At 72.3% G+C, this 53519-nt stretch carries 58 protein-coding genes and 1 pseudogene (1 of these 59 cut by a window edge); 25 read left to right on the top strand and 34 right to left on the bottom strand.

The genetic code is table 11. The annotated features are described in order from the left end of the window. Positions 1–205 precede the first annotated feature (205 nt). The 7 genes from D0D28_RS12415 to D0D28_RS12385 form a co-directional block, all read right to left on the bottom strand. Entirely contained in the window at positions 206–886 is a 681-nt protein-coding gene (locus D0D28_RS12415; protein WP_116110683.1) for an SRPBCC family protein, read from the bottom strand. A 412-nt stretch (positions 887–1298) separates the two neighbouring features. Then, complete coding sequence (locus tag D0D28_RS12410; RefSeq protein WP_094004078.1) at positions 1299–2156, bottom strand: FAD binding domain-containing protein; 858 nt, start codon at positions 2154–2156, stop codon at positions 1299–1301. Continuing rightward, a complete protein-coding gene (locus D0D28_RS12405; RefSeq protein ID WP_116110682.1) occupies positions 2153–4591 on the bottom strand; it encodes a xanthine dehydrogenase family protein molybdopterin-binding subunit in 2439 nt (812 codons plus the stop codon). The genes D0D28_RS12410 and D0D28_RS12405 overlap by 4 nt, the downstream gene beginning before the upstream one ends. 1 nt (position 4592) lies before the next feature. Further along, the gene (locus tag D0D28_RS12400; RefSeq protein ID WP_094004076.1) at positions 4593–5135 is read right to left on the bottom strand and encodes a (2Fe-2S)-binding protein; all 543 of its coding nucleotides are present in this window, start codon (positions 5133–5135) and stop codon (positions 4593–4595) included. Positions 5136–5347: 212 nt separating this feature from the next. Then, on the bottom strand, positions 5348–6460 hold the full coding sequence (locus D0D28_RS12395; RefSeq protein ID WP_094004075.1) for an XdhC family protein: 1113 nt from the start codon (positions 6458–6460) through the stop codon (positions 5348–5350). Further along, positions 6453–7562 (bottom strand): vWA domain-containing protein, encoded by a 1110-nt coding sequence (locus D0D28_RS12390; RefSeq protein ID WP_116110681.1) that lies wholly within the window; start codon positions 7560–7562, stop codon positions 6453–6455. The genes D0D28_RS12395 and D0D28_RS12390 overlap by 8 nt, the downstream gene beginning before the upstream one ends. Before the next feature lie 10 nt (positions 7563–7572). After that, positions 7573–9063: an FAD-dependent monooxygenase gene (locus tag D0D28_RS12385; RefSeq protein ID WP_116110680.1), complete on the bottom strand. Its 1491-nt coding sequence runs from the start codon at positions 9061–9063 to the stop codon at positions 7573–7575. A gap of 63 nt (positions 9064–9126) precedes the next feature. On the opposite strand from D0D28_RS12385, the gene D0D28_RS12380 reads away from it, so the two are divergent. From D0D28_RS12380 to D0D28_RS12370, 3 genes are all read left to right on the top strand, one after another. After that, positions 9127–9732: a TetR/AcrR family transcriptional regulator gene (locus D0D28_RS12380; protein ID WP_116110679.1), complete on the top strand. Its 606-nt coding sequence runs from the start codon at positions 9127–9129 to the stop codon at positions 9730–9732. Positions 9733–9824: 92 nt separating this feature from the next. Further along, complete coding sequence (locus D0D28_RS12375) at positions 9825–10448, top strand: class I SAM-dependent DNA methyltransferase (protein ID WP_116110687.1); 624 nt, start codon at positions 9825–9827, stop codon at positions 10446–10448. Positions 10449–10629: 181 nt separating this feature from the next. Next, entirely contained in the window at positions 10630–12147 is a 1518-nt protein-coding gene (locus D0D28_RS12370; protein ID WP_116110678.1) for a 2-isopropylmalate synthase, read from the top strand. On the opposite strand, the gene D0D28_RS12365 is transcribed toward D0D28_RS12370, so the two are convergent. Beyond that, a complete protein-coding gene (locus D0D28_RS12365) occupies positions 12144–13013 on the bottom strand; it encodes an AAA family ATPase (RefSeq protein ID WP_116110677.1) in 870 nt (289 codons plus the stop codon). The genes D0D28_RS12370 and D0D28_RS12365 overlap by 4 nt on opposite strands. 85 nt (positions 13014–13098) lie before the next feature. On the opposite strand from D0D28_RS12365, the gene D0D28_RS12360 reads away from it, so the two are divergent. Continuing rightward, a complete protein-coding gene (locus D0D28_RS12360; RefSeq protein ID WP_094004069.1) occupies positions 13099–13482 on the top strand; it encodes a tautomerase family protein in 384 nt (127 codons plus the stop codon). 54 nt (positions 13483–13536) lie between these two features. Here D0D28_RS12360 and D0D28_RS12355 read toward each other — a convergent pair whose 3' ends face one another. From D0D28_RS12355 to D0D28_RS12310, 10 genes and pseudogenes are all read right to left on the bottom strand, one after another. Next, positions 13537–14100, bottom strand: coding sequence for a nucleotidyltransferase family protein (locus D0D28_RS12355; protein ID WP_116110686.1), 564 nt, complete (start codon positions 14098–14100; stop codon positions 13537–13539). Between the two features lie 65 nt (positions 14101–14165). Next, the gene (locus tag D0D28_RS12350; RefSeq protein ID WP_094006286.1) at positions 14166–14963 is read right to left on the bottom strand and encodes an IclR family transcriptional regulator; all 798 of its coding nucleotides are present in this window, start codon (positions 14961–14963) and stop codon (positions 14166–14168) included. 10 nt (positions 14964–14973) lie between these two features. After that, complete coding sequence (gene pcaC, locus D0D28_RS12345; RefSeq protein ID WP_094006285.1) at positions 14974–15378, bottom strand: 4-carboxymuconolactone decarboxylase; 405 nt, start codon at positions 15376–15378, stop codon at positions 14974–14976. Beyond that, positions 15375–16136, bottom strand: coding sequence for a 3-oxoadipate enol-lactonase (gene pcaD, locus D0D28_RS12340; protein WP_116110676.1), 762 nt, complete (start codon positions 16134–16136; stop codon positions 15375–15377). The genes pcaC and pcaD overlap by 4 nt, the downstream gene beginning before the upstream one ends. Beyond that, a complete protein-coding gene (gene pcaB / locus D0D28_RS12335) occupies positions 16133–17467 on the bottom strand; it encodes a 3-carboxy-cis,cis-muconate cycloisomerase (protein ID WP_116110675.1) in 1335 nt (444 codons plus the stop codon). Before pcaB ends, pcaD begins: the two co-directional genes overlap by 4 nt. After that, positions 17460–18005, bottom strand: a complete 546-nt coding sequence (pcaG, locus tag D0D28_RS12330; protein WP_116110674.1) for a protocatechuate 3,4-dioxygenase subunit alpha — start codon at positions 18003–18005, stop codon at positions 17460–17462. The genes pcaB and pcaG overlap by 8 nt, the downstream gene beginning before the upstream one ends. Then, positions 18002–18745, bottom strand: coding sequence for a protocatechuate 3,4-dioxygenase subunit beta (gene pcaH, locus D0D28_RS12325; RefSeq protein WP_116110673.1), 744 nt, complete (start codon positions 18743–18745; stop codon positions 18002–18004). The genes pcaG and pcaH overlap by 4 nt, the downstream gene beginning before the upstream one ends. Positions 18746–18764: 19 nt before the next feature. After that, positions 18765–19940 (bottom strand): thiolase family protein, encoded by a 1176-nt coding sequence (locus D0D28_RS12320; RefSeq protein ID WP_094006280.1) that lies wholly within the window; start codon positions 19938–19940, stop codon positions 18765–18767. Then, entirely contained in the window at positions 19937–20665 is a 729-nt protein-coding gene (locus D0D28_RS12315; protein WP_094006296.1) for a CoA-transferase subunit beta, read from the bottom strand. Before D0D28_RS12315 ends, D0D28_RS12320 begins: the two co-directional genes overlap by 4 nt. A gap of 122 nt (positions 20666–20787) precedes the next feature. Continuing rightward, positions 20788–21594 (bottom strand): annotated as a pseudogene (locus tag D0D28_RS12310) (CoA transferase subunit A); the annotation flags it as partial. Positions 21595–21680: 86 nt separating this feature from the next. On the opposite strand from D0D28_RS12310, the gene D0D28_RS36155 reads away from it, so the two are divergent. The 5 genes from D0D28_RS36155 (at position 21681) to D0D28_RS12290 (ending at position 25722) form a co-directional block, all read left to right on the top strand. Beyond that, the gene (locus D0D28_RS36155) at positions 21681–21848 is read left to right on the top strand and encodes a hypothetical protein (RefSeq protein ID WP_167481586.1); all 168 of its coding nucleotides are present in this window, start codon (positions 21681–21683) and stop codon (positions 21846–21848) included. A 35-nt stretch (positions 21849–21883) separates the two neighbouring features. Beyond that, on the top strand, positions 21884–22858 hold the full coding sequence (locus D0D28_RS12305; protein ID WP_116110672.1) for a 2-hydroxyacid dehydrogenase: 975 nt from the start codon (positions 21884–21886) through the stop codon (positions 22856–22858). A gap of 10 nt (positions 22859–22868) precedes the next feature. Next, positions 22869–23561, top strand: a complete 693-nt coding sequence (locus D0D28_RS12300; protein WP_233157325.1) for an HAD family hydrolase — start codon at positions 22869–22871, stop codon at positions 23559–23561. Between the two features lie 51 nt (positions 23562–23612). Then, positions 23613–24206 carry a TetR family transcriptional regulator gene (locus tag D0D28_RS12295; RefSeq protein ID WP_116110671.1) on the top strand — a complete coding sequence of 198 codons (594 nt, stop codon included), beginning with the start codon at positions 23613–23615 and terminating at the stop codon, positions 24204–24206. Positions 24207–24273: 67 nt separating this feature from the next. Further along, positions 24274–25722 (top strand): FAD-dependent monooxygenase, encoded by a 1449-nt coding sequence (locus D0D28_RS12290; RefSeq protein WP_116110670.1) that lies wholly within the window; start codon positions 24274–24276, stop codon positions 25720–25722. A 46-nt stretch (positions 25723–25768) separates the two neighbouring features. On the opposite strand, the gene D0D28_RS12285 is transcribed toward D0D28_RS12290, so the two are convergent. Both D0D28_RS12285 and D0D28_RS12280 read right to left on the bottom strand, forming a co-directional pair. Further along, positions 25769–26077 (bottom strand): HesB/IscA family protein, encoded by a 309-nt coding sequence (locus tag D0D28_RS12285; RefSeq protein ID WP_094006275.1) that lies wholly within the window; start codon positions 26075–26077, stop codon positions 25769–25771. 133 nt (positions 26078–26210) lie between these two features. Next, positions 26211–26594, bottom strand: coding sequence for a hypothetical protein (locus D0D28_RS12280; RefSeq protein ID WP_094006274.1), 384 nt, complete (start codon positions 26592–26594; stop codon positions 26211–26213). Positions 26595–26718: 124 nt separating this feature from the next. On the opposite strand from D0D28_RS12280, the gene D0D28_RS12275 reads away from it, so the two are divergent. Both D0D28_RS12275 and shbA read left to right on the top strand, forming a co-directional pair. Beyond that, positions 26719–27165 (top strand): GtrA family protein, encoded by a 447-nt coding sequence (locus tag D0D28_RS12275; protein WP_116110669.1) that lies wholly within the window; start codon positions 26719–26721, stop codon positions 27163–27165. A 293-nt stretch (positions 27166–27458) separates the two neighbouring features. After that, positions 27459–28127, top strand: a complete 669-nt coding sequence (gene shbA, locus D0D28_RS12270) for an RNA polymerase sigma factor ShbA (RefSeq protein ID WP_205413243.1) — start codon at positions 27459–27461, stop codon at positions 28125–28127. On the opposite strand, the gene D0D28_RS12265 is transcribed toward shbA, so the two are convergent. From D0D28_RS12265 to D0D28_RS12255, 3 genes are read right to left on the bottom strand one after another with little or no spacing between them, the layout of a single operon-like run. Further along, positions 28124–29107 (bottom strand): TIGR03557 family F420-dependent LLM class oxidoreductase, encoded by a 984-nt coding sequence (locus D0D28_RS12265; RefSeq protein WP_116110668.1) that lies wholly within the window; start codon positions 29105–29107, stop codon positions 28124–28126. The genes shbA and D0D28_RS12265 overlap by 4 nt on opposite strands. Next, on the bottom strand, positions 29086–29415 hold the full coding sequence (locus D0D28_RS12260; RefSeq protein WP_094006271.1) for a WhiB family transcriptional regulator: 330 nt from the start codon (positions 29413–29415) through the stop codon (positions 29086–29088). The genes D0D28_RS12265 and D0D28_RS12260 overlap by 22 nt, the downstream gene beginning before the upstream one ends. 60 nt (positions 29416–29475) lie before the next feature. Continuing rightward, positions 29476–29967 carry a GNAT family N-acetyltransferase gene (locus D0D28_RS12255; protein WP_116110667.1) on the bottom strand — a complete coding sequence of 164 codons (492 nt, stop codon included), beginning with the start codon at positions 29965–29967 and terminating at the stop codon, positions 29476–29478. Positions 29968–30027: 60 nt separating this feature from the next. Here D0D28_RS12255 and D0D28_RS12250 point away from each other — a divergent pair, with 60 nt between their 5' ends. Then, complete coding sequence (locus D0D28_RS12250; RefSeq protein ID WP_116110666.1) at positions 30028–31182, top strand: saccharopine dehydrogenase family protein; 1155 nt, start codon at positions 30028–30030, stop codon at positions 31180–31182. 79 nt (positions 31183–31261) lie between these two features. Beyond that, positions 31262–31927 carry a TetR/AcrR family transcriptional regulator gene (locus tag D0D28_RS12245; protein ID WP_116110665.1) on the top strand — a complete coding sequence of 222 codons (666 nt, stop codon included), beginning with the start codon at positions 31262–31264 and terminating at the stop codon, positions 31925–31927. Between the two features lie 22 nt (positions 31928–31949). Here the strand turns inward: D0D28_RS12245 and D0D28_RS12240 are convergent, their stop codons facing one another. Further along, complete coding sequence (locus D0D28_RS12240; RefSeq protein ID WP_116110685.1) at positions 31950–32450, bottom strand: metallophosphoesterase family protein; 501 nt, start codon at positions 32448–32450, stop codon at positions 31950–31952. A gap of 96 nt (positions 32451–32546) precedes the next feature. Between D0D28_RS12240 and D0D28_RS12235 the strand changes: the two genes are divergently transcribed. Continuing rightward, positions 32547–34331, top strand: coding sequence for a VanW family protein (locus tag D0D28_RS12235; protein WP_116110664.1), 1785 nt, complete (start codon positions 32547–32549; stop codon positions 34329–34331). Between the two features lie 415 nt (positions 34332–34746). On the opposite strand, the gene D0D28_RS12230 is transcribed toward D0D28_RS12235, so the two are convergent. Further along, positions 34747–35469 carry a TetR/AcrR family transcriptional regulator gene (locus D0D28_RS12230; RefSeq protein WP_094006267.1) on the bottom strand — a complete coding sequence of 241 codons (723 nt, stop codon included), beginning with the start codon at positions 35467–35469 and terminating at the stop codon, positions 34747–34749. Positions 35470–35598: 129 nt separating this feature from the next. Here D0D28_RS12230 and D0D28_RS12225 point away from each other — a divergent pair, with 129 nt between their 5' ends. Further along, positions 35599–35787 (top strand): DUF5302 domain-containing protein, encoded by a 189-nt coding sequence (locus D0D28_RS12225; RefSeq protein WP_094006266.1) that lies wholly within the window; start codon positions 35599–35601, stop codon positions 35785–35787. A gap of 45 nt (positions 35788–35832) precedes the next feature. On the opposite strand, the gene D0D28_RS12220 is transcribed toward D0D28_RS12225, so the two are convergent. Further along, a complete protein-coding gene (locus D0D28_RS12220) occupies positions 35833–36798 on the bottom strand; it encodes an MBL fold metallo-hydrolase (protein ID WP_116110663.1) in 966 nt (321 codons plus the stop codon). Between the two features lie 83 nt (positions 36799–36881). On the opposite strand from D0D28_RS12220, the gene D0D28_RS12215 reads away from it, so the two are divergent. After that, positions 36882–37838, top strand: coding sequence for a LysR family transcriptional regulator (locus D0D28_RS12215; RefSeq protein ID WP_116110662.1), 957 nt, complete (start codon positions 36882–36884; stop codon positions 37836–37838). On the opposite strand, the gene D0D28_RS12210 is transcribed toward D0D28_RS12215, so the two are convergent. Continuing rightward, entirely contained in the window at positions 37790–38698 is a 909-nt protein-coding gene (locus tag D0D28_RS12210; RefSeq protein ID WP_116110661.1) for a serine hydrolase, read from the bottom strand. The genes D0D28_RS12215 and D0D28_RS12210 overlap by 49 nt on opposite strands. Continuing rightward, positions 38695–39768 carry a Glu/Leu/Phe/Val family dehydrogenase gene (locus D0D28_RS12205; RefSeq protein ID WP_116110660.1) on the bottom strand — a complete coding sequence of 358 codons (1074 nt, stop codon included), beginning with the start codon at positions 39766–39768 and terminating at the stop codon, positions 38695–38697. The genes D0D28_RS12210 and D0D28_RS12205 overlap by 4 nt, the downstream gene beginning before the upstream one ends. A 154-nt stretch (positions 39769–39922) precedes the next feature. Here D0D28_RS12205 and D0D28_RS12200 point away from each other — a divergent pair, with 154 nt between their 5' ends. Beyond that, a complete protein-coding gene (locus D0D28_RS12200; protein WP_094006261.1) occupies positions 39923–40639 on the top strand; it encodes an alpha/beta fold hydrolase in 717 nt (238 codons plus the stop codon). Between the two features lie 6 nt (positions 40640–40645). Here the strand turns inward: D0D28_RS12200 and D0D28_RS12195 are convergent, their stop codons facing one another. Continuing rightward, entirely contained in the window at positions 40646–41392 is a 747-nt protein-coding gene (locus tag D0D28_RS12195; protein ID WP_094006260.1) for a tryptophan 2,3-dioxygenase, read from the bottom strand. Beyond that, a complete protein-coding gene (locus tag D0D28_RS12190) occupies positions 41389–42741 on the bottom strand; it encodes a TrpB-like pyridoxal phosphate-dependent enzyme (protein ID WP_116110659.1) in 1353 nt (450 codons plus the stop codon). Before D0D28_RS12190 ends, D0D28_RS12195 begins: the two co-directional genes overlap by 4 nt. 55 nt (positions 42742–42796) lie before the next feature. On the opposite strand from D0D28_RS12190, the gene mtnA reads away from it, so the two are divergent. Next, positions 42797–43780: an S-methyl-5-thioribose-1-phosphate isomerase gene (gene mtnA, locus D0D28_RS12185; RefSeq protein ID WP_116110658.1), complete on the top strand. Its 984-nt coding sequence runs from the start codon at positions 42797–42799 to the stop codon at positions 43778–43780. 57 nt (positions 43781–43837) lie between these two features. Next, on the top strand, positions 43838–44785 hold the full coding sequence (locus tag D0D28_RS12180; protein ID WP_116110657.1) for an aminoglycoside phosphotransferase family protein: 948 nt from the start codon (positions 43838–43840) through the stop codon (positions 44783–44785). Here D0D28_RS12180 and D0D28_RS12175 read toward each other — a convergent pair. Beyond that, positions 44727–45497, bottom strand: coding sequence for an alpha/beta fold hydrolase (locus D0D28_RS12175; RefSeq protein WP_158224443.1), 771 nt, complete (start codon positions 45495–45497; stop codon positions 44727–44729). The two genes, D0D28_RS12180 and D0D28_RS12175, sit on opposite strands and share 59 nt — an antisense overlap. A gap of 55 nt (positions 45498–45552) precedes the next feature. Between D0D28_RS12175 and D0D28_RS12170 the strand changes: the two genes are divergently transcribed. Further along, positions 45553–46368 (top strand): AraC family transcriptional regulator, encoded by an 816-nt coding sequence (locus tag D0D28_RS12170; RefSeq protein ID WP_162831047.1) that lies wholly within the window; start codon positions 45553–45555, stop codon positions 46366–46368. Here D0D28_RS12170 and D0D28_RS12165 read toward each other — a convergent pair whose 3' ends face one another. Both D0D28_RS12165 and D0D28_RS12160 read right to left on the bottom strand, forming a co-directional pair. Next, entirely contained in the window at positions 46369–46989 is a 621-nt protein-coding gene (locus tag D0D28_RS12165) for a response regulator (RefSeq protein WP_094006255.1), read from the bottom strand. It abuts the gene before it with no gap. After that, positions 46986–48173 carry a GAF domain-containing sensor histidine kinase gene (locus D0D28_RS12160; RefSeq protein WP_369806803.1) on the bottom strand — a complete coding sequence of 396 codons (1188 nt, stop codon included), beginning with the start codon at positions 48171–48173 and terminating at the stop codon, positions 46986–46988. Before D0D28_RS12160 ends, D0D28_RS12165 begins: the two co-directional genes overlap by 4 nt. A gap of 158 nt (positions 48174–48331) precedes the next feature. On the opposite strand from D0D28_RS12160, the gene D0D28_RS12155 reads away from it, so the two are divergent. From D0D28_RS12155 to D0D28_RS12135, 5 genes are read left to right on the top strand one after another with little or no spacing between them, the layout of a single operon-like run. Continuing rightward, the gene (locus D0D28_RS12155) at positions 48332–49120 is read left to right on the top strand and encodes an ABC transporter ATP-binding protein (RefSeq protein WP_094006253.1); all 789 of its coding nucleotides are present in this window, start codon (positions 48332–48334) and stop codon (positions 49118–49120) included. After that, on the top strand, positions 49117–49887 hold the full coding sequence (locus D0D28_RS12150; protein ID WP_094006291.1) for an ABC transporter ATP-binding protein: 771 nt from the start codon (positions 49117–49119) through the stop codon (positions 49885–49887). The genes D0D28_RS12155 and D0D28_RS12150 overlap by 4 nt, the downstream gene beginning before the upstream one ends. After that, complete coding sequence (locus D0D28_RS12145) at positions 49888–50766, top strand: branched-chain amino acid ABC transporter permease (protein WP_094006252.1); 879 nt, start codon at positions 49888–49890, stop codon at positions 50764–50766. It begins immediately after the preceding gene. Between the two features lie 7 nt (positions 50767–50773). Beyond that, positions 50774–51913, top strand: a complete 1140-nt coding sequence (locus tag D0D28_RS12140; RefSeq protein ID WP_094006290.1) for a branched-chain amino acid ABC transporter permease — start codon at positions 50774–50776, stop codon at positions 51911–51913. Next, a complete protein-coding gene (locus D0D28_RS12135) occupies positions 51910–53160 on the top strand; it encodes an ABC transporter substrate-binding protein (protein WP_094006251.1) in 1251 nt (416 codons plus the stop codon). The genes D0D28_RS12140 and D0D28_RS12135 overlap by 4 nt, the downstream gene beginning before the upstream one ends. A 152-nt stretch (positions 53161–53312) precedes the next feature. Here D0D28_RS12135 and D0D28_RS12130 read toward each other — a convergent pair whose 3' ends face one another. Next, positions 53313–53519, bottom strand: the 3' end of a protein-coding gene (locus D0D28_RS12130) for an ABC transporter permease (RefSeq protein WP_116110655.1). Its footprint extends 1110 nt past the window's final position; the window shows 207 of its 1317 coding nt (coding positions 1111–1317); the start codon falls outside the window, past its right edge — the gene reads right to left on this strand; the stop codon is at positions 53313–53315.

Below are 53519 nucleotides of genomic sequence, written 5' to 3'. Positions count from 1 at the left end.
AAGCGGGACGCGCGGAACGCGCGGCAAGCGCGGAACGCGGGGGCGCGCCAGGCCGGGGGGTGGCCAGTCATGCAGGGCGGGCAGGCGCGCCGAGCGTTCAGGTGTGCGTGCGGCCGCGTCTTGGGCTGCCTGGGGCGTGGACCGCCCCTGGTGTACCCGCGGGGCGCGCCGAGCGGGTGTGGGCCCGCTCGGCGCGGGCGGCGGGTCAGCGGCGGCGGATCAGCCGCACGATCGCCACGATGCCGAGCACCGCGGCGACCCCGGCGAGCACTGGGGCCAGGCGTTTGGTGACGGAGCTGCCCGCGTACTCGAAGAGGTCGATCGCCTCGGCTTCTTGTGGCTGGGGCTTGACCGTTTCGAGCTTGGGCTTGTCCGGGGCCGGCTCGGTGGTCACCCCGGACTCGGCCGGCTTCTCCTCCGCCGCCGGGGTCGCGGGGGCCTCCGGCGTGCCGAGGCGGTCGGCCAGGTTGGCGGCGAACTGGTCCAGGATCTTGCCGCCGACCTCGGAGATCATGCCGCGGCCGAACTGCGCCGGGCGGCCGGTGACGTTCAGGTCCGTGGCCACGGTGCCCTTGGTGCCGCCGTTGTCCTCGGCCAGCGTCACCGTCACGGTCGCCGCCGCGGTGCCGGCGCCGCGGGAGTCCTTGCCGGAGGCCTTGATCACGATCTTGCGGGCCTGCTCGTCGGTCTCCAGGAACTCGCCGGAGCCCTTGTACAGCAGGGAGATCGGCCCCAGCTTCACCTTGACCGTGCCGGTGAACGTCTCACCCTCGACCTTGGTCAGGGTCGCGCCCGGCATGCAGGGGGCAACGCGTTCCGGGTCGGTGACCGCCTTCCACACCTCTGCTGGCGGGGCCGGAACGGTGAATTCATGGTCGAGCCGCACGGGCCGACCTCCCTTCTCCAGAAAGCTGCAAGTCCCTCGGAGCCACCTTAGTGCCGGAACCGGCATGTCGGTGGCTTCAAGGGACCCGGATCGGTGGCTATGGGCGCGGTGGGGGCTGTGCGCATGGTGGGTGGGTGTGCGCGGTGAGGGCTGTGGGCGCGGCGGCGGCTGCGCGCCCGGTGAGTGGGAATGAGCGCGTGAGGCCGTGCGCATGTTGGGCGGGTGTGCGCGGTGGGGGCTGCGGGCCCGGTGAGTGGGTGGGCGCGTGAGTGGCGGTGCGCATGGTGGTCGTGCGTGCGTCCAGCTGTGCGGGTGGGCGGTGGGTGACTACTCGCCGCGGCTGGGGGCGTCCGCCTGGTGCGGTCGTGCGTGGGTGGCCACCCCGAGCTGCGGGGGTGGCCACCCACGCGGCTCAGACCGCGGCCAGCGCTGCCGAGACCGCTCGGCCCGTCAGGACCTTTGCCAGCTCCTGGCGGTACTCGACGTCCGCGTTGCCGTCCGCTGTGGGGCTCGTGCCCTCGGCGGCGTGGGCGGCCGCCGCGCGGATCGTCTCGTCCGACGCTGCCTGGCCGATCAGGGCCTGCTCCACCGCGGTGGCGCGCACCGGCACCGACGCCATGTTCGTCAGCGCCACCCGGGCCTCGGCGATCGTGTCGCCGTCCGTGCGGACCGTGGCCGCCACCGCGACCATCGACCACGCCTGGGCGACCCGGTTGAACTTCTCGTAGTGCGCCTTCCAGCCGGTGTGCTTCGGCACGCGGACCTCGACCAGGATCTCGCCCGGGTCCAGGACCGTGGTGAAGAAGTCCTGGAAGAACTCCGCCGCCGGCACGGTCCGCCTGCCGCTGCTGCTCGCGATCACCATCTCCGCGTCCATCGCCAGCGCGGGCGCCAGCAGGTCGCCCGCCGGGTCCGCGTGGGCGATCGAACCGCCGAACGTGCCCCGGTGCCGCACCTGCGGGTCGGCCACCGTGTCGGTCGCCCTGGCCAGCAGCGCGGCGTGCTCGGCGACCAGCTGGTCGCGCTGCACGTCGTAGTGCGTGGTCATGGCGCCGATGACGATCGCGTCGCCGTCGTCGCGGACGCCCCGCAGCTCGGTGATCTTGCCGAGGTCGATGAGCGTCGTCGGTGCGGCCAGCCGCATCCGCAGCACCGGCAGCAGGCTCTGCCCGCCAGCCAGGACCTTGGCGTCCTCACCGGCCGCGGCCAGTGCCTGCACCGCCTCGTCCACAGTGGACGGGGCGACGTAGTCGAAGGCAGCGGGGATCACTGCGCACCTCCCGAAGCGTCGATGGAACCCAGTCCGCCGCCGGCCTCCGCGCCGACGCCACCGGCGTCGGTGCGGCCGCGGTGGATCGCCGACCACACCCGCATGGGCGAGCACGGCATCTCGATGTCGTTCACCCCGAAGTGCCGCACGGCGTCCACCACCGCGTTGACCACCGCCGGGGTGGAGGCGATCGTGCCGGCCTCGCCGACGCCCTTGACGCCCAGCGGGTTCGACGTCGCCGCCGTCTCCGTGCGGTCGGTGACGAACGAGGGCAGGTCGGCCGCCGAGGGCAGCAGGTAGTCGGCGAACGTGCCGGTGGTGAGCGTGCCGCTCTCGTCGAACACCGCCTCCTCGTAGAGGGCCTGCGCGATGCCCTGGGCGAGACCGCCGTGCACCTGCCCCTCCACGATCAGCGGGTTGACCACCTTGCCCACGTCGTCCACGCACACGTACGAGCGCAGCCGCACCCGCCCGGTCTCGGTGTCCACCTCGGCGGCGCACAGGTGCGTGCCGTGCGGGAACGAGAAGTTCTCCGGGTCGAACACGGCCTCGGAGTCCAGCGTGGGCTCCATGCCGTCGGGCAGGTTGTGCGCGGCGAACGTCGCGAACGCCACGTCCTGGATCGTCGTCGACGTGTCCGTGCCGCGGACGGTGAACTTGCCGCCCTCGAACTCCAGGTCGTCCGGCGAGCACTCCAGCAGGTGCGCGGCGATCGCGCGGGCCTTGTCGACGACCTTCTCGGCGGCCTTGACCACCGCGATGCCACCGACGGCCAGCGACCGCGACCCGTAGGTGTCCATGCCCTTGTGCGAGGACTGCGTGTCACCGTGGATGACCTCGATGTCCTCGAACGCCACGCCGAGCCGGTCGGCCACGATCTGGCTCCACGCCGTCTCGTGCCCCTGACCGTGCGCGGACGCGCCGGTGACGACCTCGACCTTGCCCGTGGGCAGCATCCGGATGGCGGCGTGCTCCCAGCCGCCGGCGGCGTAGTCGAGCGACCCGAGCACCCGCGACGGCGCCAGGCCGCACATCTCGGTGAACGTCGAGATGCCGATGCCCAGCTGCACCGGATCCTGGCGCTCGCGGCGTTCCCGCTGCTCGCGGCGCAGGCCCTCGTAGTCGAACAGCTCCTTGGCGCGCTCGGTGGCGGCCTCGTAGTTGCCCGAGTCGTAGGTCAGCCCGCACACCGTGGTGAACGGGAACTCCTCGTGCTTGATCCAGTTCTTCTCGCGGAGCTCCAGCGGGTCCATGCCCAGCTCGGCGGCCAGCTCGTCCATCATCCGCTCGATCGCGAACGTGGCCTCCGGCCGTCCGGCGCCGCGGTAGGCGTCGGTGAGCGTGGTGTTGGTGAACACGTTCGTGCAGGCGAAGTGGTAGGCCGGGATCTTGTAGATCGCGTTGAACATGAACGCGCCCAGGATCGGCACACCCGGCCCGACCAGGCCGTTGTAGGCGCCCATGTCGGCCAGCAGCTCGACCTTGAGGCCGGTGACCGTGCCGTCGCGGTTCGCGCTGATGGTGATGTCCTGGATCTGGTCGCGCCCGTGGTGCGCGGTCTGCATGGTTTCCGAGCGGGTCTCGGTCCACTTGACCGGCTTGCCGAGCTTCTGCGCGATGAGGACCGCCATGGTCTCCTCGGGCAGCACGGCGATCTTGCCGCCGAACCCGCCGCCGACGTCCGGCGCGATGACCCGCAGCTTGTGCTCGGGGATGCCGAGCGTCAGCGCCGTCATCGTCTTGAGGATGTGCGGCACCTGGGTGGCCGACCACATGGTGATCTGGGCTCCGGTCGGGTCGACCACCACCGAGCGCGGCTCCATGAACGCCGGGACCAGCCGCTGCTGCCGGAAGCGGCGTTTGAGCACGACCTCACCGCCGGCCAGCGCCTCCTCGACGTTGCCGCCGGTGCCGGCCTCGGCCGAGTCGAAGACCCACGTCGCCTGCTTGTTGGTGCCCAGCTCCTCGTGGACCAGCGGCGCACCGTCGGCGAGCGCGTTCTCCAGGCCGAGGACCACGGGCAGTTCCTCGTAGTCCACGTCGATGGCCTCGAGCGCGTCGGCGGCCTCGGCCTTGCTGCGGGCCACGACCACCGCGACGCCCTCGCCGGCGAAGTTGACCTGGTCGGCGGCCAGCACGGGCCGTCGCGGCTGCTTCATGTCCGGGGTGATCGGCCACGCGCACGGCATGCCGATGGCGCTGTCCGGATCGAGGTCGCGGGCCGTGTAGACGGCCACCACACCCGGCATGTCCCGCGCCGCGGCCGTGTCGATGGAATTGATCCGGGCGTGGGCGAACGGGCTGCGCAGGATCGCCACGTGCAGCATCCCGGGCAGCGTGATGTTGTCCGTCCAGCGGGTGCGGCCGGTGATGAGCCGCGCGTCCTCCTTGCGGGCGCGCGCCTTGCCGACCTCGGGCTCGATCGTCGACGTCATGTCACTCGCCCCCGCCCGCGAACGCGCTGGGCGCGCGGCTGACGTCGTCACCGGACACGCGCTCGGCCTCCGGGCCCGCGCCCGGGCTCATCCGCTGCGCGGCGTCGCGCACGGCCCGGACGATGTTCTGGTAACCCGTGCAGCGGCACAGGTTTCCTTCCAGCCCCTCGCGCACGGCGTGCTCGTCGGGGTTGGGGTTGTCGGCGAGCAGGTCGATCGACTGCATGATCATGCCCGGCGTGCAGAACCCGCACTGCAGGGCGTGGTTGTCGTGGAACGCTTCCTGCACGGGGTGGAGCTTGCCGTCGCGGGCCAGGCCCTCGATGGTGGTCACCTCGGCACCGTCGGCCTGCACGGCGAGGACCGAGCAGGACTTCACGCTGTGCCCGTTGAGGTGCACCGTGCAGGCACCGCAGTTGCTGGTGTCGCAGCCGACGACGGTGCCGACTTTCCCGAGCGTCTCCCTCAGGTAGTGAACGAGCAACGTGCGGGGTTCGACCTCGTCGGTGTAGCTGGTTCCGTCCACGTTGACGGTGATGCGCATGAGGCCTCCAGTGGTGGGAGCTGGGTGATCGGCTTCACACGCGAGCGTGCTACGTCCGTGCCGATCGGACAAGTCCTGGTTGGGTGACACTTCACCCCTTCTCCCGCACCTGCGCGGAAATCCCTGCTGTCCCACCGCAAACGCGGAACTGCCTCGTACGAACTGACCACTCGCACAGGTGCGAAAGGGCCAGTCGTGCACGTGCGAGAGGGTCAGCCGTGGATGCGCCCGGACAGTTCGGTGAGCCGTTTCCCGCCGCCGCCCCACCGCAACGCGATGATCTCCGCGGCGATCGACACCGCGGTCTCCTCCGGTGTGCGGGCCCCGAGGTCGAGCCCGATCGGGGAGGCCAATCGCGACAGTTCCTCCTCCGTCAACCCCGCCTCCCGCAAGCGGGTGAGGCGGTCCTCATGGGTGCGCCGCGACCCCATCGCCCCGATGTAGCCGACGTCCAGCCGCAACGCGACCTCCAGCAACGGCACGTCGAACTTCGGGTCGTGGGTGAGCACCGCGATCACCGTCCGCCGGTCGATCCGGCCGGCCTCCGCCTCGGCCTTGAGGTAGCGGTGCGGCCAGTCCACGACCACGTCGTCGGCCTCCGGGAACCGCGACGCGGTGGCGAACACCGGACGCGCGTCGCACACCGTGACCTGGTAACCGAGGTAGGCGCCCATGCGTGCCATCGCCGCCGCGAAGTCGATCGCGCCGAACACCAGCATCCGCGGCTGCGGTTCGAAGGAGTTGACGAACACCGCCATGCCCTCGCCGCGCCGCTCGCCCTCCAAGCCGTAGTGCAGTGTTCCGGTGCGCCCGTTGGCGAGCAGGCCGCGCGCGTCGTCGGCGACCGCGTCGTCGATCCGGTCGGTACCGAGCGTGCCCGCGGTCCGGTCCGGCCACACGATCATGTGCCGCCCGCGCCGCTCCGGGTCCTCGTGCTCGATCACGGTGACGACGGCGACCGGCTCGCCCCGGTGCACCGAGTCCACGACGTCGCCCAGCTCGGGCAGGGTCTCCCGGTCGATCCGCTCGACGTAGATGTCGATGATCCCGCCGCAGGTCAGGCCGACCGCGAACGCGTCGTCGTCGCTGACGCCGTAGCGCTGCAGCACCGGCTCGCGGTCGGCCACGACCTGCTGCGCCAGCTCGTACACCGCGCCCTCGACGCAGCCGCCGGACACGCTGCCGACCGCCGTGCCGTCCTCGGTGACCAGCATCGCCGCACCCGGCGCGCGGGGCGCCGACGAGAAGGTGGCCACCACGGTCCCGACGCCGACGGCCTCGCCCTCGCGCCAGCGCTTGTACAACTCGTCCAGTACGTCATGCATCGCGGATCTCCAGCAGCAGTCGTTCCAGGGTGGCCAGGCTGTGGCCGGCCAGCAAGCGGTCGACGTGCGGGAGCGCGGCCGCGATGCCGGACTGCACCGGAGCGTAGCCTTCGCGTCCCGCGTGCGGGTTCACCCAGAACACCGCGTGCGCCAGACGGCGCATCCGCGCCATCTGCTCGCCGAGCAGGCCGGGATCCCCGCGTTCCCAGCCGTCGGAGAACACCGTGACGACGGCGCGGCGCGCGAGCCCGCGCTGTCCCCAGCGGTCCAGGAAGATCCGCAGTGTCTCGCCCAGCCGCGTGCCGCCGGCGAAGTCGGGGACCGCGGTGCCGGCGGCGAGCATCGCGCGTTCCGGGTCGCGCTGCCGCAGCTGCCGGGACACCCTGGTCAGCCGGGTCCCGAGGGTGAACACCTCGACCGCGGCCGGCGCCCGGCGCACCACGACGTGCGCGAACCGCAGCAGCGAGTCGGCGTACGGGCTCATCGAGCCGGACACGTCGAGCAGCAGCACCACCCGCCGCGGCCGGTTCGACCGGTTCCGGTGCACGAGCCGCACCGGTTCCCCGCCGCCGGCCAGCATCGCGCGCAGCGTCCGCCCCGGGTCGAGCGAACCGCGGCGCGCCGGCCTGCTGCGCAGCGACTTCCGCATCGGCGGTTGCGGCCGCAGCACCGCCATCAGCTCCCGCAGGTGCTCCCGCTCGGCCTTGGACAGCTCGGCGAGATCGCGTTCGCGCAGCACCTCCGCGTCCGTCGCCGCGACGCGCAGCTCGTCGTCGTCCGACTCGGCCTCCCCCTGGCCCGCGGACTGGGACACCAGGGCCGCCATGCGGGACCGCTGCTCGCGGCGGACCGTGGCCGGCCGCGGTTCCGGTGGCGCGGCGGCGAACCACTGCGCGAACGCGTCGTCGTAGCGGATCAGGTCGTCCGGGTCCGAGCACAGTGTCAGCCGGCCCGCCCAGTACAGCTGGTCCGCCTCGCCGACGGCCAGGCGCACGACCGCGTCGAGGTAGGCCTGCACCCGCTGCGGCCCGCACGCGACGCCGGCTTCGCGCAGCGCGGTGGCGAAGCCGACGAATCCCGCCAGCGGATCCCGGGTGCTCACCCGCCCATTGTTACGCGAAAATCCGATGCGAGGGGTCGCGCGTGCCGAACCAGGTCGCGAACGCCTTCGTCAAGCCGTCGGTGCCGCCGTCCTCGGACGCCCACGCGACGTGCCCGTCCGGCCTGATCAGGGCCTTGAGTTCGGGCTGCTGGACGCACTTGCCGGGCACCACGCGCACCCGGTCGTCGTCGATCCGCGCGCCGATCAGCACGGCCCGCCCGTCGTGGCAGTGGTCGGCCAGCCGGCTGCCGTCGCTGAACTCGAAGTCCGGCGCGCTGCGGCCGACGAGGTCGTGGTCGCCGTCGACCGGGTAGCGGTGCAGCACCCCGGACAGCTTCTTCGCCAGGTACGTCGACCCGTCGCCGCTGGTGAGCAGGTCGGTGAGCACCGAGCGCAGGGCCTTGGTGTGCGGATCCGGCCGCATCGCCGCGATCTGCGCCCGGGTCCACTCCAGCACCCATTCGCCGATCGGGTGCCGTTCGACGGTGTAGGTGTCGAGCAGCCCCTCCGGCACGGTGCCGCGGATGGTCGCGGCGAGTTTCCAGCCGAGGTTGACCGCGTCGCCGATGCCGAGGTTGAGCCCCTGCCCGCCGAACGGCGAGTGCACGTGCGCCGCGTCCCCGGCGAGCAGCACCCGGCCCCGGCGGTAGGTGGTGGCCTGGCGGGCGTTGTCGGTGAACCGGGTCACCGACCGCAGCGCGGTGACGGTGACGTCCACTCCGGACACTCGCCGGATGCTGTCCTGCAGTTCCGCCGCCGTGACCGGCGTGGTGCGGTCGGCGGGCGGGCCGTCGAACTCGACGGTCAGGATCCGCCCGGGCAGCGGGCCGTGCGCGTAGACGCCGGTGTTCGTGCGGTGCCAGCCCAGGCCGAGCGCTTCGGCGCCGTCGAGGTCGGCCAGCGCCTGGCGTCCGGTGATCTCCGGATCGGTGCCCGGGAAGGCGAACCCGGCCAGCTTGCGCACCAGGCTGCGGCCGCCGTCGCAGCCCACCAGCCAGCCGGCGCGGACCCGGTCACCGCCGAGGAAGACGGTCACGCCGTCGTCGCCGGCGTCGAACCCGGTGACCTCGGCGCCGCGGCGCACGACCGCACCCAGCCCGGTCGCGTGCTCCTCGAGCACCTTCTCGACGGCCTGCTGGCCCACCAGGGTCAGGCGGGCCGCGGGTCCCGCGTCCCGGAACGCGGGATCGGTGAGGTCGACCAGGTCCGCGCCGACCATGATCCCGCCGAAGTGCCCGGCGAGCGGCGGCGGCGAGTTCCGCAGCGCCGCCCCGACCGCCAGCGCCCGGAGCGCCCGGTCGCGCTCGTCCTCGAGCCGGTCCAGCAGGCCGCGCCGGTACAGCGCCTCGGCCGTCACGAGGTTGATCGCGCCGGCCTTGAGGGTCGGATCGATCTCGGTCCGGCGTTCCACGACCAGCACGTCCAGCCCGCCGAGCCGCAGCTCGCACGCCAGCGTCAGGCCGACCGGCCCGCCCCCGGAGATCACCACGTCGAAGTCCATGACGCCATGCTGCCGGAAAATCTTGTACTCGGTCAAATCTTTTATTCGGCATAGGATCAGCGCGTGGGACTGCGCGAGGAGAAGAAGCTGGCCACGCGACGGCGCATTTCGGACGTGGCCACCGGCCTGTTCGCCGTGCGGGGCTTCGACAACGTGACGGTGGCCGAGGTCGCCGAGGCGGCCGGGGTGTCGAAGATGACGGTGTTCAACTACTTCCCGCGGAAGGAGGACCTGTTCCTCGACCGGCACGCCGACCGGCTCCGCGACCTGGAGCGGGTGATCCGGGAGCGCCCCGCCGGCCAGGACGTGGTGACCGCGCTGCGGCGGTATCACCACGAGCTGGTGGCCCAGCGGCACCCGCTGGCCGGCACGCTGCCCGGCACGCCGGGGTTCCTGAAGATCCTCCACGCCAGCCCCGCTCTGGTCACCCGGACCTACGAGCAGTCCCGGGAGATCGCCGACCTGCTCGCCCGGCTGCTCGCCGAGGAGACCGGCGATCCACTGGAGGCGCGGCTGACGGCGAACCTGCTGGCCGCCACCATCGACTCGATCTTCGACCACGTGTGCCGGCGGTTGCTGGACGGCGACGATCCGGACGACGTGCACCGCGACCAGCCCGCGGTGATCGACCGCGCCTTCGATCTCGTGGAGCACGGACTGCTCCGCTGATTCTTCTTGCACGGCAACGATTTTCCCGGCGGCGCGTCGCACCGCCGGGCGCGGGCGGACCCGATACGGTCGCCCGCGTGACCTACCTCGACATGACTCGCGCGGCCTACGACACCGTCGCGATCGACTACGCGAAGACACTGGAGGACAACCTGGCGCAGAGCCCGATGGACCGGGCGATGCTGGGGGTCTTCGCCGAGCACGTGCTGGCCGACGGCGGACAGGTGGCCGACGTCGGCTGCGGGCCGGGCCGGATCACCATCCACCTGGACTCGCTGGGCGTGCCGGTGTTCGGGATCGACCTGTCGCCGGGGATGGTGGCCGAGGCGCGGCGCCGGTACCCGCACCTGCGGTTCGAGGTCGGCGCGATGGCGGAGCTGGACCTGCCGGACGACAGCCTCGGCGGGCTGCTCGCCTGGTACTCGATCATCCACACGCCGCCGGAGCTGCTGCCGTCGGTGTTCGCCGAGTTCGCGCGGGTGCTGGTGCCGGGCGGGCACCTGCTGATGGCGTTCCAGGTCGGTGACGAGCGCAAGCGCGTGGAGCAGGCGTACGGGCACGCCGTGTCCGCCGACGCCTACCGCCTGCCGCCGGACCGCATTGCCGATCTGCTGGCACAGGCCGGGTTCAGCGTGACGGCGCGGACGGTTCGCGACCCCGCCCACGAACTGGAGTCGGTCCCGCAGGCCTACCTGCTCGCCCGGCTCAACGGCTGAGGGCCGCCCGGCGCGCGCTCCGTGGCCGGGGCGCGCGCCGGGCGAGTTGTGGTACTTTCCAGCCCGTGATCACCCGCGTTCTCTTTCTGCTTCACCGCCACGGCGGGGCCTGACCGGACCGGCTCCCCGCCGTGGGAGCTGTGTTGCGCCGGTCGCCCCGCGACCAGAAGGAAACGCGAACATGTACCGCTGGAACCCCCAGCGCCCCTCCCCCATGCCCTCCCACCGCTACCGCGACGTGTACTCCCGCGTGCCGGTCCCACTGTCCGAACGCGACTGGCCGGGCAACCGGCTGACCCAGGCACCGCTGTGGGTCCCGGTGGACCTGCGCGACGGCAACCAGGCACTGGCCGAACCGATGGACCCGGAACGCAAGCGGCGCTTCTTCCGGCTCATGGTCGAGATGGGGTACAAGGAGATCGAGGTCGGCTATCCGTCGGCCTCGCAGACCGACTACGACTTCGTCCGGCTCATCGCGGAAACCGGGCTCGCGCCGCAGGACGTCACGATCGTCGTGTTCACCCCGGCCCGGCGCGACCTCATCGAACGCACCGTCCAGTCGGTCGCCGGGATGCCGAACCCGGTGGTGATCCACATGTACGCCGCGACCGCGCCGGTCTGGCGCGAGGTCGTCCTGGGCCGCGACCGCGACGAGCTGACGGCGATGATCGCGGCCGGCGGTACGGACATCCTGCGGCTGACCGGGGACCGCAAGGACGTCCGGTTCGAGTTCTCCCCGGAGGTCTTCAACCTGACCGAGCCGGACTACGTGCTCGACCTGTGCTCGGCGATGACCACGTTGTGGGAGGCGAGTCCCGACCGGCCGGTCATCCTCAACCTCCCCGCCACGGTCGAGGTCGCCACCCCGAACGTCTACGCGGACCAGATCGAGTACGTCCACCAGAACCTCGACCGCCGCGACTCGGTGATCCTGTCGGTGCACCCGCACAACGACCGCGGCACCGGGATCGCCTGCGCGGAACTGGCCCTGCTCGCCGGGGCCCAGCGCGTCGAGGGCTGCATCTTCGGCAACGGCGAGCGCACCGGCAACGTCGACATCGCCACGCTGGCGCTGAACCTGCACGCCCAGGGGATCGACCCGATGATCGACTTCTCGGACATCGACCGCGTCCGGCGGGAGGTCGAGTACTGCACGCGGATGCCGGTGCACGAGCGGCATCCCTACGTCGGCGACCTGGTGCACACCGCGTTCTCCGGCACGCACCAGGACGCGATCCGCAAGGGCTTCGCCGAGCACCGGGCACGCGCGGCGGCGACCGGCGTCCCCGCGGACGAACTCGAATGGCGCGTGCCGTACCTGCCGATCGATCCGGCTGATCTGGGCCGCACGTACGAGGCGGTCATCCGGGTCAATTCGCAGTCCGGCAAGGGCGGCATCGCCCACCTGCTGAGCAGCGAGTACGGGATCGAACTGCCGCGGCGGCTGCAGATCGACTTCGCCCGGCACGTCCAGCGGCACACCGACCGCACCGGCGCGGAGGTGACGGCCAAGGAGTTGTGGCAGCTGCTGCAGGAGGTCTACCTGGACTCGCCCGCGGTGACCGGCGAAGTGCTGGAGCACACGTCCTGCACCACGGACTCCGGTGAGGTGCTCACGTTCGTCGAGTACGCGACGCCGGACGGGCGCGGGTGGATCGGCGGGCGCGGCATCGCGGAGGCGCTCGCCCGGGTCGGCTAGGACAGCACCGTGTCGAGCTTGGCGCGGACGCGGTCGAGGTCCTCGGAGTACTTGAGCACCGCGCCGAGGGTCCGGGCCGCGGCCTCCGCGTCCAGCTCGCTGCGGTTGAGCGTCAGCAACGCCTGCGCCCAGTCCAGCGACTCGGCGATGCCCGGCGGCTTCAGCAGCTCCAGCTCACGCAGCCGGCGGACGGCCGCGGCCACCTGCGTCGCGAGCCGTTCGCCGACTCCGGGCAGCCGGCGGCGTAGGATGGCGACCTCGCGGGCCAGGTCGGGGTGCTCCAGCCAGTGGTAGAGGCAGCGCCGTTTCAACGCGTCGTGCACCTCGCGGGTGCGGTTGGAGGTCAGCAGCACCAGCGGCGGCCGCGCGGCGCGGATCTCGCCGAACTCCGGGATCGTGACCGCGTTTTCGTCGAGCAGCTGCAGCAGGAACGCCTCGAACTCGTCGTCGGCGCGGTCGATCTCGTCGACCAGCAGCACGCACGGCGACTCCTTCAGCGCCCGCAGCAGCGGCCGGGCCAGCAGGAACCGCTCGGTGAACAGCGACTGCTCGGCGGCGGCGACGTCCAGGTGCTCGCTGCCGGCCTCCAGCGCGCGCAGGTGCAGCAGCTGGCGCGGGAAGTCCCATTCGTACAGCGCCTGTGCGGCGTCGATGCCCTCGTGGCACTGCAACCGCACGAGCGGCAGGCCGAGCGCCTCGGACAGCGACACGGCCAGCGAGGTCTTCCCCGTGCCGGGTTCGCCTTCGCAGAACAGCGGGCGCTGCATGCGCAACGCGAGGAACGCGGCGGTGGCGACGCCCTCGTCGGCGAGGTAGCCGACCCGGTCCAGCTCCGTCGCCAGCTCTTCGGGTGAGTTGACCTTCACGCCTCCACCCTAAGGGGTGCGCGCGTGGTTGACAGCCACTCCGGGCGAGATTACCTTTGCTCACAAATCTACTTTGGGAGTTGAGATGCCACATCTGACCGTCCACGTCCTGGAGAGCGACCTCGCCGGGCGGGAGACCGAGTTGATCGAGGGCCTGACCGAGGCGATCGTCGCGGTGTACGGGGAATGGGCGCGGGAGATCGCGGTGGTGCGGCTGGCCGGGGTGCCCGCGAACCGGTGGGGCATCGGGGGCAAGCCGGCGGAGGCGCCGGCGCCGGCGGTGACCTTCGGGATCCGGGAGGCCGCCTTCGAGCGCCCGGACGCGGACGACCTCGTGGCGCGGCTGGTGGCCGGGGTGACGGACGCGATCGTGGCGGTGTTCGGGGAACGCGTGCGGCCGGGGGTGACGGTGGAGCTGGTGGGGACACCCGCGGGGCGGACCGGCGTCGGTGGGGTGGTGGCGGCTTAGGTAGAGGGGTTGGTGAGCGCTTTGCCGCGGGGCCGGGTCGGTGGCCGTCGGGGCCTAGGACTTCAGGTCCGCCGGGGTGTCGACGTCCTGGCCGCCGCCCAGGTCGGCGCATTCCACCAACCGCAGGTCGGCACGGCCGCGGAGCCAGTCGCGGGCTCCGCGGTCGCCCGTCGCGCTCTCGGCGATCTCCTGCCACCAGCGGCGGCCGAACAGCACGGGATGTCCGGGCACGCCGTCGAAGGCGGCGCGAGCCACCACGTCGGGCGAGGCCAGCGCACGCAGCCTCGCCACGATCCGCGCGTCCACCCCGGGCAGGTCGACCAGGTGCACCAAGACGGCCGGAGCTTCCGGCAACGCGCGCAATCCGGCCCGCAGTGACGCGCCCATGCCGCTGGCCCAGTCCGGCGCCTCCACAGCCAGCGACGGATCAGGCAACAACGCACGCACCTCCGCGGCCTGCGCGCCCACCACCACGCGCACCGGATCGCAGCCGCCGTCGGTGAGGGCGCGCAAAGCCCGGTGCAGCAAGGGCTCCCCGTCGAGCTCGACCAGGGCCTTCGGGCGCCCCATCCGCCGCCCGGCACCCGCCGCCAGCAACAGGCCCGCGCACTCAGCCACGGCGCCCACTCACCACCAGCGCCGTCGGGCCCCCGGCACCGGCCGTCAACGACAGACCCGCGCAGTCAGCCACGGCGTGCCTGAACCGGTGCCACGGCCAGGTCACCCTCGATGCGCTTCGCGGCGGCCAGCAGCGGTGGCACCATCTCCTCGATCACCGTCTCCCTCGGCGTCCGGCTCGCGTGCGTCGACACGTTCACCGCCGCCACGACCCGGCCCTGCCGGTCCCGGATCGGCGCCGCGACCGATCGCAGCCCCTCCTCCAGCTCCTGGTCGACCAGCGCCCACCCCTGCTGCCGCACCGCGGCCAGCTCCGCCCGCAGCGCCGCCGGGGAGGTCAGCGTGTGCGAAGTCAGCCGCTGCAGCTCGGCCTGCTCCAGGTACCGGGCGAAACCCTCGTCGTCCAGCCCGGCGAGCAGCACGTGCCCCATCGACGTGGCGTACGCCGGGAACCGGGTGCCCACGTTGATGCTCACCGTCATGATCCGCGACACCGCCACCCGCGCCACGTAGACGATGTCGGCCCCGTCGAGCACCGACACCGAACTCGACTCGCGCACCTCGGCCGACAGCCGTTCCAGGTGCGGCTGCGCGACCTCGGGCAGCGTCATGCTGGACAGGAACGCGTACCCCAGCTCCAGCACCCGCGCGGTCAGCGAGAAGTACTTGCCGTCCGTGCGCACGTACCCGAGGTCGACGAGCGTCAGCAGGAACCGCCGCGCCGCCGCCCGCGTCAGTCCGGTCGAGCGCGCCACATCGGACAGCGTCAGCTCGGGCGCTCCGGCGCCGAACGCGCGGATCACGGCCAGACCGCGTTCCAGCGACTGGACGTGGTGCGCGCCGCGCTCGGCTGGTTCTGCCATACCTGTCAACCTAGCCGGTGGTGCGTGGCTGGGCGGTGGGCTCTCCCATCTCGGCCAGGGTCTTCTGCGCGATCGCGAACGCCTCGTTCGCCGCCGGCACCCCGGCGTACACCCCGGTGTGCAGCAGGACCTCGCCGATCTCGTCGGCGGTCAGGCCGTTGCCGACGGCGGCGCGGACGTGCATCGCGATCTCGCCGTGGCAGTGCAGCGCGGTGAGCACGGCCAGCGTGACGCAGCTGCGGGTCTTGCGGTCCAGCCCGTCACGCGTCCAGATCGACCCCCACGCGGCGCGGGTGATGTAGTCCTGGAACTTCTGGGTGAACTCGGTCGCGTTCGCGGTGGCGCGGTCGACGTGCGCGTCGCCCAGCACCTCGCGCCGGACCCGCATGCCCGCGTCGTACAGCTCGTCGCTCATCGCGCCCCCTTCAGGTGCTCCAGGACCAGCTCGGTGAACTTGCCCGCCTGCTCGTAGCTGCCCAGGTGGGCCGCGTGGCCGAGGACCTCGAACCGCGCGCCCGGGATCGCCTCGGCGATGGCCTGGCCGTGCGACGGCGGCAGCGCGGCGTCGTCGGCTCCGGAGATCACCAGCGTCGGCGCGCTGATCGCGGCCAGCCCGGCGGTCAGGTCGAGCCCGGCGATCGCCTCGCAGCAGGCCGCGTACCCCTCGGCGGGGGTCGTCGCGGTCATCTGCCGCAGCTCCGCGGCCAGTTCGGGGTGCGCGGCGATCCAGTCCGGCGTGAACCAGCGGCCGATGCTGCCCGCGGCGATCTGCTCCATGCCCTCGGCCCGGACCTGCTTCGCGCGCCCGGTCCACATGTCGACGTTGCCCGGTTTGACCGAGGTGAACGTCAACGCCAGCGACCGGATGCGCTCCGGCGCGTGCTGCCCCAGCCAGGCGCCGGTCATGCCGCCCAGCGACAGGCCGACGAAGTGCGCGGACTCCACGCCGAGCGTGTCCAGCAGCTCGACGACGTCACCCCCGAGGTCGGCGATCGAGTAGGGGCCGGGCGGCACCGGCGACCGCCCGTGGCCGCGGGTGTCGTAGCGGACCACGCGGAACCCGTTGTCCGTCAACGGCTTCACCTGCGGGTCCCACATACGCAGGTTGCTGCCGATGGAGTTGCTCAGGACGACGACCTCACCATCGCCCGCGGTCTCGTAGTGGACCTTCACGGAGTTCCCTTTCGCTTCTCGTGCGCGGCCAGCGCCCGTTCGACGAAGACGCGCGCGCTCCCCAGGTAGCCGGCCGGGTCGAGCAGCTCGCCGATGCGCTCGCGGGTCAGGTGCTTGCCCACCAGCTCGTCCGCGGCCAGCAGGTCGGCCAGCTCGCCCTCGCCGGCCAGCGCGCGGCGGGTGCACGCGCTGACCGCGTCGTGCGCTTCGAGCCGGCCGGTCGAGGCCGCCAGCGCGGTCGTGACGCGTTCGGACAGCAGCGCGCCGCGCGTGATGTCCAGGTTGGCCCGCATCCGGTCCGCGTCGACCTGGAGCCGGTCCAGGCTCGTGCGCAGCCAGTGCACCGCGGACCCGGTGCTGCGGAACAGTTCCGTGAGCGGCCGCCACTCGGCGTGCCACGAACCGGCGGCGCGCTGGTGCTCCTGCGCCATCGCGCCGAGCAGGGTCGCGACCAGCCCGGGCGCCTGTTGCGCGGCCGCGTTCGCCGCCACCGCGGCGACCGGGTTCCGCTTGTGCGGCATGGTGGACGAGCCGCCGCTGCCCTCGGCGACCTCGGCGATCTCCCCGACCTCGGTCTGCGCCAGCAGCACCAGCGACCGGGAGATCCCGGCGACCACCCCGGACAGCTCGCCGAGCGCACCGGCCAGCTCGGCGATCCGGGTGCGCTCGGTGTGCCACGGCAGCACGGGTTCGGCGAGCCCGAGACGGCGGGCGAACGCGGCCAGCACCTCCGGACCCTGTTCGCCCAGTGAAGCCAGCGTGCCGGTCGCCCCGCCGAGCTGCACGGCGAACCGCTGCGCACGCAACCGGTCCGCGGCCGCGTCGAGCCCGGACAGCCAGCCCGCGACCTGGAACCCGAACGTCACCGGCAGCGCCTGCTGCAGCAACGTCCGTCCCGCTTGGACAGTCCCGGCGTGCGCACGCGCCAGCTCCGCGAGCCGGTCCGCGCACGCCTCAGCCTCGGCGATCAGTACTTGCGCAGCCCGCGCGGACACCAGCATCGCGGCGGTGTCCACAATGTCCTGACTGGTGGCGCCGAGGTGCACGACCCGGCCGGCCTCGCCGCCCACCTGCGCGGTCAGCTCCCGCACGAGCGGCGCGGCCGGATTGCCCACGCCGACGGACTGCGCACCGATCGCGGCGGCGTCGAACTGGCCGTCCCGGGCCACCGCGGCGATCCGGTCCGCGTGCTCGCGCGGGATCACGCCCGCGTCCGCCTCCGCCCCGGCCAGCGCCGCCTCCGCGTCGAGCAGGCCACGCAGCCAGGCGGCGTCGGACACCTCGGCGCGCACCGGCCCGGCGGCCAGCATCGGGTCGAACAGGTCAGACATCGAAGAACACTGTCTCAGCCTCACCCTGCAGCCGCACGTCGAAGCGGTACCCGTCGTCGGTCTTGTCCGCGATCAGCGTGCCGCGCCGCTCCGCCGGCACCGAGTTCAGCACCGCGTCGGCGGCGTTGGCCTCGGTGTTCTCCGGGAAGTAGATGCGCGTGACGACCCGGTGCAGCACCGCGCGCGCGAACACCGACACGTCGATGTGCGGCGCCTGCAGGTCACCGTCCTGGCCCGGGATCGCGCCCGGCAGCAGGGTCAGGATCTCGTAGCTGCCGTCCGGTTTCGTCGGGCAACGGCCGAACCCGCGGAACCCCGGCACGCGGCCGCGCGGGTCGTCCGGGTGGTCGAAGCGGCCCTGCGGATCGGCCTGCCAGGTCTCGATCATCGCGTCCGGGACCGGGTTGCCCTCGCCGTCGGTGACCACGCCCCGGATCCACACCGCGCCGGGCGTGCCCTCGGGCACCACCGTCGGGCCGTCTTCCCAGGGCAGGCCGATCGCGAGGTAGGGGCCGACGGTCTGCGACGGAGTGGTCATTCGTCTTCCTCTTCCTCGTTCTCGAACACCGACTGCTCGCGCCCGCGCACCACGATGTCGAACTCGAAGGCCAGCGCCCAGTGGTCGGTGGTGCGGCTGTAGTCGAACCGCGAGATCATCCGCTGCCGCGCCTTCTCGTCCGGGATGGAGTTGAAGATCGGGTCCTGGAAGAACAGCGGGTCGTCCGGGAAGTACATCTGCGTCACCAGGCGCTGCGTGAACGCCTGCCCGAACACCGAGAAGTGGATGTGCGCGGGCCGCCAGGCGTTGTCGTGGTTCTTCCACGGGTAGGCGCCGGGCTTGATGGTGGTGAACTCGTAGCGGCCTTCCGAGTCGGTGATCGTGCGGCCGACGCCGTCGAAGTTCGGGTCCAGCGGGGCCGGCCAGTTGTCGCCGATGTGCCGGTAGCGGCCGCCCGCGTTGGCCTGCCAGATCTCGATCAGCGAGTTCGGGATGCCCCGGCCGTCGCGGCCGAGCAGGCGGCCGTGCACCAGGATGCGCTGGCCCTGCGGCTCCTCGGCGTGCTGGCGGGTCAGGTCGTTGTCGAACTCGCCGAGGCGGCCGGGGCCGAGCAGCGGGCCGGTCACCTCGGTGAGCATCTGCGGCAGCAGAACGAGCGGCTGCTTCGGGTACCGCAGTTGCGTCGAGCGATAGCCCGGCGAGTTCAGCGGCGCGTGCGTGCCCTCCGGGTCCCGCCGGTAACGCGGCAGGATCAGCTTGTCACTCGTCGGTGCTGCCATAGCACGGTTTCCTTTCTCCTCACGCTTCCAGCACGACCGCGAGCCCCTGGCCCACGCCGATGCAGATGGCCGCCAGGCCGTAACCACCGCCGCGGCGGCGCAGCTCGTAGGCCAGCGACGCGAGAATGCGCCCGCCGGAGGCGCCCAGCGGGTGGCCGATGGCGATCGCGCCGCCGTTGACGTTCACGATCGACGGGTCGAGCTTGGGCCAGTCGGCGAAGCAGGACAGGCACTGCGCGGCGAACGCCTCGTTCAGCTCGACCGCGGCCAGCTGCTCCCAGCCGATCCCGGCGCGCTCCAGCGCGATCTCCGCCGCCCGCACCGGGCCGATGCCGAACACGTCCGGGTCCACACCCGCCGCGCCCCGCCCGGCGATGCGCGCCAGTGGCGTCTTGCCGAGCCGGTCGGCCGCGGCCTGGTCGCCCAGCAGGACGGCGGAGGCGCCGTCGTTCAGCGGGGAGGCGTTGCCGGCGGTGATGGTGCCGTTCTGGCGGAACGCGGGCTTGAGCTTGCCCAGCTTCTCCAGCGTCGAGTCGGCGCGGATGCCCTCGTCGCGGGTCAGGTCGGTGCCGGGGACGGGCACCACGTGGTCGTCGTAGAAGCCGGCGTCCCACGCCTTCGCCGCGTTCTGGTGGCTGCGCAGCGCGAACTCGTCCTGCGCCTCGCGGGTGATGCCGTACTTCTCGGCCAGCCGCTCGGTGCTCTCGCCCAGCGAAATCGTCCACTGCTCGGGCATCTCCGGGTTGACCATGCGCCAGCCCAGGGTGCTCGAATGCAGCGTCTGGTTCGCCGGGGAGTACGCCTTCTCCGGCTTGAGCAGGATCATCGGGGCGCGGGTCATCGACTCCACACCGCCCGCGACGACCAGCGAGGCGTCGCCGGTCGCGATGGTGCGGCTGGCCTGCATCACCGCGTCCAGGCCGGAACCGCACAGCCGGTTCACCGTGGTGCCGGGCACCGAGGTCGGCCAGCCCGCGAGCAGCGCGGCCATGCGCGCCACGTTGCGGTTGTCCTCGCCGGCCTGGTTGGCGTCGCCCAGCACGACCTCGTCGACGGTGCCCGGGTCGAGGTCGTTGCGGGCGGCCAGCTCACGCAGCACGTGCGCGGCCAGGTCGTCGGGGCGGACCCCGGCCAGGGCGCCGCCGTAGCGGCCGAACGGGGTCCGGATCGCGTCGAGAACGAATGCGTCGCTCACTTGGCCGCCTTCAGTTCACGCAGGGCCTGGAGTTCGGCCTCGGTGGGCGGGGGCGTGGTCTCCAGCTCCGGGGCCACCTTCAGGTCCCAGCCGGTCGCCTCCTTGACCTGCTCGACCGTGACGCCCTCGTGGACCTGGGTCAGCACGAGCTCGGCGGTCTCCGGGTCGGGCCGCATCACGCCCAGGTCGGTGATCACCAGGGTCGGGCCCGCGCCGGGCAGGCCCAGCTTCTCCCGCTCGCCCTTGCCGCGGCCGTGGCCGAAGGAGGTGATGAAGTCGACCTGCTCGACGAAGCTGCGCTTGCTCTGCCGCACCACGACGTAGACCTCGTGGCAGCTCGCGGCGATCTCCGGGGCCCCACCGGCACCGGGCAGGCGGACCTTCGGGTCGGCGTAGTCGGTGCCGATGACGGTGGTGTTGATGTTGCCGAACTTGTCCAGCTGGGCCGCGCCGAGGAAGCCGACGTCGATGCGGCCGGGCTGCAGCCAGTAGTTGAACACCTCCGGCACGCTGATCACGGCGTCGGCGGTGTCGGCGAGGATGCCGTCCCCGATCGACGCGGGCAGCCGGGTCGGCTTCGAGCCGAGCGTGCCCGACTCGTAGATGAGCACCAGGTCCTCGGCGTGGGTGCGGCGCGCGAGGTTGGCCGCGGTGGAGGGCAGGCCGATGCCGACGAACACCCGCTGGCCACCGGTGAGGGCGCGGGCCGCGGCGATCGACATCATCTCGTCGGACGTGTACGTCCGCTCGACCGTCGCTGTCACTGGGCCACCTCCTGCGTCTTGCGGGACACCCGCACCCGGTCGGCATCCACGAGCGGGGCTTCGCCATGGTCGCTCGTGGCTGCCTCCGTGCCGAACACCTTCTCGTCCAGCCAGCGCTGGAACGAGTCCCTCTCCCGCCCAATGGAATCCCAATACGCGTAATACTCGTTGTCGCGCTCCGAGTACCCGGCCGCGTAGGACGGATGCGCCCCGTTCGGGACCTCGGCGACCGCCGTGACGGCCCAGGTCGGCAGGATGACCTGACCGGGCATCGGGGTCAGCTCGTCGACGATCTCCTCGACGGTGACCAGGCTGCGCTTGGCGGCCAGCACCGCCTCCTTCTGCACGCCGACCAGGCCCCACATCTGCACGTTGCCGGCGCGGTCGGCCCGCTGCGCGTGGATGATCGAGACGTCCGGGTTGATCGCCGGCACCGCGGCCAGCTCCTCGCCGGTGAACGGGCAGGTGATCGTCTTGATCGTGTCGGTGTGCTTGGGCAGGTCCGTGCCGCGGTAGCCGCGCAGCACCGCGAACGGCAGCCCGGAGGCGCCGGCGACGTAGCGGTTGGCCATCCCCGCGTGGCTGTGCTCCTCGATCTCCAGCGGCACCGGCCAGGAGTTCTGCACCGCGTCGCGGAAGCGGTGCAGCGAGCCCACGCCCGGGTTGCCGCCCCAGGAGAAGATCAGCTTCTTCGCGCACCCGGCGCCGATGAGCTGGTCGTAGACGATGTCGGGCGTCATCCGCACCAGCGTCAGGTCCCTGCGCCGCTGGCGGATGATCTCCTGCCCCGCCGCGTGCGGGATCAGATGGGTGAATCCTTCGAGGGCGACCGTGTCCCCGTCGTGCACCAGCTGGGCGACGGCGTCACGGAGCGACGTTATCTCGGCCATTGAGCTGCTTCCGTTCGCATTACGCACACAAGTTCTACATATGAACATAGCGGGCGGTCCGGAGCCGCGCAAGGAAGGGTGGACGCATGAGTGGACCCGAAATCGATCCGGTGACGGCCGAGAGCGAGCAGCAGGACGCCGACATCGGCGGCGAGCACACCGAACCCACCTACCGCGACCAGGACCCCGAGGTCGGCACCGACGAAGCCGAACCGGAGGGCAAAGGCGGCCCCGGAGGCATGGACCCCGAATAGCGCGCGCGGCCACCGATCCTGCGAAGCTGGAGCCCATGCGAATCGTGGTGACGCGGCGGGTTCCGGAAGCAGCGATGGTGGTGCTCCGCGAGGCGGGCGAGGTCTGGGTGTCCGGCGAGGACCGGCCGCTGCGCCCCGACGAGCTGCGCGAAGCGGTGCGCGGCGCGGACGCGGTGGTGTGCATGCTGCACGACCGCGTCGACGGCGCGGTCGCCGACGCGGCCGGGCCGCAGCTGAAGGTCGTGGCCAACGTCGCGGTCGGCCACGACAACATCGACGTGCCCGCACTGGCCGAGCGGGGCGTGACGGTCACGAACACGCCCGGCGTGCTCACCGACGCGACCGCGGACCTCGCGTTCGGCCTGCTGCTCGCCGTGACGCGGCGCATCGGCGAGGGCGAGCGGCTGCTGCGGGCGCGCCGGCCGTGGTCGTTCCACCTCGGCTTCATGCTCGGCTCCGGCCTGCAGGGCAAGACGCTCGGCATCGTCGGGCTGGGCCAGATCGGGCAGGCGATGGCGCGCCGCGCCAGGGCGTTCGGCATGCGGATCGTCTACAGCGGACGGTCGCGGGCGAAGCCGGAGGTGGAGTCGGCGCTGCACGCGGAGCACCTGTCGTTCCTGGAACTGCTCCGGACCGCCGACGTGGTGTCGCTGCACTGCCCGCTGACCGCGGAGACGCGGCACCTGATCGACGCCGAAGCGCTGGGCGCGATGAAGCACAGCGCGTTCCTGATCAACACCACGCGCGGGCCGGTCGTGGACGAGGCCGCGCTGGCCGACGCGCTGCTGCGGCGCGAGATCGCCGGCGCCGGGCTGGACGTGTTCGAGAAGGAGCCGGAGGTCGAGCCGCGGCTGCTGGAGCTGGACAACGTAGTCGTCACCCCGCACCTGGGGTCGGCGACCGTGGAGACCCGCACGGAGATGGCGCTGCTGGCGGCGCGCAACGTGGCGGCGGTGCTCTCCGCCGAGGGGGCCGTTAATGAGGTGCGGCCGGACGGTGATCGCTCCTAGTCTTCGCGGCGTGCGACTGAGCGGACAGGTCCTGATTCTCGACGCCGACGACACGTTGTGGGAGAACAACGTGGTCTTCGAGCGGGTCATCGACGACTACCTGGACTGGATCGCGCATCCGACCCTGGACCGCGCCGCGGTGCGCGGCATCCTGGACGACATCGAACGGGCGAACGCGGTCACGCACGGCTACGGGACGAAGGTGTTCCTGCACAGCCTGGCGGAGTGCTTCGAGAAGCTGAACTCCCGGCCCGCGACGTCCGCGGAGCGGGACCGCATCGAGGAGCTGGCGGCGGCGCTGATCCACCACGAGATCGAGCTGATCCCCGGTGTCGCCGAGACGCTCGACGAGCTGGGCTCGCGGCACGAGCTGATGCTGCTGACCAAGGGCGACCAGGAGGAGCAGCAGCGCAAGATCGACGCCTCCGGGGTGGCGCACCACTTCCGCGAGGTGCACATCGTGCCGGAGAAGGACGTCGAGGTGTACCGCGGCCTGGCGGCGGCGCGGATGCTCGCGCCGGAGTCGACGTGGATGATCGGCAACTCGCCGAAGTCGGACATCCGCCCGGCACGCGCGGCGGGGATGAACGCGGTGTTCATCCCGAACGCGCACACGTGGGTGCTGGAGCACGACGAACTGGACGATGCCGACGAGCGGGTGCTGCGGCTCGGGACGTTCACGGAGCTGCTGCACCACTTCTAAGTTGCGTGGCACGCATATTTGCGTGCCACGCAAGTTCTGTACCGTGGAGTCATGGGCCTGCGGGAGCGGAAGAAAGCCGAGACGCGCTCGGCGATCAGCTGGGCGGCGATCCGGCTGACCGTCGAGCGCGGGTTCGACAACGTGAAGGTCGAGGACATCGCCGACGCCGCCGGGCTCTCCCCGCGCACGTTCAACAACTACTTCTCCAGCAAGGGCGAGGCGATCGTGGCCCGCCACGCCGACCGCATCCGCAACTTCGCCGGGGCACTGCGCGACCGCCCGGCGGACGAGCCGCTGTGGGACGCGATCAGCGTCGCGGCCACGGCCCAGTTCGGCCCGGACCCCGCCGCGGCCGAAGCCCCGGTGGCCGATCCGGCGACCTGGACGTCCGGCGTGCGCGCGATGCTCGCCGAGCCCGCCCTGCAGGGCGATCTGCTCAAGGCCGGCGCGCTCGCGGAGGCCGAGATCGCCGCGGCGGTCGCCGACCGCACCGGCACCTCGGTCGAGCGGGACCTGTACCCGCACCTGGTGGCGTCCGCGGTCGTGGCCGCGGTGCAGACCGCGATCGGCCACCACCTCCGCACCGAACGCCCGGTGCCCGACCTGCTCACCGAAGCGCTCGCGCGGCTCTCCGCGGGCCTGTAACTCCACTGTGGACGATCAGCCCGGGCGTGCTCCCGGGCCGCTGTCCCCTGCCCGGAAGGACTTCCCCATGATCGACGTCGTCATCGCGGGCGGCGGGCCCACCGGCCTCATGCTCGCCTGCGAACTCGCACTGGCCGGCGCTCGCCCCGTCGTCCTGGAACGCCTCGCCGAGCCCGGCATCGAGCGGCGGGCGAACGGCCTGGTCGGCGAGGTCGTGCGCATGATGGACCGGCGCGGCCTGTACGAGCGGCTGACCGGCACCCCCGGCGCTCCGGAGCCCGTCCGCGGGTTCGTGTTCGGCGCCTTCCCGCTGCCACTGGCCGACCTCCACCACAACCTCTACACGCTGCCGGTGCCGCAGCGGCGCATCGAGGAGGTGCTCACCGAACGCGCGGCCGAACTCGGCGTCGACGTCCGTCGCGGGCACGAGGTCACCGGGCTGGTCCAGGACGAGGACGCGGTGACCATCGAGGTCGGCGGGCGCGAGCCGGTGGAGGCGCGGTTCCTCGTCGGTGCGGACGGCGGGCACAGCGTGGTGCGCAAGCTGGCCGGCATCGGATTCCCCGGCGTGACCTCCGACGAAGCCGTGTCGTACTCGGCGGACGTCTCGGTCCCGCCCGAGATCCTCGGCCCCGACGGCGAACTGGTGGTGCCCGGTTTCGGCGTCGTGCCGCCGTTCCAGCACCTGCGCACCGAGCGCGGAATGATCACCTGGGCACCGTTCCCCGGCCGGAACCCGACGCTCAACACCATGGAGTGGGGCCTGCCCGCGGACGGTGAGGCGTCCCTGGCGGAAGTGCGCGCCAGCGCGGCCCGCATGCTCGGCGTGGACCTGCCGCTCGGGCCGCCGACGGATGAGGGACCGCACCTGATGCGGCGCCTGTTCGGCGGGAACACCCGGATCGCCGAGCGCTACCGGGACCGCCGGGTTTTCCTGCTCGGCGACGCCGCGCACGTCCATTCCGCGATCGGCGGCCCCGGCCTCAACCTCGGCCTGCAGGACGCGGTCAACCTCGGCTGGAAGCTCGCGGCGGCGGTGCGCGGCGACGTGGACGTGCTGGACACCTACGAGTCCGAGCGGCGCCCGGTCGCCCAGCGCGTCGCCATGCACACGCAGGCGCAGTCGCTGCTGCTCCGGCCGGGCGGCGAGGTGACCGCGTTCCGGGAACTGTTCGCGGAGCTGCTGGCCCTGCGCGGCACCCGGCAGCACCTCGCCGACCTGCTGGCGGGCGCGGACATCCGCTACGACATGGGCACCACCGGAGAACTGGTCGGGCAGTTCGCGCCGGACCTGGTGGACCAGCGCGACCTCACCCACAGCGGCCGGGCCCTGCTGCTCGACCCGACCGGGCTGCTCGACGCCGCGCCGTGGCGGAAGTCCGTCGACGTCGTCGAGATGCCCGATCTGGACTGCGCGTTCCTGCTGCGGCCGGACTGCTTCGTCGCCTGGGCGGGCGTGGACCAGGACGGCCTGCACGAAGCGCTCACGAGGTGGTTCGGCCCCGGAACGCACTGAGGGAGGACACCGTTTCCGGCATCCTCCCTCAGCGGAAGTCCTGCGATCAGGCGGTCGGCGCCTCGGCCTGGGGCAGGACGGCGAAGTTCAGCTGCCCCTGCTCGTCCTGCTGGACGTCGAGCACCTTGTCGTCCAGGAAGATCGCGGCCTGCGGCTCCAGGAACACCTTCGCACCCCCGTCCGCGCCCACGACCTGGTCCCCGTCCTCCGGAGCCGGTGCCACGGACAGCGCCAGCTGGGCGCCGCTGTCCTGCTGGGCCTGCACGGCGAAGCGCAGGCCACCACTGTCGGTCTGGCCCTCCTGTGCCGTCAGGGCGCTGATGGCCTCGGCGGCGGCATCGGTCAAAGCGAGCATCGTGTCAGTCCCTTCGCGTCACGTGCACTCGTACCTCCGACCGTAGGGGCACGCTTCGGGGCACGCTGTCCAGCACCCGCCGTCACCGCCGATCACGGTGGGTTTCGCCAGGTCAGCGCAGATGTGACGGCCGTCACACCGGGTCTTCGTCCGGCGGTGTCCGGATCGCGTCGGGCACCGAGCCCGGCGGGTTGTCCGCCTTCTGGTCCACCGCGTCGCCGAGGTTCTGGCCAGGGTCGGGGGCCTCGGCGCGGACACCGGTCTCGTCCGCCGGCACGTCCTCCGGCTGGACGTCCGGGCGCTCCTGCGCCAGCCGTCCGTCGAGGCTCTCGCCCTCGCGCACCTCGTTCGGCGTCGTGCCGAACCGGTCGGAGGCCATGTACCGCTCCGGCGGCTCGACGCCCTCCTCGAGCGGGTCGACGCGCAACCGGTCCTCGTCGAGGTCCTCCGCGCTGTTCAGCGCGGCCGGGTCGCTCTCCACCGCGTCGGGGACGGGATGGCCATGAGCCTCACTCATCGGTCCTCCTCACCTGCTGGTTCCAGCGGTGGCGATACCCGAGCGGCAGGCCGGGCAAACCCGAGATCAAGCTCACGTGCTTGTAGAGTACAAACAATTGCTGAGCATAGGTAAGTTCTGAACCATGACCGCGACGTGGATCAGCGGGCCGGTGGCTCGGGCGGCGCCCGCCGCACCCCGCCCGGCCGAGCACCACGCGGTCGCCTGGTACGTCGTCGCCGGGGTGCTGACGACCGGCCTGCAGGAAGTGCTCTTCCTCGGCGCGCGCCCGCTGCTGGGCGCGGTGGTCGCGAACACGCTGGCCATCGCGCTGACCACGATCGCCAACACCGAGTTCCAGCGGCGCGTGACGTTCGCCGGCCGTCCCGCCTCACCCGTTCGGCTGCACCTGCAGTCCGTGGGGACGTTCGCCTTCTACGCGGGCTACGGCTCGCTCGTGCTGTTGTCGTTACATCTGTTCACCCCGAGCCCCTCGGCCACGCTGCAGGCGGTGACCCTGGCGGCGGCGAGCAGCCTGGGCGGTATCGTCCGGTTCGCGTTGCTGCGCTGGTGGGTCTTCCCGAACCGGTGACCTGCGTGTTGTCACACCGCCAAGTGGTGTGTCACTTGTGCGCTCGCCTGTTCGCCGGTGCTCGGTTCGCGCGTCTGGAGAACGCGATCGAGCGGGGTGTTGCGGCAAATGGGGTATGTCTAGTTGAAATCTGGACTGTCGGGCGACCACCACTTACGATTACGCACAGTCGCGTCGGTGACGGGTCGGCAGGGACCTAGAGGGAGTACCCGTTCACCGAGAGTAACTCGAAACGCGGGCCCCCGACGGCGACCGGTCGACGGGTCATCGTTGTTGTCGTTGGGGAGCCGACCATGCGAACGAGTGTCCCGCCCAGCACTGCCACCCTCAGATCCGCGCCCGAGGCGCCGGGGCTGACACCCCAGGCCTTTCCTCGGGCCTCACAGCGGCTCACGAAGGAAGAGCTCGACCCGGTCGTCCGCGAGGCGGCCACCGGTGAGCGCGGAGCCGTGGACCGCCTGATCCAGATGATCACCCCGGTCGCCGTCCGCTACTGCCGCGCCCGGCTCGGTGGCCGCGACCTGTCCTACCTGTCGGCGGACGACGTGGCGCAGGAGGTCTGCCTGGCCGTCCTGCACGCGCTGCCGCAGTACCAGGACCGGGGCGGATCCTTCCTCTACCTGGTGCACGCCATCGCGTCGAACAAGGTCGCCGACGCCTACCGCCTGGTCTCCCGGGACCGGTCGGACCCGGTCGCCGAGCTGCCGGAACGCCCGCTGGCCGACAACGAGCCGGAGAAGCACGCGCTCGACGTCGACCTCGGCGACCGGCTGACCAGGCTGCTCGCCACGCTTCCGCAGCTGCAGCAGGAGATCCTGACGCTGCGGATCGCCGTCGGGCTGTCGGCGAACGAGACGGCCGAGGCGCTGGGCATCTCGGCCGGCAACGTCCGCGTCACGCAGCACCGCGCGCTGGGCAAGCTGCGCGCGATGGTCACCCGCGACGGCGACCTGCTCGGCTAGTCGCCGTAGGCCTGGGTCAGGGCGGGCAGCAGCTCGTTCGAGGCGAACTCGAAGAACCCGTCCTGGTGCTCGCCGCCGATCTGGACCAGCGCCAGATCGGTGAAGCCGGCGTCGGCGAAGGCCTGCGCGCTCTTCACGATCGGCTCGACGTCCGGCCCGCACGGGATGGACTGCGCGACCTCGTCGGGCGTGACGAACTGGGTCGCGCCGGCGAACCCGGACGTGCCGGGCAGCTCGGCGTTGACCTTCCAGCCGCCGCCGAACCAGCGGAACTGCTCGTGCGCCCGCTGCTTGGCCGCCTCCGGGTCGCGGTCCCAGCACACCGGCAGCTGCGCGTACTTGCGTGAGGTGTCCTGCCCCAGCTGCGCGCGCTCCTCGTCCCACGCGTGCAGCAGCTCGGGCTTCGGCTCGGTGGCGATCAGCGCGTCGGCCACCGGGGCGAAGCGCGACACCGACTGCCTGCCGGACACGGCGACCCCGATCGGGGTGCGCCGCTCGGGCAGGTCCCACAGCTTCGCCGAATCGACCCGGTAGTGCTGACCCGAGTAGTTGACGTACCCGCCGTCGAAGAGGTCGCCGATGATCGCCAGCGCCTCGCTCAGCATCTCGTGCCGCACGTTCACCGGCGGCCACCCGCGGCCGACGACGTGCTCGTTCAGGTTCTCGCCCGCACCCAGCCCCAGCGTGAACCGGTCGTCCGACAGCAGGGAGATGGTCGCCGCCTTCTGCGCCACCACCGCCGGGTGGTAGCGCATGAGCGGACAGGTCACGAAGCTGAGCAGCTCGACGCGTTCGGTCACCTGCGTGACCGCGCCCAGCACGCTCCACGCGTACGGGGCATGACCCTGTTCGTCGAGCCAGGGCGAGTAGTGGTCGCTGCACACCTCGAACGCGAACCCCGCCTCCTCGGCGGCCGCCGCGTGCCGGACCAGCTCCTTCGGCCCGGCCTGCTCGGTCATCAGGGTGTAACCGAAACGCACTCCTGCTCCTTCTCAGCGCTGGACAGCAGCTGCTTGCGTCGCGTGATCATCGCCCGGCGCTCGGTCTCGTCGAGCCCGCCCCAGACGCCGAAGGGCTCCTCGGCGGTGAGCGCGTGGTGCCGGCACTCGACGATCACCGGGCAGGACATGCAGATCTGCTTGGCCCGCGCCACCCGGTCCGCCCGCGCGAAGCCCCGCTCGCCATCGGGGTGGAAGAACACCGAACTGTCCAAGTTCCGGCAGTTGCCGTGCCGCTGCCACTCCCACGTTTCGGCAACAGGCACCGGGAGCCGTGACGTGTCCGCCATCTCGACCTCACCTCCGCGACCATCTCAGTTGCGCGCAGGACTACCCCGGTTTTTCGGCCACTACACCTGCCGGCCCAGCGCCAGCCGCTTCTCGAACCAGTGATCGGCGTACAAGCGTTGCTCAGGGGCCGCGATCTCGCGGTAGCCGTGTTTGGCGTAGAGGCTGCGAGCCTCCACCAGATCGTGCCGCGTGTCCAATCGCATCCGGGTGGAACCCAGCCGCTGAGCTGCGATTTCGGCGGCGCGGAGCAGTTGGTCGCCACCGCCCTGGCCGCGCGCGGCGGGACGGACGAACATCCGGGTCAGCTCGGTGGTCGTGACGTCGAGCACTCTGATGCCGACGCAGCCGGTCACCACATCGTGGGACCGGGCGAGCAGGAAGAGGCCGGTGGGCGGGACGAGGTCGTCACTGGGGTCGTCGGCCATCGCGGCGTCGAGTTCGGCCTCGCTCGCGGGCCGGCCGTAGTAGCGGCTGGCGACGTCGTCGAAGTAGGCGCGCAGGATCGCCTGCGCGGCGGGGTCGGTCACCAGGACCGGGTCGATCGTCCACACGGGTCCATACTGGTGCCGCGGTAAAGCGAATATCAGTCGGAACCGGTTAGGGTGGCCGGCATGGCTTACGACGTGGTCCTGTTCGGCGCGACCGGCTTCACCGGCCGGCTCACCGCGGAGTACCTGGCCCGGCACGCCCCCGACGACTGTCGCTGGGCGCTCGCCGGCCGCAGTCGCACCAAGCTCGAAGGTGTGCGGGATGCGCTGGGGCCGAAGTTCGCCCAGCTGCCGCTGCTCTACGCCGACGTCACCGACCCCGCGTCGCTGAAAGCGGTGGCCTCCTCCGCGAAGGTCGTGATCACCACGGTCGGCCCGTACGTGCAGTACGGCGAGCCGCTGGTGGCCGCGTGCGCCGAGGCCGGCACCGACTACGTGGACCTGTGCGGCGAGCCCGAGTTCACCGACCTGATGTACGTCCGCCACCACGCCCGCGCCGCCGAGACCGGCGCCCGCATCGTGCACGCGTGCGGCTTCGACTCGATCCCGCACGACCTGGGCGTCTACTACACCGTCCAGCAGCTGCCGGACGACGTGCCGATCCGCGTGCGCGGCCAGGTGCGCGTCGGCGCCACGTTCTCCGGCGGCACCTACGCCTCCGCGCTCGGCGCCGCGTCCCGGCTGCTGCCGATGCTCCAGGCCGCCCGGGAGCGCCGGAAGCTGCAGCACCGCCCCGAAAACCGCCGGGTCCGCGCGGTCACCGGGACCCCGCGCCGCGACGGGGAGACCGGCCACTGGCTGGTGCCGCTGCCGACGATCGACCCGCAGATCGTCGTCGGCTCGGCGCGCGAGCTGCCCGAGTACGGGCCGGACTTCACCTACAGCCACTACGCGGCGGTCAAGCACCTGCCGGTGCTGGCGGGCGGGCTCGCCGGGCTGGGCGCGGCGGTCGCGCTCGTGCAGCTCCCGCCGGTCCGCAAGGCACTGGGCAACCTGCGCAAGCCCGGCGAGGGCCCCAGCGAGCAGCGGCGCGCGAAGTCCTGGTTCAGCGTGCGGTTCACCGCCGACGGCGGCGGCAGGCGCGTGGTCACCGAGGTCTCCGGCGGCGACCCCGGTTACGACGAGACGGCGAAGATGCTCGCCGAGTCCGCGCTGTGCCTGGCGCACGACGACCTGCCCGCCCGCGCCGGGCAGCTCTCCCCCGCCGCCGCGATGGGCGACGCGCTGCTGACGCGGCTGAAGAACGCGGGGCTCACGTTCCGGACCCTCCCGTCCTGAACCACCCGGACGGGGGATAGCGCCGACACGAACCCCGACCTGCTTAAACACAGTTCAAGCCGGGCCTTACAGTGATCGTATGGCTCGATTGACGCGCGCGGAAAGTCAGGCGCACACGCGCCGCCGTCTCCTGGTCACCGCCACCGAACTCTTCCTCCGCGACGGCTACACCGCGACGTCGCTGGAACGGGTGGCCGAGGAGGCCGGGTTCTCCAAGGGCGCCGTCTACTCCAACTTCCGCAACAAGGACGAGCTGTGCCTGGCCGTCCTGGACGGGGTGCGCGCGGAGAAGGCGGCGTCGGTGGACGCGACCCTGTCCCGCACGGACAGCCTCGAGGAGCTGCTGGCGGCCTTCGCGGTGTGGGCCGCGGGGACCGGGGGCGACCAGGCGTGGATCCGGCTGGAGGCGGAGTACCTGCTCAACTGCCGCCGCGACCCGGACCTGCTGACCCGGCTGGCGAAGAGCAACGCCGAGATCGCCGACCTGGTGACCGAGTTGCTGAACACCAACGCGCGACGGCTGGGCGTGCGGCTGCCGATGGACGCCCGGCAGGCGGCGTACGCGCTGTTCAGCATCACGCTCGGGCTGGGCCTGCTGCGCTCGGTGGACCCGGCCATCGGGGTCGAGTCGTTCACGTCGGTGGTGCGGCTGCTCGCCCAGCCGGCGGAGGTGACCGTGCCGGAAGCACGAACGGCGACCCACACGCCGACGGGCGGCGCGGATTCCTCGGCGCACCGGGACTGAGCGCAGTCCGGCCGGGCGGCGGTCAGCGGGGCGGCAGCGCGTGCAGTTCCACCTGGTCCAACCGCCCCGCGTGGATCCGCGCCGTCAGATACGTGTGCTCCGGCTGGCGGCGCCGGTCCGTGGGCGAACCGGGGTTGAGCAGCCGCAGGCCGGACTCCGCCACGGTGTCCCACGGGATGTGGCTGTGCCCGAACACCAGCACGTCCACATCCGGGTACTCCCGCGCGCACCGCGCCTCCCGGCCCTTCGCCGGGCCCGTCTCGTGCACCACGGCCAGGCGCACGCCCGCCAGGTCGGCCCGCGCCACCTCCGGCAGCCGCGCGCGCAGCTCGGGCCCGTCGTTGTTGCCGTACACCCCGATCAGCCGCCGGCTGCGCGACTCCAGCTCGTCCAGCAGCGCGACCTCCACCCAGTCCCCCGCGTGCACCACCACGTCGGCCCGGGACACCTCCCGCCACAGCTGTTCCGGCAGATCACGCGCCCGCTTGGGCACGTGCGTGTCGGACATGATGAGGAGCCGCATGGTCACCGGTCTATCACGCTGGGCCACCCGAAGCAGGGCACCGATTCCCCCGCCCGTAACCTTCATCCGGGTTGTCCGGATCAGGAGGGGTGAGCCTTGACGCAGGAACCCGCGTGGCCCACGACCGACGACGAGCGGACCGAGGTCATGACCCCGGTCACCGACGTGCTGCCGAAGGTGACGCAGGAGCCACCGCGCCGGAAGCGGACCGCCCGGCGCGCCGGGATCATCGCCGCATCGGTGCTCGGCGCGCTGGCCGCGCTGTACGCCGTCGACCTGCTGATCAGCCAGGGCACCGTGCCGCGCGGGGTCACCGTCGCCGGTGTCGAAGTCGGCGGGCTCAAGCGCACCGCGGCCGAGGACAGGCTGCGCGACGAGATCGAGCCGCGGCTGACCGCGACCATCCCGGTCCGCGCCGGTGACACCACCGCCGCGATCGACCCGGGCACCGCCGGCCTCACCCTCGACTGGCCGTCCACATTGGACCAGGCCGGCGACCAGCCGCTCAACCCGTTCACCCGCATCGCGTCGTTCTTCAGCGACCGCGAGGTCGGCGTGGTGACCCACGCGGACGAGGACAAGCTGGCCGCGGCCATCGAGGAGCTGCGGGCCCGCACCGACCGGCTGCCCGTCGAGGGCACGATCCGGTTCGAGGAGGCCCAGCCCGTCGCGGTGCAGCCGCAGCCCGGCCAGCAGCTGGACGCCGCGGGCGCCAAGAACGAGGTGCTGCGGCACTGGGCGACCGGTCAGACGCTGACCCTCCCGGTGACGACCACGCCGGTGCAGGTCTCCCCCGAGGCCGTCCAGGCGACGCTGGAGGGGTTCGCCAAGCCCGCCGTGTCCACGCCGCTGGTCATCCGCGGCGAGGGCGCCGACGCGACCCTGTCGCCGGAGGCCGTGGCCGCCGCGCTGTCGTTCGAGCCCGGCGACGCCGGCACCCTGGTGCCGAAGGTCGACCACAACAAGCTCATCGAGGCGGCCGGCCCGCAGCTCAAGCCCTCCGAGAAGGAGGGCAAGGACGCCCAGATCGTGTTCGAGGGCGGCCGTCCCACGGTGCAGCCGTCGGTGGACGGCAAGGGCGTCGACTGGAACCCGACCCTGCAGCCGGTGTTCGACCTGCTCAAGACGCCGGGCAAGCACGAGCTGGTCGCCAAGTACCACACCACCCCGGCGAAGGTGACCACCGAGCAGGCCAACCAGCTCGGCATCACCGAGGTCATCGGCGAGTTCACCACCGGCGGGTTCGCCGCCGACTCGGGCGTGAACATCCGGACCGTGGCGCAGAAGGTCAACGGCGCGATCGTCAAGCCGGGCGAGACGTTCAGCCTCAACGGGTTCACCGGCCCGCGCGGCAAGGCCCAGGGGTACGTCGAGGCCGGCGTGATCGAGAACGGCGCCCCGGCCCGTGAGGTCGGCGGCGGCATCTCGCAGTTCGCCACGACGCTGTACAACGCGGCCTACTTCGCCGGGCTGAAGGACGCCGGGCACAAGGAGCACAGCTACTACATCAGCCGCTACCCCGCCGCACGGGAGGCGACGGTGTTCCAGAGCGCCGGTGGCGCCAGCGTCATCGATCTGAAGTTCACCAACGACTCCGACACCGGCGTGGCCATCCAGACCATCTGGACGCCCTCGTCGATCACCGTCAAGTTGTGGGGCACGAAGCGGTACACGGTGGAGTCGATCCCGGGGCCGAAGACGAACTTCGTCCCGCCGCAGGAGAAGCCCGGCCCAGCGGAGAACTGCCACGCCTCCAACGGCGCGCAGGGCTTCACCACGAGCGACACCCGGGTGCTGCGCGACGCGAAGACCGGCCGCGAGGTGAAGCGCGAGACCCGCACGGTGCACTACAACCCGCAACCGAAGATCGTCTGCCCCTGACGGGCGCGAAAGGGCCGCACCGTCTCCCGGTGCGGCCCGGGACTGGGTTTCCGGTTCCGATCTTCCGGGAGCAGTTGTGTGCCTGCGCGGAGGCTGAGGGGTCCTGGGGTCCTGCCACGCAGCGGTTGCGGCCAGGCGGATGAGCCGCTGCCGGCCGAGGTAGCTTACCTAGGAAAAGCGCGCCCGGTGCGGTCCAACAAGAAGGGGCCGCACCGGCTCCCGGTGCGGGCCCGGGAGTCGGACTGAGTTTCCGGTTCCGCTCCCGGGGAACAGTTGTGCGCCTGCGCGGCGGCCGCTGCCGTGCGAATGAGCCGCTGCGGGCCGAGGAGGCTTATCTAGGAAATTGCGTCCTCGCGCCGATGCGGTCCCACAAAAAGGGCCGCACCGACTCCCGGTGCGGCCCCTTTTCGCTAAGTCAGGACGCGCGCTTGATCTCCTCGAGCCGCACCTGCACGCCGTCCAGTACGCGGTCGACCGCGTAGTCGAACAGCTCGGCGAAGTAGTCGCGGTTCTTCTCCGGGTCGTGCAGCCGCTCGTGCACCGTCTCGGCGAGGGTGGCCAGCCCGGACAGGTTCGGGTCCGGCGGCGGCGCGCCCCACCCACCGGAGATCTGCGCCTTCGCCTCGTCGGCCTTGCGCTGGTCGTCCTCCAGCGAGATGAACAGGCAGGCCTGGCTGACCAGCAGCCGGCACACCATGGCGGCCTCGTCCTGCTCGAACCCGGCGCGCAGGAGTGTCCTCATCGCACGGTCCACAGTGGGCCCACCGGCCTTGACCGACGGGCCGTTGAGCGCCACCCGGCGCGCCACGCCCGGGTAGCGCATGAACACCACCCGCAGGTTGGTGAGGAACTGCCGCCACCAGGGCCGCCACTCCAGCTCGGCCGGCGGGAGCTCGTACATCGCGATGACGCGGTCGACGACCGCGGTCACCACCGTGTCCCGGTCACCCACGTGGTGGTAGATCACCGCCGGATAGGCGTCCACCGCGCCGGCGAGCTGGCGCAGCGTCCACGACTCGACCCCGTGCCTCGCGGTCAGCTCGAGCGCCGCGTCGATGATGCGATCCGGGGTGACCGCGGGAAGCCCCGCCGCGTCACGGGAACGCGGGCGGCCGGGCACGGGAGCAGACTTCGCCATGGCGTAACCCTAGCTCCCCCGTGTTGGCGCGCCAGTCAACACCGCCGCCAATCGTGATGAAAACGGCTCGCCAAGGGGAACCGGTCCTGGGAGGCTGGACGGGCAAGCGCGTGACATCCAGGAGGTCGCATGTCCGAGAACAGTTCACCGGGCGAATCCGAAGACGACGTCAAGCGCAGGTTCCGCGAGGCTCTCGAACGCAAGCAGGCCAACGCCCAGTCCTCCGGCCGCCACGACGGCGGCGGCGGCAAGGGCGGCCACGTGCACGGTCACGGCCCCGCGGCCAGCAAGCGCACCTTCCGGCGCAAGAGCGGCTGAGCGGACGGCGTGGGTGCCCGCCGCGGCACCCACGCCGTCACCCGGTCAGGGCGTGAAGGTCTCCAGGTGGTCGACCACGACGAACCGCGACGCCGGGGACGCCGCGGCCACCGCCGACCGCAGCGCCGCCAGGCCGCCCCAGTCGCGGGCCGGTTCGGTCAGCGGGTGGTCGAAGTCGTCCCAGTGCGTCGGGACGACGTACGGCGGCTGCCCGAGCACGCGCAGCAAACGGCCCACGTAGTCGGCGATCTTGCCGCCACCGGCGGGCAGCAGCACGACATCCGGACGTAAACCCTCCAGTTCCGACTCGACGTAGTTCGAGCCGCCGAAGTCGATCACGCTGCCGCCCCACGCCGAGGTCACGTGGTACGCGAGCGTGCCACCCTCGACCAGATCCTGAATATATTTCGGCTTGGGCAGGTGTCCGAGCCCGAAACCCGGCCGCGTCCCCGGAAACGGCACCGCGGCGCGTGCGCCGGACGCCGAATGCAGCGAGCGCAGGATGCGGATCGTGTACCCGTCGAAGGTGAGGAACTCGCCACCGCTCGCCACCGCCAGCTGGTCCTCCGGCGCCCCCAGCGCGGCCATCAGGTTCAGGTGCGTCTCGGTCCCGTACACGGTGGCGCCGGTTTTCCGCGCCAGGTAAGGGACATCGGTCAGGTGGTCGTAGTGCCCGTGCGTCACCAGGATGTGGTCGGCCCGCAGCTCGCCGCTGTCCACGTAACGGTCGATGAGGCCCGTGTCCACGGTCAGCCGGGTCTTCGGGTCCGCCCCCTCCGGCGAGTAGGTCCCGGTGCGGAACCGGGTCAGCCACGGGTCGATCAGGACCGTCTTCGTGGCCGTGCCGTCGGCGCTGGGCATCCGGATCTCCCAGCTGTTGTTGCCCCACCAGCGCAGCGTGAGTCCCCCACCGGTCGCGGCCCGGGCGGCCGCGGGCGCCGCGCCGGCGAGGACGGCGGCGGCCCCCAGGCCCACCCCGAACACCCCGCGCCTGCTCAGTCGATCAGTCATGGCGCCACCCCAGCACGGAACTGGTACGGCTGTCCAAGACCAGACCGGCCCGCTCGCGATACGCCGGCCGATATCGTCGCAGCGTGGACCCCCTGCGCGCGTTGCGTTACTTCGTCGTGGTCGCCGAAGAACTCCACTTCGGCCGCGCCGCGGACCGGCTCGGGATCGCCCAGCCGCCGCTGAGCCAGCGCATCCGCAGGCTCGAGGACGACCTCGGCGCGCGGCTGTTCGACCGCGACAGCAGGCGGGTGGAGCTGACCGAGGCCGGGCAGATCCTGCTCGCCGAATCCCGCGACCTGCTGGCGCGGTGGGAGCGGATGCGCACGCTGGTCGGCAAGGCGCACCGGGGCGAGATCGACGCGCTGCGGGTCGGGGTGCCGCCGGAGCTGGCCGGGCGGGTGCTGGCCGATCTGCTGACCGCGTTCGGCCGCGCGTGCCCGGACGTGCGGCTGGACCTGCAGGAGCTGACGACGACCGAGCAGGTGCGGCTGCTGGCGGACCGCGAGCTGGACGCCGGGCTGCTGCAGCACCCGGTGGACGTGTCCGGGCTCGAACTGGGCCCGGCGGTGCAGACGCCGCTGGGGGTCGTCCTGCCGCGGGATGCGCCGCTGGCGGCGCGGTCGGAGCTGGCGCTGGGCGACCTGGCCGGGCACGGGCTGGTGCTCGACCTGCACGCCGCCGCGCCCGGCCTGTACGACGCGACGCTGCGGACCTGCTGGGAGCAGGGGTTCCGGCCGTCGCACGTGCGGCACGCGCGGAACCCGGAGTTCGTGCTGGGGCTCGTGCTGTCCGGCCACGGCGTGGCGTTCGACCAGGGGCTGGTGGCGCGCAAGGAGCCGCGGGTGGTGTGGCGGCCGCTGGTGGCCGGATCGCTGTCGTGGCGGATGTCGGTGGCCTGGCCCGCGGTCAACCCGCATCCGGAGGCGGCGCGGCTGGCGGAGGTCGTCGCGGACGTGCTGGCGCGCGACGGCGTGACCACGCTCGCGCCGGTTCAGGACCCGGTGCAGCGGCCGTGGAGCGTGGTGTTCGGGCGGTCGTGAGCGATGTCCTCGATGGCGGCTCGCGCGGCCGCGCCGACGGCGTGGTCGACGTCCGGCAGGCGGGACTCCAGCGTCGGCGCCCTGGTGAACACCGCGACGGCGTAGCGGGCGCCGTCCGGGTACTCGGCGACGCCGATCTCGTTGCGCACGGCGAGCAGTGAGCCGGTCTTGCCCCACACCCGGACCTGGGGCGGGAAGGCGGCGGTGAGGCGGTGCCAGTTGACCTGCTGTCCCATGAGCTGCCGGACCCAGCGGCACGCCTCGGGCGGGCCCGCCGTGTCACCGGCGATGGCGGCCAGCAGGGTGGTCATGTCGCGCGGGGTGGTCGCCGAGGTCCGCAGCGGGTCGAGGGCTCGGGTGGCGAACACCTCCGCGACGGGCAGGGCGGGGAAGCGGCGGGCGAAGTCGGCGGCGTCGCGGGCGCCGATGTCCTCGGCCATCGTGGCGACGACGTCGCGGGGCGAGCCGATGACGCGGGTGCGGGCCAGGCCCAGCTCCCGGAGCAGGGAGCGCACGTTGTCCAGGCCGACGCGGTCGAAGAGCAGGTCGGCGGCGGTGTTGTCGCTGACCGAGAGCGCGAAGAAGGCCGCGTCGCGCAGGCTCAGCTCGACGTCGTCGGCGCAGCCCGCGGTTCCGGTGCCGCCGAGCCGGTCGGCGGCGGTGACGCGGAGGCGGTCGGCGGGGTCCAGCTGCCCGGCGGCGACCTGACGGGCCAGCTCCAAGACGAGCGGGACCTTGACCACCGAGGCGAGCACGACCGGCTCGTCGGGGCCGAGACCGGACTCGCCGGTACAACCGAGGCAGCGGGCGTGCAGCCAACCGCGCACGCCCGCCGCGTCGAAGATCTTCCCCGGTGTCACACGGTAAGGATGGACCGCAGCCTGCCGACCTCCGACATGCGGCGCTCCGCCAGCCGGTCGGCGGCCGTGGCCGGCGGCACGCCCTCGGCCTTGGCCAGCTCGAACACGGCCTTCGTGGTCTCGAAGATCCCGGCGGCCGTGCGCTTGGCCCGCTCGAAGTCGAAGCCGTGCAGCTCGTCGCTCACCTGGATCACGCCGCCCGCGTTGACCAGGTAGTCCGGCGCGTACAGCACGCCACGGTCCTCCAGCGACTTCTCGATCCCGGGATGGGCGATCTGGTTGTTCGCGGCGCCGCACACGACCTCGGCGCCCAGCTCGGGCACGGTCGTGTCGTTGAGCGCCCCGCCCAGCGCGCACGGCGCGAACACGTCCAGCGGCATCCGCAGCAGCGTCGCGTTGTCCGCCACGACCTCGACGGCCGGGTACGCGGACTTCACCCGCTCGATCGCCGCCGGGTTGACGTCGGTGACCGACACCCGCGCGCCGGCCTCGACCAGGTGGCCGACGAGGATGTGCCCGACCTTGCCGACGCCGGACACACCGACGGCCCGGCCGGCCAGGTCCGCGCTGCCCCACCGGAACTCGGCGGCGGCCCGCATGCCCTGGAACACGCCGAACGCGGTCAGCACCGAGGAGTCGCCCGCGCCGCCGTGGTCGGGGGAGCGGCCGGTCACGAAACGGGTCTCGCGGGCGATGACGTCCATGTCGGCGACGTAGGTGCCCACGTCGCAGGCGGTGTAGTACCGCCCGCCGAGCGACTGCACGAACCGGCCGTAGGCACGCAGCAGCGCCTCGGTCTTGGTGGTCGACGGGTCGCCGATGATGACGGCCTTGCCGCCGCCGAGGTCGAGCCCGGCGAGGGCGTTCTTGTAGGCCATGCCCCTGGACAGCGCGAGGACGTCGTCGAGGGCGTCGCTTTCGCGGCTGTAGGGGTAGAAGCGCGTGCCGCCGAGCGCGGGGCCCAGCGCGGTCGAGTAGATGGCGATGATCGCCTTCAGGCCGCTCGCCTGGTCCTGGCAGAACACGACCTGTTCGTGACCGCTTTCGCGGCCGAACACTCCATCCGTCACGGTGGTGACTCCTCATCTGCGACCCGCCCGGCGACGTTCGTGGCGCCGCGGAGGGGTTCCGGTTGTGGGTGGAGCTCCCGGGAAGGTCGTTCCCGTCGGCTCCTGAGGAGAAACTTAGCGCTCTTCGGGCGAAAAGCCATGGGAAGATCGGCTGATGCACGTGCGCACCGGTGGTTCGGACGGTCCGGTCCTGCTCGCCCTGCACGGCCTCGGCGCGACCGGGGCGGTGTGGGACGGCGTGGTGGAGCGGTGGCCGGGCCGCTGGATCGTGCCCGACCTGCCGGGGCACGGCCGGTCGGAGCCGCTGCCCCGGTACTCGTTCGGGGCGCTGGCGGCCGCGGTGGCCGAGGCGGTGCCGGCCGGGACACCGGTCGCGGTGCTCGGGCACTCCCTCGGCGGGGTGGTGGCCCTCACCCTGGCGAGCGGTTGGTTCGGGGTGCGGGTGAGCGGGGCTTGCGGACTCGGCATGAAGGTGCGCTGGACCGACGAGGAGCTGGCGCGGGCCGCCGACCAGGCCACGCGCCCGGCGAAGGTGTTCGGCTCCCGCGACGAGGCGGCCGAGCGGTGGCTGAAGGTGTCCGGCCTGCACGGCCTGGTGCCCGTGGACTCGCCGGTCGTGGACAGCGGGCTGGCCGAGGGGTGGCGGCTGGCGCTGGACCAGGCCGCGTTCGGCGTGGGCGCGCCGGACCTGGACGGGTTGCTGGCCGCGGCGCGGGCCCCGGTGATCCTCGCGGCGGGCGAACACGACCCGATGTGCCCGGCCGCGCACCTGCCCGGCGACGCGGTGCTCCTGCCCGGGCTGGGGCACAACGCACACGTGGAGGACCCGGCCGCGCTCGACCCGCTGCTGGCCCGCCTGCGCGCGGGCTGACCCCGGCTACAGGTCGGCGCGCACCGCCCACAGGTCCGGGAACAACGGCTGGAACAGCGTGCCCCGCAGGTACTTCGCGCCGGACGAGCCGCCGGTGCCCGCCTTGTCGCCGATCGTGCGTTCCACCATCTTCACGTGCCGGTAGCGCCACTCCTGCACGCCCTCGTCCAGGTCCACCAGGTGCTCGGCCACCGACGCCGGGCCGCCGTCGTCGGTGTAGACCCCCAGCAGCAGCTTCCGGCGGTCGCCGGTGACGTCGTAGCCGTGCACCGACAGGTAGATCAGGAACGAGTCGAACAGCGACGGCCGCGCCATCGCCGCGGCGATCCGCTCCCGCGCCGGGCTGCCCTCCGGGTAGTGCGCGACCATCCTCGGGTCGCGCCTGCCGAGCACCGCCTCCAGCTCGCGGAACTGCGCCGACTGGAACCCGCTGGCCGCGTCCAGCCGGGTGCGGAAGCTGGTGAACTGGCTGGGCGTCATGGTCTCCAGCACGTCGATCTGGGCGACCACGACCTTGAGGATCGTCAGCACCCGCCGCAGCGTGCGGACCGCGTGCGCGGTGTCCCCGGCTTCCAGCCTGACCCGCAGGTGCGCGAGCTCGTGCAGCATCTGCTTGAACCACAGCTCGTACACCTGGTGGACCACGATGAACAGCAGCTCATCGTGTTCCTCGGACCGCGGGTGCTGCGCGGCCAGCAGGTCGTCCAGCGCCAGGTAGGACGTGTAGGTCAGGGACGCGTGTTCGTCCGTCACGGCAGCCCCGCCAGCGACTCGGCGAGCACCGATTCGGGCAGCTCGTTGTCGGTCATCCGCCCGGCCAGGAACGCGGCGTAGGCGGGCAGGTCGAGGTGCGCGTGCCCGCACAGCGCGGTCAGGATCGCCTTCTCCTCCCCGGTCTCCTTGCAGCGCAGGGCTTCCTGGACGCACGCCGCCAGCGCGTGCGTCGGCTCGGGCGCGGGGATGATGCCCTCGGTGCGCGCGAACCGGACCCCGGCGGCGAAGCACTCCTGCTGTCCCACCGCGAGCGCCTCGATCAGGCCCAGCTCGTAGATGTGCGACAGCAGCGGCGCCATCCCGTGGTAGCGCAGGCCACCGGCGTGGATCGGGTCCGGGATGAAGTCGTGGCCCAGCGTGTGCATCTTCAGCAGCGGCGTCAGGCCCGCGGTGTCACCGAAGTCGTAGGCGTAGCGGCCGCGGGTCAGCGACGGGCACGCGGCCGGTTCGACCGCGCGGATCACCGGCGCGATCCGCCCGGCGAGCTTCTCGCGCAGGAACGGGAACGCCAGCCCGCCGAAGTTGGAGCCGCCGCCGGTGCAGCCGACGATCACGTCCGGCGTGTCCCCGGCCTGCGCGAACTGCAGCAGCGCCTCCTCGCCGATCACCGTCTGGTGCAGCAGCACGTGGTTGAGCACGCTGCCCAGCGCGTAGCGGGTGTCCGGGTCGGCGGCGGCCTGCTCGACGGCCTCGCTGATCGCGATGCCCAGGCTGCCCGTGGAGTCCGGGGCCTTCTCCAGCACGGCGCGCCCGGCCGCGGTCTCCTTCGACGGGCTCGGGTGCACCGTCGCGCCGAAGGTCTCCATCATGATCTTGCGGTAGGGCTTCTGATCGTAGGAGGCGCGCACCTGCCAGACCTCGCACTCCAGCCCGAACGTCGCCGACGCGAAGGCCAACGCGCTGCCCCACTGCCCGGCGCCGGTCTCGGTGGTCAGCCGCCGGATGCCCTCCGCCGCGTTGTAGAACGCCTGCGGCACCGCGGTGTTCGGCTTGTGCGAGCCGACCGGGCTGACGCCCTCGTACTTGTAGTAGATCCGCGCGGGCGTGCCGAGGGCGCGCTCCAGGCGCCGTGCCCGGTACAGCGGCGAGGGACGCCACAGCCGGTAGACGTCCAGCACCTCACCGGGGATGTCGACAAAGCGATCTTGGGTGACCTCCTGGGCGATGAGCGCCTGCGGGAACAGCGGCGCGAGGTCGTCCGGGCCGACCGGTTCCCGCGTGCCCGGGTGCAGCGGCGGTGGCGGCGGTTCCGGCAGGTCGGGGATCACGTTGTACCAGGTCGTCGGCAGGTCCGACTCGTCGAGCAGGTACTTCGTCCGGCTGGTCATCGGCGGGCCCCCTTCGTCGTGGCGGCTCCCCCAGCTTGGCTCGCGATGGCGTTCAATGGAAGACGTGCGCAGAACCATCGACTGGGTGAACGGTGCGATCGAGATCATCGACCAGGTCGCCCTGCCGGGCGAGTACCGGACACTGCGGCTGACCACCGTGGACGAGCTGATCGGCGCGATCCAGCGGCTGGCCGTGCGCGGCGCGCCCGCGCTCGGCGGCGCCGGAGCGCTGGGCACGGCGCTGGCGGCCTTCGCCCACGACGACGCGGCCGAGGTCCGCGCCGACGCGGAGCGGCTGGCCGGCGCCCGCCCGACCGCGGTCAACCTGAGCTGGGGCGTGTCGCGGGCGCTGGCCCGGCTCGGCGACGGCCCGGAGGCGGTCCTCGCCGAAGCGCTCGCCCTGCTCGACGAGGACGAGCGGCTCAACCACGAGGCGTCCGCGCGCGCCGCCGAGCTGATCCTGGAGAAGTGCCCGCGCCGCCCGCTGCGCCTGCTCACGCACTGCAACGCCGGGCGGCTGGCGACCGTCGGCTGGGGCACCGCGCTCGGCGTGGTGTGGCACCTGCACGCCGCCGGGCACCTGGAGTACGTGCTCGCCGACGAGACCCGCCCGCTGCTGCAGGGCGCGCGGCTGACCGCGTGGGAGCTCGCCGAGGCGGGCGTGCCGTACCGGGTGCTGCCGGATTCCGCGGCGGCCGCGGCGATGGCGCGCGGGATGGTGGACTGCGTCGTGGTCGGCGCGGACCGGATCGCGGTCAACGGCGATGTGGCGAACAAGATCGGCACCTACGGCCTGGCGCTGGCGGCCGCGCGGCACGGGCTGCCGTTCGTGGTGGTGGCCCCCTCGTCCACTGTGGACCCGGAATTGCGCTCCGGCGATTCCATCGTGATCGAGGAACGGGCAGCGGAGGAGATCACGACCGTTTCCGGCACTCCGGTGGCCCCGCCCGGGACGAAGGTGTTCAACCCGGCGTTCGACGTGACCCCGGCGGAGCTGATCACCGCGGTGGTCACCGAAAAGGGCCCGCTGGCGCCCTGAATTCCGGTGGCCGCCGCGCACCGGAAAATCGCTGGCCGGCACGGCTATTTTCGGGGTGTGGGACTACCGGCGGCGGAGACCGAGGCACAGTTCGAGGCGCTGACGCCGGCGGATCTCGCCGCCGGGGCCGGTGCGCTGGCCCGGCGGCTCGGGGTCCGCTGCGAGGTGAGCCGGTTCGCGACGGGGTCGCTGCCGGTCTACGCGTGCGGTGACGCGCTGGTCCTCAAGCTCTACCCGCCCGTGTACCCCGCGGACTTCACGACCGAGAGCCGGGTGCTGCGGGCGGTCGACGGCCGGCTGCCGGTCCCCACCCCGCGCGTGCTGGACACCGGTGAGCTGGACGGCTGGCGGTACGTGCTGATGTCCCGGCTGCCCGGCGTGGCCCTCGGCGAGGTGCCGGTCGCCGAGCAGATCCGGCTGGCGCCCGCGCTCGGCGAGGCGCTGGCGGCGCTGCACGGGCTGGAGGTGCCGGATCTGGGGCCGTCCAGCTGGGCCGGGTTCGTCACCGAGCAGACGGCCTCGGCGGTGGCGCGGCAGCCCGGCCTGGCCGGGGTGTGGGCGCGGCAGATCCCGTCCTTCCTGGACTCGGTGGACCTCGGCTCGCCGCCGCCGGTGCTGCTGCACACCGAGGTGATGGCCGAGCACGTGCTGGCCGTGCCCGACGGCGACGGCTGGCGGCTGTCCGGGGTGTTCGACTTCGAACCCGCCATGCGGGGCGCGCCGGAGTACGAGTTCGCGGCCGTGGGCGTCTTCGTGACCCGCGGCTCGCCCGAGTACCTGCGCGCCCTCCTGACCGGGTACGGACTGACCCCGGACGACGGCTTCCCCCTGCGGTGCCTCGCGTACCTGTTGCTGCACCGCTATTCCGACCTGAAGTCCTACTTCGCGCACCTGCCCGCGCCCGCGGAGCCGACACTGGCGGCGCTGGCTCACACCTGGTGGCCGGTCAGCCGTGCTCGCCGAGGAACGAACGCAGGAGCGCAGCCGTTTCGGCCGGGTGCGTGACCGGCGGGGTGTGGGCGACGCCGTCGAGCAGCTCGACCGGTTTGGCACCGGGCAGCGCGGCGGCGAGTGCGGCGCCGGCCCCGGGCGGGATCGGCTGGTCGGCGGCGCCGTGCACGACGAGTGCCGGTGCGGTGATCTCCGCGAGCCGGTGCGCCGCGCTGTCCGCGCCCATCAGCACGGAGACCGCGCGGCTCAACCGGCCGGCCGGCTGCCGTCGCAGGCGGGGCAGCCAGTGTGCTTCCGCGGCGCGCGAGCCCAGGAGCAGTTCCAGCACCGCCGAACCGGTTTCGGTGACTGCACCGGCGGCGAAGCCGTCCCGGATCCGCGCCATCTGCGCCAGGGCGGCGCCGGGAAACGCGTCCGCGGCGCTGTCGATGAGGCTCAGGCTCGTCACGCGCTCCGGGGCCAGCAACGCGGCCCGCAGCGCGGTGAAGCCGCCCTGGGAATGCCCGACCAGGTGCGCGGCGGGCACGTCCAGCGCGTCGAGGATGCCCACCGCGTCGCGTGCGGCGTCCCAGTAGGTGAAGGGCAGGCCGTCGTCCGCGGTGGCGCCGTGCAGCCGGAAGTCGAACCGGATGCAGCGGAACCCGGGCAGGACGACGTCATCCCACATGGTCGAGTCCATGAGGTTGCCGTGCAGGAAGAGGACGGCGGGACCGTGGCCCGAATCGGTGACCGCGAAGCGCTGCCCCCGGGTGGTTATCGTGTTCATGATGACCATTCCAGCCCACGGCCACCCCGGCCACCAGGTGGTTTGCGGACCGGCCATGGTCGAAACACGACAGCCCGTCCTCGGCGTCGGTTACGCCCCCGCGCGCGGGGGAACCGTCGAGCTGCGGCGGTTCCCGGAGACCGGCGTGCTGCGCGGGCCCGTGCACCGGCAACCGGTCCGCCCGGACTTCCACGGCGTCGGCCTGGTCACCGGCGGCACCGGGCGGCACGCCGTCGACTTCCACGCCGAGCCGCTGACCGAGGGCAGCGTGTTCTGGCTGCGCCCCGGACAGGTGCACCGCGTCCTCGACGCCGCCCGCCTCAGCGGGGTGCTGGTGCTGTTCACCGCTTCGGCGCTCGCTCCCGGCACGCCGGTGGCCGCGTTCGCCGATGACGCGCTGCGGCCGAGCCAGTGGTCCGCCGACGCGCGCGACGCGCTCACCCGGACCGCGTTGCGGCACCTGGAACTCCTGCTCGCCGCGCCCGCCCCGGCCCGCGACCTCGCCGACGCGCTCCGGCTGGCGCTCGGACCGCTCGTCGCCGCCGCACCGGCCGCCCCCGGCCCGGCCACGGCGGTCTTCGAGCGGTTCGCGGCCGCGGTGGAGGCCGAGCACCGGCGGCGGCACCACGTCCGCGACTACCAGCAGACGGTCCACGCGAGCGCGCGCACCATCGACCGGGCGGTCCGGCGAGCCAGGGGCGTCAGCGCGAAACGCTTCCTCGACGAGCGGATCGCCCTGGAAGCGCGGCGGCGGCTGGCCACCAGCGACACCACCGTCGCCGCGCTGGCCGCCGAACTCGGCTTCACCGAGGCGACGAACTTCGTCAAGTTCTACCGGCGGATGACCGGCACCACCCCGCGCGCCACCTGACTACAGCAGCCCGGCCTCGGACGCCTTCCCGATCGCCTCCACGCGGTTGCGCGCCCCCAGCTTGTGCAGCGCCGACTGCAGGTACGTCTTCACCGTGTTCCGCGTCAGCCCGGTGGTCTCCGCGATCTCCGGGTTCGTCTGCCCCTGCGCGGCCAGCCGCAGCACCTCGTACTCCCGCCGCGTCAGGCCGCTGCGCGCCAGCGCGTCCGACCGCGACGAGTGGTCCGGCATGATCCGCGGATCCACCACCCGCTCCCCGCGCAGCACCCGCCGCAGCGCCGACACCAGATCGGTGCCGGCCACGTCCTTGAGCAGGCACCCGTGGGCGCCGGCGTCCAGCGCGGCCAGCAGCCCCTGGTGGTCGCCGTGCGCGGTGAACACCACGATGCGGCCGGCCGGGTGCACCTGGCGCAGCCCGGCGATCACCTCCGGGGCGAGCATGTCCGGCAGCCGCAGGTCGAGCAGGATCAGGTCGGGCCGCAGCTCGCCGACCCGCAGCAGCGCGATCCGGCCGGACTCCGCGCTGCCGATCAGCTTCAGCGACGGCTCGGCCCGCAGCAGCAGGGTGACGCCGTCGCGGACCACGGGGTGGTCGTCGACCACCAGCACCGTCGCCGTCATGGCACTTCGGGCACCCACGCCCGCAGCGTGCAGCCACCGTCCTCGTCCCGCACCAGGCTGACCCGCCCGCCCAGCCGCGCGGCTCGCTCGGCCAGCGAGCGCAGCCCCATCCCGGTGCCGGGCGCGTCCTCGGCGTCCTGGCCGGTGCCGTCGTCGGCGACCACGACCTGCACCCCACCCCCGCTCGGGCCGAGGCTGACCACCACCGAGCAGGCGTGCGCGTGCTTCTCGACGTTGAGCAGCCCCTCCCGCACCGCGCACACCAGCAGTGCGGTGCGCTCGGCGTCCAGCGGCCGCACCGGCGCCAGCTGCACGAACCGGGCCGGCAGCCCGCAGCGCGCCTCGAACGAGCGGCAGTGCTCGGCCAGTTCCACCGGCAGCGCCCGTTCCGGAGTGGACTCCGACAGCGACAGCAGCGACTCGCGCAGCGCCCGCGAAGCCGCCGACACATCGCCTTCCAGCCGGCACAACCGGCCCTCCAGCACCGGGTCCCCGGCCACGTCCTGGTGCAGGTTGCGCACCTGCACCCCGATCGAGAACAGCAGCGCCCCGACCGAATCGTGCAGCGCGCTCTGCATCCGCCGCCGCTCGGCGGAAATGGCGTCGGCGCGGTCGGATTCGGCGACGCTGGCCAGCTTGAGCGCGGAGGCGGCCTGGTCGGCGATGCCCTCCAGCCGCCGCACCGCGTCGTCGCCGAAGTCGGCCGGCTCGCGCATCGCGGCGTAGGCGATGGCGAGTATCTCCGGCTTGCCCCGCACCCGGCTGATGATCGGCACGGTCAGCAGCGCCGCGAGCCCCTCGCCCGCGACCTGCGCGTCGAACTGGTGCGTGATCGTCGGCGCGCTCAGGTAGTCCGACACCCGCACCGGTTTGCCGGAGGCCAGCACCCGGCCGCCGACGCCCTGACCGGTGGGCACCACGAGGTTCTGGATCGCGTCGGTCCGGTTCCCGGCCATCCACCGGATGACGGCGGTGCCGGGCCGCTCCAGCTCGCCCACGAACGCGGCGTGCACGCCCAGTGACTCCCGGATCAGGTGCGCCGTGCCCTGCAGGGCTATCACCCGGTCGAGGGTCCCGAGGAGACCCTCGCGCTCGCGCAGCAGCTCGTCGAGCACGTTGCTGTGCTCGACGGCACGGTCCGCGGCGACGCGCTGCTCTGCGGTCACGCGCCCACGATCGCACATTCGATCCATTCCGGACATCCCCTCCTGGAGAGGGCACGGTTGGGCAAAAGTCCGGCAAACCTCTCCAGGTGGGGGTGTCGGACCGGCGAGGGCCGATCAAGGATTGCCGCCACCGAGAGTGACGCCCGTCACGCGATCGGAGGAGGTGTGCGCCCACGGTGTTGAACGTCCGCGATCTGCACGTCCGCTACGGCCGCTCGGTCGCCGCGCTGCACGGCGTCGACCTGGCGGTTCCCGACGACGGGGTCCTCGCCGTCCTGGGCAGCAACGGCGCAGGCAAGTCCACGCTGCTCCGGACGATCTCCGGCACGCTCAAACTGCACCGCGGTGTCGTCACGCGCGGTGAGGTCCGGCTCGGCGAGACGCGGATCGACAAGCTCGATCCGGCGTCCATCGTCCGGCTCGGCGTGGTCGGCGTGCCGGAGGGCCGCCAGATCTTCACCCGCATGTCCGTCGACGAGAACCTGCGCGCCGGCGGCATCTCGACCTCGGCCGAGCAGCGGGTCAAGGCCCGCAAACGCGTGCACGAGCTGTTCCCGGTGCTGGCCGAGCGCGCCCGGCAGCGCGCCGGGCTGCTCTCCGGCGGCGAGCAGCAGATGCTCGCGATCGGCCGGGCGCTGATGTCGGCACCGCACGTGCTGCTGCTCGACGAGCCCTCGCTCGGCCTCGCGCCCAAGGTGGTCGAGCAGATCAGCGGCATCATCCGGGAGATCCACGCGCAGGGCACCTCGGTGGTGCTGGTCGAGCAGAACGCGGTGATGGCGCTCAACGTCGCCGACCACGCCGTGGTGCTCGAGGTCGGCCGGGTCGCGCTGGCCGGCGGGTCCGACGAGCTGTCCCGCAGCGAGGACGTCCAGCGCCTGTACCTGGGCGGGCACGCCGAGACGCACGCCGTCCAGGAGGCGGCCGGCCCGCGCAAGCACTCCCTGTCGAGGTGGGGCGGATGATCCCGGAACTGCGCGTCGAGCACCTCACGCTCCGCTTCGGCGGCCTGACCGCCCTCGACGACGTGTCCTTCACCGTGCGGCCCGGTTCGCTGCACGCCCTCATCGGCCCCAACGGCGCCGGGAAGTCCAGCTGCTTCAACGTGATCAGCGGCCTCTACCACGCCACCGAGGGCCGCGTGCTGCTCGGTGACACCGAGCTGACCGGCATGCGCCCGCACAAGATGGCGAAGCTCGGCATCGGCCGCGCCTTCCAGAACGCGGCGCTCTCGCCCGGCTCGACCGTGCTGGACAACGTGATGCTCGGCAGGCACGCCCTCACCCGCGGCGGGTTCCTGGAGTGCGCCCTGCGCGCGCCGTGGACCGTGCGGGCCGAGCGCAAGCACACCGAGCGGGCCAAGGAGATCTGCGACTTCCTCGGCATCGGCAGGCTGCTCCACACCCCGGTGGCCGCGCTGCCCTACGGCGAGGTCAAGCGCGTCGACATCGCCCGCGCGCTCGCCGTGGAACCGGTGCTGCTGCTGCTGGACGAGCCCGCCGCCGGGATGAACGCGGCGGAGACCTCCGACCTGGCGGCCACGATCCACGACGTGCGCGACGAGCTGGGCATCTCGATCCTGCTGGTCGAGCACGACATGGGCCTGGTGATGGGCATCGCCGACCGGGTCACCGTGCTCGACTTCGGCCGCCGCATCGCCGACGGCCCGCCGCACGAAGTGCAGTCCGACCCGGAGGTCATCCGGGCCTACCTGGGAACGGAGGCCGCGTAGATGGACACGTTCCTGCAACTGGCGGTGAACGGCCTCGGCAAGGGCGCGGTGTACGCGCTGCTCGCGCTGGGGTTCGTGATCATCTTCAAGTCCACCGAGGTGATCAACTTCGCGCACGGCTCGCTGGTGCTGTTCGGCGGCTACCTGGTGGTCGCCACGCGCGAGTCACTGGGCTGGGTCGGCGCGTCGCTGGTCGGGATCGTCAGCGCCGGGCTGCTCGCCCTGGTCGTGGAGCGGCTGCTGCTGGCCCGCACCAAGCTGGCCGATCCGAACAGCCTGGCGCTGCTCACCATCGGCATCGACGTGATCGTGACCGAGGAGATCGTGCGGCGCCTCGGCGTCGGCGTGCCGTTCCTCGGCGAGGCGTGGGACGCCAAACCGATCCAGGTCGCCGGCATCACGCTGTTCCGCACGCACCTGGTGGCGATGGCGGTGGCCGCGGTGCTGATCACCGCGTTCTACCTGGCGTTCAAGTTCTCCAACTGGGGTGTCGCGATGCGCGCCCAGGCGGAGAACCGGGAGGCGGCCGCGCTGATGGGCATCCGCAGCCGCCAGGTGACCACGACCGCGTGGCTGGTCGCCGGCCTGCTCGCCGGGGTCGCCGTGCTGTTCCTGGCCACCCAGGACTTCTCCGGCGCGGGCCTGTCCCGCGGCACGCACTCGATCGCGCTCGCCGCGTTCCCCGCCGCGATCCTCGGCGGGCTCGACTCGACCGCGGGCGCGATCGTCGGCGGGCTGGTCGTCGGGCTCGTCGAGGCCCTGTCCGCGGAGTACATCTCGTTCGACTTCTCCAAGAGCGCGGTGTTCCTGGTGATGCTGCTGGTGCTGGTGGTCCGGCCGTCCGGGCTGTTCGGAACGAGGGAGATAACCCGTGTCTGAGCTTGCGATGCGGGCCACGGTCACCGACGCGCCCGCGAAGGCCCCGGCGAAGCCGCTGCGCTGGCTGCGGCTGCTCGCCTGGCTGGTGCTGCTGGCCGTGCTGCTGGTGCTGCCGCTCTACCTCGGCGCGGAGTGGCTCAAGGCGGGGCAGTGGATGATGGTCGGCGCGGTCGGCGCGATCGGGCTGACCATGCTGGTCGGGCAGGCCGGTCAGCTGTCGCTGGCGCACGCGTTCTTCCTGCTCGCCGGCGGCACCACGTACACGGTGCTGGCGAGCGGCACCGAGGACGGGCGGGTGATCGGGTTCGGCGTGGACCCGCTGCTGTCGCTGCTGGCCGCGGTCGCGTTCACCGCCCTGCTGGGACTGGCGTTCGCGCCGGTGTCCGGGCGGCTGCGCGGCATCTACCTCGGGGTCGCGTCGCTGTCGCTGGTGTTCCTCGGGCTGTTCCTCGGGCAGTCGGCGGAACGGTTCACCGGCGGCACCTCCACCGGGCGCACCCCGGCGCCGTTCGAGCTGTTCGGGTTCACCTTCGACAGCTCGGGCGGGCTGGTGATCCTCGGTGTGCCGTTCCGGCAGGCCGAGAAGATGTGGTACCTCTACCTGGCCCTGACGGTGATCGCGTTCGCGCTGGCGCGCGGCGCGGTCAACAGCCGGGTCGGCCGGTCCTGGCGCGCGGTGCGCGACCACGAGGCCTCCGCCGCGGCGATGGGCGTCAACGTGGCACGGGCGAAGGCGGGCGCGTTCGCGGTGTCCTCGGCCTACGCCGGGCTGGCCGGCGTGATGACCGTGCTGTGGTTCGACATCCTCAAGCCGGACGAGAACGAGTTCGGCACGTACGGCATCAACGTCTCCATCGCCTACCTGGCGATGGTCATCATCGGCGGTCTCGGGTCGATCGGAGGCGCGCTGGTCGGCGCGCTCATCGTGTTCGGCCTGCCGCAGGTGCTCTCGCTCTACTCGACGCAGCTGGGGATCTTCACCGGGAGCGGCGAGGGTGCGTTCACCCCGATCCTCGTCAGCACCTTCGTCTACGGCGCCGCGATCATCCTCGTCGTGCTCTTCGAGCCGGGCGGGCTCGCGGCGATCGGGCGCCGGATCACCGGCGGCCTGCACAGGGAACGAAAGAAGGAAGGAACGTCCCGATGAAGCGACGGCTTTCCCTGGTCCTCGCGGCGATGCTGGCCATCGCCGCGTGCGGCACCAAGGCGGGCGATCAGGGATCGTCCGGCTCGGACGCCTCCGGCGTCAAGACCGATCTCGGCGTCACCGCCAACGAGATCACCCTGGGTGTCATGACCGACATGACGGGCCCGTTCAAGAACCTCTCGATCGGCATCACGCACGGCAACCAGTTGTGGGTCAACGACTTCAACGCGGCCGGCGGCGTGTGCGGGCGGCAGGTCAAGCTGGAGATCGTCGACCACGCCTACAAGGCCGACACCGCCAAGACCCTGTACCCGCAGCTGGAACCGAAGGTGCTCGGGTTCGTCCAGATCGTCGGGTCGCCGATCATGGCGGCGCTGAAGCAGAACATCAAGGCCGACAAGACGACCGCGACGCCGGCGTCCTGGTCCTCGGAGCTGCTGGACAACCCGTACGTGATGATCGTCGGCACGACCTACGACGTCGAGATGATCGACGGCATGTCCTACCTGCAGGAACAGGGCATGATCAAGGACGGCGACACGGTCGGCCACATCTACATCGACGGTGAGTACGGCATCAACGGCCTGCGCGGCGCCCGGTACTACGCGCAGAAGCACGGCATGAACCTGCGCGAGGTCAAGATCACCTCGTCGGACAACGACCTGACCAACATCGTCACCGGCCTGCGTGGTGAGGGTGTCAAGGCGATCATGCTGACCACCACCCCGGCGCAGACCGGTTCGGTGGCCGCGGCGAACAAGGCGCTCGGGCTGAACGTGCCGCTGCTGGGCAACAACCCGACGTTCGACCCGGTGCTGCTGAACAGCCCGGCGGCCAACGCGCTCGACCGGCTGTACGTCGTGGCGAGCAGCGTGCCGGTGGCCGCGGACGTGCCGAAGGCCAAGGATGTGCTGGCCAAGTACAAGGCCGCGGGATTCCCGGAGCCACCGAACGCCGGTGTGCCCTACGGCTACGCGGTGGCCGAGGTGTGGGGCGCGGTGCTGCGGAAGGCGTGTGACAACAAGGACCTGACCCGGGACGGCATCCTCAACGCGCTGCAGCAGACCACCTCCGCCGACACCGGTGACCTGGTCGCGGCGCTGGACTTCTCCAAGCCCGGCGCGCCGCCGACCCGCGAGGTGTACGTGGCCCAGCCGGACGCGAGCGTCGAGGGCGGCATCAAGTACGTGAAGCCGCTGTTCGAGGCCCCGGACGCGAAGGACTACAAGGCTCCGCACGAGAAGTGAGGCACGGGCGCCCCGGTCCGCGGACCGGGGCGCCCTCCTGGAAACGACGATCGAACCGCGGTCGCGTGCGCTGAGCGCGAGTCCCACGCTCGGTCGCGCGAGTCCCACGCTCAGGCACGCGAGTCCCACGCTCAGGCACGCGAGTTCCACGCTCAGTGGACGGTCACGGCGCGCACCACCCGGCCGCCGGCCGCGACCGTGGCGCCCAGCGCGATCACCACGCCGAACACCACGCTGAGCAGGTACGGGCCGGCGTCGAACGCCGCCGCCGCGCTGCCGGTCTTGACGACGGCGAACGGGATGACGCACACCACCGCGCCGGCCACCGCCGCCACCACGCTGACGACCGTCGCGAGACC

It is taken from the genome of Amycolatopsis ruanii, from assembly GCF_003385175.1.
Lineage (GTDB): Bacteria > Actinomycetota > Actinomycetes > Mycobacteriales > Pseudonocardiaceae > Amycolatopsis_E > Amycolatopsis_E thermalba.
Note: the sequence above shows the minus strand (reverse complement) of the source record. Positions and strands in the feature narration are given on the sequence as shown.

Coding starts and splice junctions, on each gene's coding strand:
- pcaB (WP_116110675.1), bottom strand. CDS start 17,467: ATGTCTGACCTGTTCGACCCGATGCTGGCCGCCGGGCCGGTGCGCGCC.
- D0D28_RS12400 (WP_094004076.1), bottom strand. CDS start 5,135: ATGCGCATCACCGTCAACGTGGACGGAACCAGCTACACCGACGAGGTC.
- D0D28_RS12200 (WP_094006261.1), top strand. CDS start 39,923: ATGCACGTGCGCACCGGTGGTTCGGACGGTCCGGTCCTGCTCGCCCTG.
- D0D28_RS12175 (WP_158224443.1), bottom strand. CDS start 45,497: ATGAACACGATAACCACCCGGGGGCAGCGCTTCGCGGTCACCGATTCG.
- D0D28_RS12135 (WP_094006251.1), top strand. CDS start 51,910: ATGAAGCGACGGCTTTCCCTGGTCCTCGCGGCGATGCTGGCCATCGCC.
- D0D28_RS12190 (WP_116110659.1), bottom strand. CDS start 42,741: ATGACCAGCCGGACGAAGTACCTGCTCGACGAGTCGGACCTGCCGACG.
- D0D28_RS12250 (WP_116110666.1), top strand. CDS start 30,028: ATGGCTTACGACGTGGTCCTGTTCGGCGCGACCGGCTTCACCGGCCGG.
- D0D28_RS12395 (WP_094004075.1), bottom strand. CDS start 6,460: ATGCATGACGTACTGGACGAGTTGTACAAGCGCTGGCGCGAGGGCGAG.
- D0D28_RS12170 (WP_162831047.1), top strand. CDS start 45,553: ATGGTCGAAACACGACAGCCCGTCCTCGGCGTCGGTTACGCCCCCGCG.
- D0D28_RS12150 (WP_094006291.1), top strand. CDS start 49,117: ATGATCCCGGAACTGCGCGTCGAGCACCTCACGCTCCGCTTCGGCGGC.
- shbA (WP_205413243.1), top strand. CDS start 27,459: ATGCGAACGAGTGTCCCGCCCAGCACTGCCACCCTCAGATCCGCGCCC.
- pcaC (WP_094006285.1), bottom strand. CDS start 15,378: ATGAGCGACGAGCTGTACGACGCGGGCATGCGGGTCCGGCGCGAGGTG.
- D0D28_RS12290 (WP_116110670.1), top strand. CDS start 24,274: ATGATCGACGTCGTCATCGCGGGCGGCGGGCCCACCGGCCTCATGCTC.
- D0D28_RS12405 (WP_116110682.1), bottom strand. CDS start 4,591: ATGACGTCGACGATCGAGCCCGAGGTCGGCAAGGCGCGCGCCCGCAAG.
- D0D28_RS12160 (WP_369806803.1), bottom strand. CDS start 48,173: ATGTGCGATCGTGGGCGCGTGACCGCAGAGCAGCGCGTCGCCGCGGAC.
- D0D28_RS12350 (WP_094006286.1), bottom strand. CDS start 14,963: ATGGCAGAACCAGCCGAGCGCGGCGCGCACCACGTCCAGTCGCTGGAA.
- D0D28_RS12220 (WP_116110663.1), bottom strand. CDS start 36,798: ATGACTGATCGACTGAGCAGGCGCGGGGTGTTCGGGGTGGGCCTGGGG.
- D0D28_RS12225 (WP_094006266.1), top strand. CDS start 35,599: ATGTCCGAGAACAGTTCACCGGGCGAATCCGAAGACGACGTCAAGCGC.
- D0D28_RS12275 (WP_116110669.1), top strand. CDS start 26,719: ATGACCGCGACGTGGATCAGCGGGCCGGTGGCTCGGGCGGCGCCCGCC.
- D0D28_RS12245 (WP_116110665.1), top strand. CDS start 31,262: ATGGCTCGATTGACGCGCGCGGAAAGTCAGGCGCACACGCGCCGCCGT.
- D0D28_RS12145 (WP_094006252.1), top strand. CDS start 49,888: ATGGACACGTTCCTGCAACTGGCGGTGAACGGCCTCGGCAAGGGCGCG.
- pcaH (WP_116110673.1), bottom strand. CDS start 18,745: ATGGCAGCACCGACGAGTGACAAGCTGATCCTGCCGCGTTACCGGCGG.
- D0D28_RS36155 (WP_167481586.1), top strand. CDS start 21,681: ATGAGTGGACCCGAAATCGATCCGGTGACGGCCGAGAGCGAGCAGCAG.
- pcaG (WP_116110674.1), bottom strand. CDS start 18,005: ATGACCACTCCGTCGCAGACCGTCGGCCCCTACCTCGCGATCGGCCTG.
- D0D28_RS12385 (WP_116110680.1), bottom strand. CDS start 9,063: ATGGACTTCGACGTGGTGATCTCCGGGGGCGGGCCGGTCGGCCTGACG.
- D0D28_RS12240 (WP_116110685.1), bottom strand. CDS start 32,450: ATGCGGCTCCTCATCATGTCCGACACGCACGTGCCCAAGCGGGCGCGT.
- D0D28_RS12315 (WP_094006296.1), bottom strand. CDS start 20,665: ATGATGTCGATCGCCGCGGCCCGCGCCCTCACCGGTGGCCAGCGGGTG.
- mtnA (WP_116110658.1), top strand. CDS start 42,797: ATGGAAGACGTGCGCAGAACCATCGACTGGGTGAACGGTGCGATCGAG.
- D0D28_RS12375 (WP_116110687.1), top strand. CDS start 9,825: ATGACTCGCGCGGCCTACGACACCGTCGCGATCGACTACGCGAAGACA.
- D0D28_RS12295 (WP_116110671.1), top strand. CDS start 23,613: ATGGGCCTGCGGGAGCGGAAGAAAGCCGAGACGCGCTCGGCGATCAGC.
- D0D28_RS12280 (WP_094006274.1), bottom strand. CDS start 26,594: ATGAGTGAGGCTCATGGCCATCCCGTCCCCGACGCGGTGGAGAGCGAC.
- D0D28_RS12140 (WP_094006290.1), top strand. CDS start 50,774: ATGCGGGCCACGGTCACCGACGCGCCCGCGAAGGCCCCGGCGAAGCCG.
- D0D28_RS12370 (WP_116110678.1), top strand. CDS start 10,630: ATGTACCGCTGGAACCCCCAGCGCCCCTCCCCCATGCCCTCCCACCGC.
- D0D28_RS12360 (WP_094004069.1), top strand. CDS start 13,099: ATGCCACATCTGACCGTCCACGTCCTGGAGAGCGACCTCGCCGGGCGG.
- D0D28_RS12260 (WP_094006271.1), bottom strand. CDS start 29,415: ATGGCGGACACGTCACGGCTCCCGGTGCCTGTTGCCGAAACGTGGGAG.
- D0D28_RS12230 (WP_094006267.1), bottom strand. CDS start 35,469: ATGGCGAAGTCTGCTCCCGTGCCCGGCCGCCCGCGTTCCCGTGACGCG.
- D0D28_RS12285 (WP_094006275.1), bottom strand. CDS start 26,077: ATGCTCGCTTTGACCGATGCCGCCGCCGAGGCCATCAGCGCCCTGACG.
- D0D28_RS12165 (WP_094006255.1), bottom strand. CDS start 46,989: ATGACGGCGACGGTGCTGGTGGTCGACGACCACCCCGTGGTCCGCGAC.
- D0D28_RS12305 (WP_116110672.1), top strand. CDS start 21,884: ATGCGAATCGTGGTGACGCGGCGGGTTCCGGAAGCAGCGATGGTGGTG.